The 43938-nt window shown below is 71.0% G+C and carries 43 protein-coding genes; 27 read left to right on the plus strand and 16 right to left on the minus strand.

The genetic code is table 11. The annotated features are described in order from the left end of the window. A partial coding sequence (locus G401_RS52130; protein WP_034594852.1) for an IPT/TIG domain-containing protein occupies positions 1-1130 on the minus strand: 1130 nt, incomplete at its 3' end. 339 nt (positions 1131-1469) lie between these two features. Between G401_RS52130 and G401_RS54000 the strand changes: the two genes are divergently transcribed. Together G401_RS54000 and G401_RS0142275 are read left to right on the plus strand one after the other, a co-directional pair. Next, positions 1470-2282 (plus strand): alpha/beta hydrolase, encoded by an 813-nt coding sequence (locus G401_RS54000; RefSeq protein ID WP_157546845.1) that lies wholly within the window; start codon positions 1470-1472, stop codon positions 2280-2282. Positions 2283-2347: 65 nt separating this feature from the next. Beyond that, entirely contained in the window at positions 2348-3220 is an 873-nt protein-coding gene (locus tag G401_RS0142275) for an LLM class flavin-dependent oxidoreductase (protein ID WP_027347259.1), read from the plus strand. Positions 3221-3247: 27 nt separating this feature from the next. On the opposite strand, the gene G401_RS0142280 is transcribed toward G401_RS0142275, so the two are convergent. Continuing rightward, positions 3248-3733 carry a glutathione peroxidase gene (locus G401_RS0142280; protein WP_027347260.1) on the minus strand — a complete coding sequence of 162 codons (486 nt, stop codon included), beginning with the start codon at positions 3731-3733 and terminating at the stop codon, positions 3248-3250. Between the two features lie 84 nt (positions 3734-3817). Between G401_RS0142280 and G401_RS52140 the strand changes: the two genes are divergently transcribed. Then, entirely contained in the window at positions 3818-5065 is a 1248-nt protein-coding gene (locus G401_RS52140; RefSeq protein WP_084558198.1) for an MFS transporter, read from the plus strand. Between the two features lie 691 nt (positions 5066-5756). Here G401_RS52140 and G401_RS0142290 read toward each other — a convergent pair. Next, complete coding sequence (locus G401_RS0142290) at positions 5757-6746, minus strand: magnesium transporter CorA family protein (protein ID WP_027347261.1); 990 nt, start codon at positions 6744-6746, stop codon at positions 5757-5759. A 6-nt stretch (positions 6747-6752) separates the two neighbouring features. Beyond that, entirely contained in the window at positions 6753-7208 is a 456-nt protein-coding gene (gene rnhA / locus G401_RS0142295) for a ribonuclease HI (protein ID WP_027347262.1), read from the minus strand. 75 nt (positions 7209-7283) lie between these two features. On the opposite strand from rnhA, the gene G401_RS0142300 reads away from it, so the two are divergent. The 4 genes from G401_RS0142300 to G401_RS0142315 all read left to right on the plus strand — a co-directional run bounded on the left by G401_RS0142300 (position 7284) and on the right by G401_RS0142315 (position 9142). Beyond that, positions 7284-7742 (plus strand): SRPBCC family protein, encoded by a 459-nt coding sequence (locus tag G401_RS0142300; protein WP_034594855.1) that lies wholly within the window; start codon positions 7284-7286, stop codon positions 7740-7742. Between the two features lie 26 nt (positions 7743-7768). Further along, positions 7769-8254 (plus strand): EVE domain-containing protein, encoded by a 486-nt coding sequence (locus tag G401_RS52145; RefSeq protein WP_245602099.1) that lies wholly within the window; start codon positions 7769-7771, stop codon positions 8252-8254. Next, positions 8251-8691: a MarR family winged helix-turn-helix transcriptional regulator gene (locus G401_RS0142310; protein WP_027347264.1), complete on the plus strand. Its 441-nt coding sequence runs from the start codon at positions 8251-8253 to the stop codon at positions 8689-8691. Before G401_RS52145 ends, G401_RS0142310 begins: the two co-directional genes overlap by 4 nt. 106 nt (positions 8692-8797) lie before the next feature. Next, positions 8798-9142, plus strand: a complete 345-nt coding sequence (locus tag G401_RS0142315) for a VOC family protein (protein WP_027347265.1) — start codon at positions 8798-8800, stop codon at positions 9140-9142. A 19-nt stretch (positions 9143-9161) separates the two neighbouring features. On the opposite strand, the gene G401_RS0142320 is transcribed toward G401_RS0142315, so the two are convergent. Continuing rightward, positions 9162-9572 (minus strand): DUF2000 domain-containing protein, encoded by a 411-nt coding sequence (locus tag G401_RS0142320; RefSeq protein WP_027347266.1) that lies wholly within the window; start codon positions 9570-9572, stop codon positions 9162-9164. Between the two features lie 66 nt (positions 9573-9638). On the opposite strand from G401_RS0142320, the gene G401_RS0142325 reads away from it, so the two are divergent. The 4 genes from G401_RS0142325 (at position 9639) to G401_RS0142340 (ending at position 11993) form a co-directional block, all read left to right on the plus strand. Next, positions 9639-10427 (plus strand): helix-turn-helix transcriptional regulator, encoded by a 789-nt coding sequence (locus G401_RS0142325; RefSeq protein WP_027347267.1) that lies wholly within the window; start codon positions 9639-9641, stop codon positions 10425-10427. A 28-nt stretch (positions 10428-10455) separates the two neighbouring features. Further along, positions 10456-10827: a VOC family protein gene (locus G401_RS0142330; protein ID WP_027347268.1), complete on the plus strand. Its 372-nt coding sequence runs from the start codon at positions 10456-10458 to the stop codon at positions 10825-10827. Between the two features lie 7 nt (positions 10828-10834). Then, positions 10835-11335 (plus strand): DUF456 domain-containing protein, encoded by a 501-nt coding sequence (locus tag G401_RS0142335; protein ID WP_027347269.1) that lies wholly within the window; start codon positions 10835-10837, stop codon positions 11333-11335. A gap of 91 nt (positions 11336-11426) precedes the next feature. Continuing rightward, complete coding sequence (locus G401_RS0142340) at positions 11427-11993, plus strand: hypothetical protein (RefSeq protein ID WP_157546846.1); 567 nt, start codon at positions 11427-11429, stop codon at positions 11991-11993. A gap of 197 nt (positions 11994-12190) precedes the next feature. On the opposite strand, the gene G401_RS0142345 is transcribed toward G401_RS0142340, so the two are convergent. The 3 genes from G401_RS0142345 to G401_RS0142355 form a co-directional block, all read right to left on the minus strand. Continuing rightward, positions 12191-13126 carry a threonine ammonia-lyase gene (locus G401_RS0142345; protein ID WP_027347271.1) on the minus strand — a complete coding sequence of 312 codons (936 nt, stop codon included), beginning with the start codon at positions 13124-13126 and terminating at the stop codon, positions 12191-12193. Positions 13127-13686: 560 nt separating this feature from the next. Then, positions 13687-15270, minus strand: coding sequence for a hypothetical protein (locus G401_RS0142350; RefSeq protein ID WP_157546848.1), 1584 nt, complete (start codon positions 15268-15270; stop codon positions 13687-13689). Between the two features lie 1113 nt (positions 15271-16383). Further along, entirely contained in the window at positions 16384-18417 is a 2034-nt protein-coding gene (locus G401_RS0142355; protein ID WP_027347273.1) for an NAD(+) synthase, read from the minus strand. A 1093-nt stretch (positions 18418-19510) separates the two neighbouring features. On the opposite strand from G401_RS0142355, the gene G401_RS0142365 reads away from it, so the two are divergent. Together G401_RS0142365 and G401_RS52150 are read left to right on the plus strand one after the other, a co-directional pair. Further along, a complete protein-coding gene (locus tag G401_RS0142365; protein WP_027347274.1) occupies positions 19511-20149 on the plus strand; it encodes a helix-turn-helix domain-containing protein in 639 nt (212 codons plus the stop codon). A gap of 83 nt (positions 20150-20232) precedes the next feature. Then, the gene (locus tag G401_RS52150; protein ID WP_169734317.1) at positions 20233-21543 is read left to right on the plus strand and encodes a pyridoxal phosphate-dependent decarboxylase family protein; all 1311 of its coding nucleotides are present in this window, start codon (positions 20233-20235) and stop codon (positions 21541-21543) included. Here the strand turns inward: G401_RS52150 and G401_RS52155 are convergent. Further along, on the minus strand, positions 21512-22606 hold the full coding sequence (locus tag G401_RS52155; RefSeq protein ID WP_051368031.1) for a TDT family transporter: 1095 nt from the start codon (positions 22604-22606) through the stop codon (positions 21512-21514). The genes G401_RS52150 and G401_RS52155 overlap by 32 nt on opposite strands. Positions 22607-22676: 70 nt before the next feature. On the opposite strand from G401_RS52155, the gene G401_RS52160 reads away from it, so the two are divergent. Both G401_RS52160 and G401_RS0142385 read left to right on the plus strand, forming a co-directional pair. Beyond that, positions 22677-23618, plus strand: a complete 942-nt coding sequence (locus G401_RS52160) for a LysR family transcriptional regulator (RefSeq protein WP_034594858.1) — start codon at positions 22677-22679, stop codon at positions 23616-23618. Continuing rightward, positions 23615-24586: a DUF2804 domain-containing protein gene (locus G401_RS0142385; RefSeq protein ID WP_027347275.1), complete on the plus strand. Its 972-nt coding sequence runs from the start codon at positions 23615-23617 to the stop codon at positions 24584-24586. The genes G401_RS52160 and G401_RS0142385 overlap by 4 nt, the downstream gene beginning before the upstream one ends. Before the next feature lie 163 nt (positions 24587-24749). Here the strand turns inward: G401_RS0142385 and G401_RS0142390 are convergent, their stop codons facing one another. Beyond that, a complete protein-coding gene (locus G401_RS0142390) occupies positions 24750-26300 on the minus strand; it encodes an FAD-dependent oxidoreductase (RefSeq protein WP_034594859.1) in 1551 nt (516 codons plus the stop codon). A gap of 85 nt (positions 26301-26385) precedes the next feature. Here G401_RS0142390 and G401_RS52165 point away from each other — a divergent pair, with 85 nt between their 5' ends. The 4 genes from G401_RS52165 (at position 26386) to G401_RS0142410 (ending at position 29637) form a co-directional block, all read left to right on the plus strand. After that, on the plus strand, positions 26386-27084 hold the full coding sequence (locus G401_RS52165) for a TetR/AcrR family transcriptional regulator (RefSeq protein WP_211240994.1): 699 nt from the start codon (positions 26386-26388) through the stop codon (positions 27082-27084). Positions 27085-27215: 131 nt separating this feature from the next. Next, on the plus strand, positions 27216-27815 hold the full coding sequence (locus G401_RS0142400) for a SigE family RNA polymerase sigma factor (protein ID WP_211240995.1): 600 nt from the start codon (positions 27216-27218) through the stop codon (positions 27813-27815). Then, a complete protein-coding gene (locus G401_RS0142405; RefSeq protein WP_157546849.1) occupies positions 27812-28909 on the plus strand; it encodes a GerMN domain-containing protein in 1098 nt (365 codons plus the stop codon). The genes G401_RS0142400 and G401_RS0142405 overlap by 4 nt, the downstream gene beginning before the upstream one ends. Positions 28910-29034: 125 nt before the next feature. Then, entirely contained in the window at positions 29035-29637 is a 603-nt protein-coding gene (locus tag G401_RS0142410; protein WP_027347279.1) for a mycothiol-dependent nitroreductase Rv2466c family protein, read from the plus strand. A gap of 122 nt (positions 29638-29759) precedes the next feature. On the opposite strand, the gene G401_RS0142415 is transcribed toward G401_RS0142410, so the two are convergent. From G401_RS0142415 to G401_RS0142425, 3 genes are read right to left on the minus strand one after another with little or no spacing between them, the layout of a single operon-like run. After that, positions 29760-30989: an outer membrane protein assembly factor BamB family protein gene (locus tag G401_RS0142415; RefSeq protein WP_027347280.1), complete on the minus strand. Its 1230-nt coding sequence runs from the start codon at positions 30987-30989 to the stop codon at positions 29760-29762. After that, positions 30986-31774 (minus strand): PH domain-containing protein, encoded by a 789-nt coding sequence (locus G401_RS0142420; RefSeq protein ID WP_157546850.1) that lies wholly within the window; start codon positions 31772-31774, stop codon positions 30986-30988. The genes G401_RS0142415 and G401_RS0142420 overlap by 4 nt, the downstream gene beginning before the upstream one ends. 23 nt (positions 31775-31797) lie before the next feature. Then, entirely contained in the window at positions 31798-32562 is a 765-nt protein-coding gene (locus G401_RS0142425) for a hypothetical protein (protein WP_034594863.1), read from the minus strand. Between the two features lie 250 nt (positions 32563-32812). Here G401_RS0142425 and G401_RS0142430 point away from each other — a divergent pair, with 250 nt between their 5' ends. After that, positions 32813-32995: a hypothetical protein gene (locus tag G401_RS0142430; RefSeq protein ID WP_027347283.1), complete on the plus strand. Its 183-nt coding sequence runs from the start codon at positions 32813-32815 to the stop codon at positions 32993-32995. Between the two features lie 69 nt (positions 32996-33064). Then, the gene (locus G401_RS52170) at positions 33065-33664 is read left to right on the plus strand and encodes a hypothetical protein (protein ID WP_051368032.1); all 600 of its coding nucleotides are present in this window, start codon (positions 33065-33067) and stop codon (positions 33662-33664) included. A gap of 32 nt (positions 33665-33696) precedes the next feature. Here G401_RS52170 and G401_RS0142440 read toward each other — a convergent pair whose 3' ends face one another. Next, positions 33697-35979, minus strand: a complete 2283-nt coding sequence (locus tag G401_RS0142440) for a putative bifunctional diguanylate cyclase/phosphodiesterase (protein WP_084558200.1) — start codon at positions 35977-35979, stop codon at positions 33697-33699. A gap of 207 nt (positions 35980-36186) precedes the next feature. Here G401_RS0142440 and G401_RS52175 point away from each other — a divergent pair, with 207 nt between their 5' ends. From G401_RS52175 to G401_RS52185, 3 genes are read left to right on the plus strand one after another with little or no spacing between them, the layout of a single operon-like run. Next, positions 36187-38064, plus strand: coding sequence for a phosphatidylglycerol lysyltransferase domain-containing protein (locus G401_RS52175; RefSeq protein WP_245602100.1), 1878 nt, complete (start codon positions 36187-36189; stop codon positions 38062-38064). Continuing rightward, complete coding sequence (locus G401_RS54005; protein ID WP_051368033.1) at positions 38061-39035, plus strand: superantigen-like protein SSL4; 975 nt, start codon at positions 38061-38063, stop codon at positions 39033-39035. Before G401_RS52175 ends, G401_RS54005 begins: the two co-directional genes overlap by 4 nt. Continuing rightward, positions 39017-40132, plus strand: a complete 1116-nt coding sequence (locus G401_RS52185) for an alpha/beta hydrolase (protein WP_051368034.1) — start codon at positions 39017-39019, stop codon at positions 40130-40132. Before G401_RS54005 ends, G401_RS52185 begins: the two co-directional genes overlap by 19 nt. Here G401_RS52185 and ppk2 read toward each other — a convergent pair. Continuing rightward, positions 40081-40986 (minus strand): polyphosphate kinase 2, encoded by a 906-nt coding sequence (gene ppk2, locus G401_RS52190; RefSeq protein ID WP_051368035.1) that lies wholly within the window; start codon positions 40984-40986, stop codon positions 40081-40083. The two genes, G401_RS52185 and ppk2, sit on opposite strands and share 52 nt — an antisense overlap. Positions 40987-41010: 24 nt before the next feature. After that, a complete protein-coding gene (locus G401_RS56575) occupies positions 41011-41160 on the minus strand; it encodes a hypothetical protein (protein ID WP_157546851.1) in 150 nt (49 codons plus the stop codon). A 158-nt stretch (positions 41161-41318) separates the two neighbouring features. On the opposite strand from G401_RS56575, the gene G401_RS55485 reads away from it, so the two are divergent. The 3 genes from G401_RS55485 to G401_RS55490 form a co-directional block, all read left to right on the plus strand. Beyond that, entirely contained in the window at positions 41319-41714 is a 396-nt protein-coding gene (locus G401_RS55485; RefSeq protein WP_084558202.1) for a sigma factor-like helix-turn-helix DNA-binding protein, read from the plus strand. Then, complete coding sequence (locus G401_RS0142470; RefSeq protein ID WP_027347285.1) at positions 41641-43302, plus strand: alpha-amylase family protein; 1662 nt, start codon at positions 41641-41643, stop codon at positions 43300-43302. The genes G401_RS55485 and G401_RS0142470 overlap by 74 nt, the downstream gene beginning before the upstream one ends. A gap of 392 nt (positions 43303-43694) precedes the next feature. Beyond that, positions 43695-43938 (plus strand): helix-turn-helix domain-containing protein (locus G401_RS55490; protein ID WP_157546852.1); only part of this gene is annotated, 244 nt, incomplete at its 3' end.

Raw genomic sequence — 43938 nt, forward strand, 5'->3', positions numbered from 1 at the left:
AGTGCCACACGCTGGTTGGTCACGCCCGCGAAACTCGCCACCGCGTTCTGCCCCGCGACCGTCGTCGTCATCGTCAGCGACGTGCCGGGGACGAGCGTGGAGGTCGCGTCCGCGGGCACGTCGGTCATCTGCACCGTCAGCGCGCCGACCTGGCTCGTCTGCGGGTCGAGGAGCACCGTGTAGGTGCCGTCGGCCGGCAGCACCTTCGTGTCGATCCAGCACGACGTACCGCAGGCGGTGCTCGACACCAGAGCCGTGCCGTCCGGCTTCTTCACCGTGATGTACGCGTACGACGACGAGCCGAACGTGCCGGCCGAGAACTGGAAGGCGCGCCGCTGGCCGGTCGTGCCGGTGAAGGTCGCCGTCGCGTTCTGCCCGGGCACGGTGGTGGCGAGGGTCAGCGGCGTACCGGCGGCGAGCGGCGCGGCCGGATCCGCCGGCAGGTCGTAGACGGTCACGGCGACCTGCCCGACCGCCGTCCCCTGCGGATCGACGAGGATCTGGTACGTCCCGTCGAGCGGCATCACGTAGGGCTCCAGGAACAGCCCGGCGGTGGCGAACCCGGTCGGCGCGATCGCGGCGACCCCGTCGGGCCGGTAGAGGGCCACCCGCGCGTTGCTCGTCGACGAGCCGAAGGTGCTGGTGGCGAGCTTGACGCTGATCCGGTGGCCGGCGGCGCCGGGCACGGTCAGCAGCGAGATCCGGCCCGAGGTGCCGACCACCGCGGTCGCGGCCGTGCCGAAGACGGCCCGCTGATAGGTCTCCACGTCGGCCGGCGTGAAGCCGGTCGGCGGGATGTACACATCGGACGCCGAGGTCGCCGAGCCAGCCGGGCTCTGCACCGTCACCGGCCCGGAGGTCACGCCGGCCGGCACGGTCGCGGTCAGCGCAGTGGCCGTCGCCGAGGTCACCGTCAGCGCGGTTCCGTTGAGCCGCACCACGTTCTCGCTCGCGGTCGCCGAGAACCCGTGCCCGGTGACGGAGATCGTCCCGGTCGCCGCGGTCACCGGCGGCACCACCGCGTCGATCCCCACCGGATCATCGGCCGCGGCCGGCGCGGTCACCAGCAGGCCGGCGACCAGGGCTCCCGCGGCCGAAGCGGAAAGCACACGCATCCACGTACGCGTCATCGCGCATCCTCCCCCGTGAGAATTGAGGAAGAATGTATCGGGGCACTCCGATATAGGCAATGGTCGACTTGTCTGCCCGCAGGCCAACCCCGGCGATCTTGCGCGAACGTCCCGAATTCCGCGACATTTGCGAGAAACGCCCGGACATTCGCGCAAGATCGCCGAAAAGCGGGGTAGAGATCCCCGAAACCGGGCGGATCGCACGACCCGGACCGTCGGTGCATGACCGGTAGGTGTGGATCATCCATGACCGCATGGGGGACGGCGGGAAACGAGGCCCGGCGCTACGGTGTCTGACACCCCAGGTGATCCCCGGCACCTGTACTGGAGGAATTTCTCGTGTCACCCCACCGTGCACTATTGGTCGCCGTGGCGCTGACCGGCGTGCTCACCGCCGTGTCCGCGTCCGGCTGCGCTTCGGTAGATCAGGCGGCGAACGTGTCCGCCACCGCCAGCCCGGAGCCGTCCCCGCTGCAGGCCGGCGACGCCTGCCCGGACGACGCCGCGGCCGGCAAACAGGTCCACTTCGAGGGCAAGATGGGCGACGACCTGCGCGGCGTCGAACTCGGCTCCGGCGAGGTGGGCATCGTCCTGGCCCACGAGGACGACGGCAGCGTCTGCGAATGGCTGCCGTTCGGCAAGGAACTGGCGGACAAGGGCTACCGCGTACTGACCTTCGACTTCGTGGGCAACTCCAACGGCGTCTCGCGCGGACCGGACACCAACCAGGTCAACCAGGTGGTGGCCGCGGCCGCGTTCCTGCGCCAGGAGGGAGCGACCTCGATCGTCCTGCTCGGGGCCTCGATGGGCGCCACCGCCGTGCTCGACTCCACGCTGAGCATGGCCCCGGCACCGACCGCGATCGTGGCGCTCTCCCCGCCCGCCCGGTTCGACGGGCTCGACGCCATCGACGGCGCGCGGTCGATCCGCGTACCGCTGCTGGTGGTCGTGGCCGAGCGGGATCAGATCCGCTTCCCGGACATCCCGGACACCGCCCAGGCGGTCTACAACGCCGCGCCGACGCGGAACAAGAAGCTCATCGTCGTCGACGGCCTCGAACACGGGCACAACCTCGTGACCAAGGGCTTCGGCCCGGAGGCGACCCGCCAGCAGGTGTTCTCCTGGCTGTCGACGAACGCGCACGCCCGCTGACCCGCCGAACTTCCCGAGGATCCGTACTCCCTGAAGAACCGCCGTACTCCCTTAAGATCAACGGCATGACGACGCTTGGTGCCGTGTTCGTGCCCGGCTTCCCGCCCGAGCGGCTGCGCCCGGTGGTCCAGGCCGCCGAGGAGGCCGGTCTGGAAGAGCTGTGGCTCTGGGAGGACTGCTTTCTGGAGAGCGGCATCGCGCCCGCGGCGGCGGCCCTGGCCTGGACGAGCAATCTGCGCGTCGGGGTCGGGCTGCTGCCGGTGCCGCTGCGCAACGTCGCCATCGCCGCGATGGAACTGTCCACTCTGGAGCGCATGTTCCCCGGCCGGCTCACCACGGCCGTCGGGCACGGCGTACAGGAATGGATGGGCCAGGTCGGCGCGCGCGTCGAGTCGCCGGTCACCCTGCTGCGCGAGTACCTCGACGCGCTGCGCGCGCTGCTGCGCGGCGAGGAGGTCAGCCGCGAGGGCCGCTACGTCACGCTCGACAAGGTCAAGCTCGACTGGCCGCCGGCGAGCGCGCCGCCGATCCTCGCGGGCGCCGTGGGCCCCCGCTCCATGCGCCTGGTGGGCGAGGCCGCCGACGGCGTCGTCCTGACCGCGGGCACCTCCCCCGAGGGAGTACGCGCAGCCCTGCGCACGGTCGCCGAGGGCCGCTCGGGCGCCGGGCGGGCCGCCGGCGGGCCGGTCGTGGTCTACCTGCACTGCGCGATCGGTGCGAACGTGCCCGAGCGGCTGGAGGCCGAACGCGTGCGTTGGGGCTACGACACCATGGACGGGCTGGCCGTCACCGGCACGGCCGAGCAGATCGCCGCCGGGATCGCGCAGTGGGCGGAGGCCGGCGCGGACGCGGTCATCCTGCAGCCGACCCCCGACGACCCGGACCTCGAGGGCTTCGTACGCTTCATCGCCCAGGAGGTCCGGCCGCTCGTGCCGTAACTTTCCCGCCGCTCGGGACTTCCTGCGTTACGGCAGGGCGCTCTCCACCGCGGCGATCAGTTCGGGCGCCTCGGGAGTCACCCCGGGCCGCAGCCGGGCGGCGACCCGTCCGTCCGGCGCGACCACGAACTTCTCGAAGTTCCACTGGATGTCACCGGCTTCGCCCTCGGCGTCCGGCGTCGCGGTCAGGATCTCGTAGAGCGGGTGCCGGTCCGCTCCGTTCACCTCGACCTTCTCCAGGATCGGGAAGGTCACACCGTAGTTGACCTGGCAGAACTCCTCGATCTCGGTGGCCGTGCCGGGCTCCTGGGCGCCGAACTGGTTGCACGGCACGCCCAGCACCACCAGCCCCCGGTCCGCGTACGCCTCCGACAGTTTCTGCAGCCCGGCGTACTGGGGAGTGAGCCCGCAGCGCGAGGCCACGTTGACGATCAGCAAGGCCTTGCCCTGGTACTGGGCCAGGTCGGCCGGGGCGCCCTGCAGCGTGCTGATCTGCACATCGTGAACGGTCATGCGGTAGAAACTACCCCTTCGGCCCAGGCTCCTTACTGGGAAAGGGCTTTCCCGGCCGGCCGGTTCGGTGCCAAGCTTCGGGACGTGAGGTTCAGCACCACGTTCCGCCCTTCGCCCCTCCGGTCGGAGACCAACCGATCGGCGACGTTCCGATCGACGGCGGCCCTGATCATCCTGTCCGCCGCCACCTTCACCTACGTCACCACCGAGGTCATGCCGATCGGCGTACTGACCCTGATCGCCAAGGATCTCCACCGCAGCGAGAGCGACATCGGCTTCGTCGTCACCGCGTACGCGGCCGTCGTCCTCGTCGCCTCGCTGCCGCTGACCAAGCTGACGGCGCGCGTACCGCGGCGGGTGGTGCTGACCTCGACCCTCGGCGTCTTCGCGGTGGCCACCCTCGCGGCGGCCCTGGCCCCGACCTACGACCTGCTGCTCGCGGCCCGGCTGCTCACCGCGCTGACGCAGGGGCTGTTCTGGGCGGTCGTCGGCCCGGCCGCCGCCGGACTCTTCGCACCCGAGCTGAGCGGCCGCACGGTGGCCCGCCTCGCCCTCGGCACGTCCCTCGCCCCCGTCCTCGGCATCCCTTTCGGCACCTGGCTCGGCCAGCTCGCCGGCTGGCGCGTCCCGTTCCTCGTCATGGCCGTGGTGAACGGCCTGACCTGCGTACTGGTCACGGTCCTGGTTCCCCGTACGCCCCGCGAGACCGGCGACGACGCCCGCGGCACGGCACCGGACCGGCGGCTGTTCGTGCTGCTGCTGATCGGCGTACTGCTGGTGGTGACCGGCTTCCAGACGGTCTGGACCTACGTCACGCCCTACCTGCTCGACGTCAGCGGCTTCGCCGACGGCTCCCTGGCCACCCTCCTGCTGGTCGGCGGCGTCTGCGGGGTCGTCGGCACCTCCATCGCCGGCCGGTACTCCGACCGCCACCCCTGGCCCTCCCTGATCATCCCGATGGGCCTGGTCGCGGTCGCGCTCACCATCCTGTTCGCCTTCGGCCAGGTGGAGGCCGCGGCCGTCGGCGCCCTCGCCCTCAACGGCTTCGGCTTCAGCGGATTCGCCGCCTCCCTGCAGGGCACGATCCTGCGCATCGCCCCGATGACCGTCGACATGGGAATGGCGGCCGTCGGCTCCATCTTCAACGCCGGCATCGCGGGCGGGGCGTACCTCGGCGGCCTCCTCCTCGACGGGCCCGGCGTCCGCAGCGTCGCCTTCGCAGGCGCGGTCCTCTGCGCCCTCAGCTTCGCCGTCCTGGCCATCGGCACCCGCACGACCCGGACGGCCGCACAGCCGTCCGCCCCGAAATCCGAAGAGATCGTCGCCGCCTGACCAACATCAGACCACCGTCCATCAGACCGCCATCGCCCCCGATATCGGACACTCGCGACAAAGTTCGAACCAGCCGAGGCGAACCGGCGCGCTTGATCCCAGAGCACTCGACGATCTTGCAATACCCGGCATCTTGCATTCGCAGACCAGCCTTGATCATGTCGCGCGGATATGTCGAGATCCGGCCGCCGCAACATATACGCGCGACATGATCAGCGCCCGGCGATCAACTTCGACATATACGCGCGACACGATCAAGGCGGGTTTCCGCATATCGGACAGTCGCGACAAAGTCCGGGCTGATCTCGACGGCGACGGGCGCCGGCTACCGAAGTACACCCGACACCATGATCATGTAACGCCATTCCGGCAGCGGCGTGGACCTAGCCTTGATCATGTAACGCCATATCGGCGGGAGAGCGCTTCCTTGCCGAAACAGCGCTACATGATCAAGGAGCTCGCAGCGATCATGCCGGATACGAGGGCATACTCACCCCGATTTTGTCCCGACTGTCCGATATGGACGTCAATGTGAGGGGTGAAACGGTGACCGGCGACGGCGACGGATGCCTCGCCCCACTCAGGTGGCAGTGGAGGCCCCCCGGGCCGGAACGGTCTCCCGCGCGAGGAGCGGAGGTGAGATCGACGAACCCGGGAAATAAAGATCTTGAAGAATTTGATCTTGATCCCCCTACAGCCAGCCTTTGCGTTTGAAGGTGACGTAGAGCAGCGCGGACAGCGCCAGCGTGACCGCCGTCGACGTCCAGAAGCCGATGTGCTGGCCGAAGCCGGGGTACGGCACGTTCTGGCCGTAGAAGCCGGTGACCGCCGTCGGGACCGCGATGATCGCCGCCCAGCTCGTCACCTGCTTCATGATCACGTTGAGGCGGTTGGAGCGGGCGTTGAGGTGGGTCTCGAAGACCGTCGTCACCATTTCGCGGAGGGAGTCGAGCCACTCGGTGACGCGCAGCGTGTGGTCGTAGACGTCCTGGAAGTACGGCTGCAGCTCGGGGTTGATCGAGGCGAGGTCCCGGCGCTGGAGGGCCAGGACGGCCTCGCGCATGGGTAGGGCGACCCGGCGCATGCGGACGAGGGATTTGCGCAGCTCGAACGTACGCTTCTGCATCTCCTTGTCGGCCGGGCGGTCCTCGAAGAGCATCTCCTCCAGGTGTTCGAGCTCGTCGTCGAGCAACTCGGCGACGCTGAGCTGGGTGTCGACCACGTAGTCGAGCAGGCCGTGGACGAGGTAGCCGACGCCGTACCGGCTGAGTTCGGGCTCGGCGTCCCAGCGGCGTACGACCTCGTCCATGTCGAAGATGTCGTCGTCGTCGCCGTGTGCGTCGGTACGCACGGTGACGAGGGCGTTGGGCACGATGAACGCGGAGACCTCGGCGAGCCGCATCCGCCCCGTACGCGAGTCCAGCGCCGTCGAGTACGCCGACAGGAACAGGTGGGAGGCGTACCGGTCGAGTTTGGGACGCTCGTGCACCTGCAGCGCGTCCTCGACGGCCAGCTTGTGGATGCCGAGTTCCTCGCTGATGGCGTTCACGTCGTCGGTGTGCGAGGCGAGCATGTCCAGCCAGACGAGGCAGCCCGGCTGCTGGAGATGGTCGGAGATCTCGGCGACCGGGAAGTTCTCCTTCACCAGTTCGCCGTCCTTGTACAGGCGCGTACGCCCCATGGTCTCCTACCTTCCGGCCGCGCGGGCCTCCGTCATGCCCCGGTTGGCGAGGGCGTCGGCCAGTTCATTACCCGGATCGCCGGCGTGACCCTTCACCCAGATCCACTCGATCTCGTGCTCGGCGGCGGCGGTGTCGAGGCGGCGCCACAGGTCGTCGTTCTTGACCGGCTTCTTGTCGGCCGTACGCCAGCCATTGCGCTTCCAGCCCGCAAGCCACGAGGTGATGCCGTTGCGCACGTACGAGCTGTCCGTGTGCAGGCGGACGGAAACGTTGCGGGACAGGGATTCCAGCGCCTGGATGGCGGCCATCAGCTCCATCCGGTTGTTGGTCGTGAGCCCGCCGTCGCCGCCCCAGATCTCCTTGACGTGGTCGCCCCAGCGCAGCACCGCGCCCCAGCCGCCGGGGCCGGGGTTGCCGCTGCACGCGCCGTCCGTGTAGATCTCCACGACCTGCTCTGTCATGCCCGCGAACCTACCGGATACGCCCGGGTGGCCGGCACCTTGACACGGCAGATACTAAGCGCGCATACTATTTTCATGACACGGACGCATGCCAAGACACAGACGATCGCCACTGCGCAGATCAGCAGCGACCTTCCGGCCGAGGCCTTCTTCGAGCGCTGGGCCGACATGGCCACCTGGCAGGAGTGGAACACCGACACCGAGTGGGTCCGCCTCGACGGCCCGTTCCAGACCGGGGCCACCGGGGTCCTGAAGCCGAAGGGCGGCCCGAAGACGAAGTTCGTCGTCGCGGCCCTGGAGCCCGGCCGGGAGTTCACCGACGTCTCCCTGCTCGCCGGGGCGAAACTGACCTTCCGCCACCTCGTGGACCGGGCGGCCGACGGGCGTACCACGGTGGCCGTCACGGTCTCCCTCGGCGGCCCCCTGGCCTTCTTCTGGAACACCGTGCTCGGCAAGGGCATCAAGAACGGCATCGCCGCCGACCTGACCCACCTCGAAGCGGCGGCCCGCGCGAAGTTCCGGGCTGCGGCATGAAGAGCTATGACATGAAGAACGGTGACATGAAGAACGGTGACATGAAGAGCGGTGGCGGCATGAGGTACTGGCTCGGCGTGGTCTGCCGCGACCACGTGCAGCTCGGAACCGCCCGCGGCATCGCCCAGCTCGGGCACGGCAAGCGCGACGGCCTCGCCCGGCTGTCGGCCGGCGACTGGCTCGTCTACTACTCGCCCCGGACCAGCCTGCGCGGCGGCGAGCCGCTCCAGGCCTTCACCGCCCTGGGCGAACTGCCCGACGACGACATCTGGCAGGCGCACGAGGGCGACTTCCACCCGTGGCGGCGCCGCGTCGCGTACCGTGAGGACACTGTGGAGACGCCGATCCGATCCCTCGCCCTCGACCTGACCGCCGGTCCGAACTGGGGCTACCAGCTGCGGCGGGGCCTGATCACGCTGACCGAGCACGACTTCGCGACGATCAGCGCCGCGATGGCCGGGACCACGCCTGCGGTGCCGGCCGCCGTACCGGCCTCGGTCGGGGCGCGATGACCGGCCTGGCCACCGAGTTCGACACGGCCGACGAGAGCACCGGCCTGTTGCTGTGGCAGGTCACCAACCGGTGGCAGGCCGCGCAACGGGCGGCGCTCAAGCCGCTCGGCCTCACCCACGTGCAGTTCGTCCTGCTGGCGGCGCTGACCTACCTCGGCGAGAGCGGCACCGTCACCCAGAAGGCGCTGGCCGACATGGCCGCCACCGACCCCATGATGACCTCCCAGGTCCTGCGGACGCTGGAGAGCCGCGGCCTGGTACACCGCCCGCCGCACCCCCAGGACCGCCGGGCCCGGGCCCTCGCCGTCACCGACGAGGGCCGCGACCTGGCCAACCGGGCCGTCGTCGCCGCCGAGGCATGCGATCAGGCGTTCTTCGCGGCGCTCGGGGACGACCGGGCCGGGTTCACGTCCGCGCTCCTCGCCCTGCGCTCCTGAACAGACGCTGCTCCTGAACAGACGCTGCTCCTGAACAGACGCTGCTCCTGAGAGGACACGCCCCGCCTCCCGCGCGGCATCCACCGGCTCCACTATCGTCACGCGGATGGAACGCGTACTCGGCATCGGTGGATTCTTCTTCCGCTCACGAAACCCTCAGGCGCTGGCCGAGTGGTACGAGCAGGCTCTCGGCATCAACGGCATGGCCTGGGAGCAGGAGGCCGGCCCCACGGTCTTCATGCCCTTCCCCGAAGACACCGACTACTTCGGGTCCGAGCGGCAGCAGGCCATGCTCAACTTCCGCGTACGCGACCTCGACGCCATGCTGGCCCAGCTGCGGGCGGCCGGGGCGGTGGTGTCGGACGAGATCTCCGAGGCGGATTTCGGCCGCTTCGGCCACGCGACCGACCCCGACGGCAACCGGTTCGAGCTGTGGGAGCCGCGCGCCTGAGCTATCCGTCGCGCCTGAACTATCCGTGCAGGGTCGCTCCTTTGAGGACCTTGTCGACGGCGTTGCGCGGCCCCTCCACCACGAGGCCGACAAGGTCCAGGTCCGCGGTGCGTACGCGCTGCACCGCGGCCCGGTTGTCCTCGTCGTTCCCGGTCGCGAACAGGTCGGCGGTGAAGACGCCCATCGGCAGCTCCCGTTCCAGCGCCCGGCCGTGCGCCGTCCTCAGCAGCACGGCGTCGCCCTGGAACACGAGCACGGGCTGGCGGAACATCGGCAGGTAGACCCGGCCGTCCGCGTCGGCGTACTCCTTCCCGATCAGGTCGGGCCGGCGGGCGGCGAGGCCGCTGACGAGAAAGGCGGTCACGTTCAGCCGCTGCCAGCCGGCCAGGTCGTCGCGGAGCAGGACGGCGATCTTGTTCTCGAACCTCATGGCCCCAGCGTGCCCGCGAACTGCCGGCCGGGTCTTGTACGTTTCATCCCGGGAGGAGGTCTACCCGTGGAGGAAGTCACGGCCTGGCGGCCGGCGGTGCCCGGCATCGCCGAGGTCTTCCACGCCCAGTTCGTGGGGCACGCGTACCCGATGCACGTCCACGAGCACTGGACGGTGCTCATCGTCGACGACGGCGCCATCCGCTACGGGCTCGACCGCGCCGAGCGCGGCGCCACCGGCGGCACGGTCACCCTCCTGCCGCCGCACGTCCCGCACGACGGCCGCGCCGCGACCCACACCGGCTTCCGCAAGCGCGTGCTCTACCTCGACGCAGCCACGCTCGGTGAGCACCTCGTCGGCGCCGCGGTCGACGCCCCCACGCTGCCCGACCCGCTCCTGCGGCACCGCCTCCACCAGCTCCATGATCTTCTGAGTACGCGTACGCGAGAAGAACTCGAAGCCGAAACGCGGCTCGCGTTCATCACCGAGCGGCTGAGCGGGCACCTGAAGGCACGCCCGGCCGACCCGCCGGACCGGCCCGGGCGGCTCGCGGACGAGTTCCGGGCGCTCCTCGACGCGTACACGAGAGAGAATCTGACCTTGAAAGACGCGGCGCTGCGGCTGAACGCGCGCCCGGCGCAACTGGTCAGGGCGTTCCGGCGGGAGTTCGGGCTGCCGCCGCACGCCTACCTGACCGGGCGCCGCGTGGCGCTCGCGCGCGACCTGCTGCTGGCGGGCGGGCGACCGGCGGACGTGGCGCTCGCCGCGGGATTCTTCGACCAGGCCCACCTGAACAGGCACTTCACCCGTCACGTCGGCACGACACCGGCCCGGTACGCGCGCCTGTCCCGATGATGTTGCGGGCGGTAGTCAGGATGGTCGCATGGCCGACGATCTCTTCCTGCGTCTCGTGCCGATCCTGAACGTCGCGGACCTCGACACCGAGCGGCGCTTCTACGAGCTGCTCGGCCTGCGGGTGACCTACGAGGGCCCGGAGTACCCCGGGTTCCTGGCCATGGGCGACGAGCGCGCGGTGGAGTTCGGCATCCAGTCCGCCCCCGGTACGCTCGACGGCCTGACCTGGCAGTTCCAGGTGTCCGACGTGGACGAGATGCGCCGCCGCCTGGACTCGGCCGGCATCGCCTACGAGTCGCGTACGCACTCCCCCGCGCCCGGCTGGCGGTATCGCACACTTTCGCTACGCTCGCCTAACGGCTACCGGGTGCTGCTGGAGGGCACGAACGAATGGACCTGACCGAAGCATGGACCTGACGGATCTCGACTCGACCCTGACCGTCGTCTGCGGACTGATGATCGTCGTCGGGGTCTTCGGCGTGGTCGTCCCGATGCTCCCCGGCCTGCTGCTGTGCTGGGGCGCCGTGCTGCTCTGGGCCATCCTCTCCGACGCGGGCTGGGGCCGCTGGGTCGTGCTCGCGGTGGCCACCCTCATCGGCGGCGTCGGCGTCGCGGCCAAGTACGCCTGGCCCGGGCACCGGCTCAAGCAGAGCGGCGTACCGAACCTGACGCTGTTCCTCGCCGGGGTGCTCGGCATCGTCGGCTTCTTCGTCGTGCCGGTCGTCGGCCTGCCGCTCGGCTTCGTGCTCGGCATCTTCGGGGTGGAATGGGCCCGGCAGCGGGGCGCGGGACCGGCGTGGCGCTCGACGAAGAAGGCGCTCGGCGCGGTAGGGCTGTCGATGCTCATCGAGCTGGGAGCGGCCCTGCTCATCGGCGTCACCTGGGTCGTCGGGCTGATTTCCACATGAGAGGTTCGGCCACCTAAGGGTTCGGGCTCGGGGTGTGATGCGGGGCTCGCCCGGATGCGGCTAGGACCGTCCCCTCACGATGATCTACGACATGAAGTCCACCGTGATCCTCGCGCCCCTCGCCCTCGCGCTCTACGGCGTGCTCCGCCTCGTCGGCAAGGCCGACGGCGCCTACGGTCCCGGCTGGGACTGGCAGGCCGCGCACCTGGCCGCGCTCGCCGGCGTCCTGCTGTTCATCCCCGCCGTCCTGTGGCTCGGCCGGCAGCTGCCGCGCGGGGCGTGGCGTACGTCGGCGGTCGTGGTGAGCCTGGTCGGCCTCGTCTGCGCCATCGTCCAGTTCGGCGCGGACATGGTCACCGCCGCGCTGTCGGCGGACCACGCCGAGATGTCCCAGCGGCAGGGCGACTTCGGCGACCTGCCCGGCGTGAACCTCGCCGTGTACGCGGTCGGCCCGCAGCTGTTCTACATCGGACTGATCGTCCTGACGGTCCTGCTCGCGGTGCACCGCCGGCTGCCCTGGTGGAGCGTCGCGCTGCTGGTCGTCGGGGTCGCGGTGGCGCCGGTGTCGCTGAACCTGCTCCCGGTCATGGGAGTCCTGCTGGCGGTCGCCCTGATGCCGGCCCTCCGCCCGCTCCCCACCCCCGCCCCCACCGCCTGACGCCCGCCCCCGCTCTTCTCGACGCCCCGCCGTTCTCGACGCCCCCCGCTCTTCTCGACGATCTTGCGCGAATGTCCGGGCTTTCTCCGCGAAGCGGACGAAATTCGGGGCATTCGCGCAAGATCGTTGGGATTCTCGGCGCAGCGGCGGGGGCAGCGGGGCGGCGGATGGGGCCGCGGGAGCGGGGCGGGCGGGGGTCAGAGGAGGTCGCGGAAGAGGGCGGGGTCGATGTTGCCGCCGGACAGGACCGCCACCGTCCGACCCGGCGGCAGCGCGCCGGTCGCGTACGCGGCCATGGTCAGGGCACCGCTCGGCTCGACGACCAGCCGGGCGCCCCGGGCGAGGACGCCGACCGCCGACCGGATCGCCTCCTCCGGCACGGTGACGATGTCATCCACATAGGACTGGATGTGCGCGAACGTCAGCTCGGACGGGTGCGTGCGTACGCCGTCCGCGACCGTGCGGTAGGTCTGCTCGACCGGCCACGTGGTCAGGTTCCCGGTACGCAGGCTCTCGGCCGTCTCCCCGGCCAGTTCCGGTTCGACGCCGACGACGCGTACGCCCGGACGCAGCGCCTTGACCGCGAGGGCGACGCCGGAGATCAGCCCGCCGCCGCCCACGGGCACGGCGACGACCTCGACCTCAGGCAGGTCGGCCAGGATCTCCAGGGCGATGGTCCCCTGCCCGGCGATGACGTCCGGGTGGTCGAACGGCGGTATCAGGGCCGCACCGTGCTCCGCCGCGAGTTCGGCCGCCCGGCCGGGACGCTCCGGCGGCGGCACGAGCACGATCTCGGCACCGAGGTCGCGCATGGCGTCGACCTTCACCTGCGGCGCGCCTTCCGGTACGACGACCCAGCACGGCACCTTCGCTTCGCGGGCCGCGTACGCCAGCGCCTGACCGTGGTTGCCGGACGAATGCGTGACGACCCCCGCCGCCCGCGCCCGCTCGGGAAGCTTCCGGACGGCGTTCACCGCGCCCCGAATCTTGAAAGCACCGGTGGGCTGCAAGGTTTCCGGCTTCAACCAGAGCCCCTCCCCCAAGGCCGGAGTACGCACGAGCGGCGTACGCACGGCCACCCCTTCGATCCTGCGCGCGGCTTCCTGCACGTCCGCCAAGGTCACGAGATCCACTCCAGCAGCGTACAAGAAATGGCGTTGTCGGATCCCCGTCGCTCGTCCTATCTTGATCCTGCGTCATCGAACGGATCCCGGAAAGGCAGGCACAGACGTGAAGCGACTATTGACCAGCGAGCCCTGTGCCGGAGCCGGCCGGGCTCGGGAGGATGCCCGACACTAGGGCGTACGACTTCCCCGCCGCCGATGGACGCCACGTTCCACAGGCGGTTTCTTTTTCTCTGAAATAACTCTCTACTGTGGATTTACTCAGCTGCCCGGAACGAGGGAGACGGCAACCCGTGCGCTTTGGGAGCGCGAGACACCCCGTTCGACTCGGGGGTTCCGGACCGCGGCGCCCGCGGGCCGACGCCAGCGCGGCGGCGGCCGGTCGGGGGTGGGCGTCGTGCGATACGCCGTGACGGGCGCGAGTCCGTCACGGCACCGCCAGGACGACGCACAGGTGTGCAGCGCTGTCTTGCAGACAGCGCGGGCGCGGTTCGATACCGCGGTCGTCCACCAGCCCAGCCGGCCCAGCCGGCCTCGTCATTTCAGCCGGCTCAGTCCGCTCAGCCGGCTCAGCTCGCCGTGTCCGGACCGCCGGTCCGCGGGATGCGGCGCAGCCAGCAGGCGGCCGTCGCGCGTACGGTGTGGGGCACGTCCGGGCGGTCGCGGATGTCGGCGAGCAGGCCGCCGTGGTGCTCGGTGCCGATGCCGAAGGTGATCCCGTGCAGGACGGAACCGTTGGTGGTGGCCGGATTCTGCTGCCAGGCGGCGACCTGGACGGTGAGGATCTGGCGCCAGGTCTGCTCCGGGAAACGCCCGCCGCAGAACGGCGTCGCCCACGCCGCCGCCTGGCGTACCGTCTCGCTGGCGCCGCGCTGGGTGAGCAGGTCGTGGATCAGCGGCCGATGGGTGTCCACCCCCAGCAGCGTGAGTACGCGCAGCGCGGTGGCCAGCGGATACGTGCCGCGCTGGCGGACGAGATCGACCCGGACCTCGTCGAGGAGGATCTGGGTGAACGGGATCCGGTAGGGCGTGGCCCCGATGAGCATCGCCGCGGCGAAGCTGCGGTCCGGGTCCGGCAGGAACAGCGCCTCCTCGACCAGGACGGCCAGCATCACGTCGACGCCGCCGGTGTGCGGAGCGAGCCGGCTGTGCACGGCGGCCGCGATCCGGGCGCTGGTCGTCTGGGCTGTGGCCAGCCCGGCCAGGCGGCGGCTGGTCCAGACGTGGTGGGCCAGCGAGGCGGCGGGCAGCCGGCGGGAGACGGCACCCGCGTAACTCGGCTGCCGGGCGAGCCGCCGGCCCGCCTCGACGGCGAGGGCGAGATCGCCCGTGCTGGTCGCCGGATCGTTCATCAGCGCGGCGAGGGACGCCATCAGCCGGACGGACTCCTGATCGTCGAAGTGCAGCCGGCCGGCCTTGTACACGGCGGCCTGCAGTGCGCCCTCCAGCGCCCGCTCCCCCGCCGGGTTCTCCAGCTGCCGCAGCACGTACTGGTTGGCGACCCGGTCCCGGGCATCGCCCAGCAGCGACAGCGGCTCGACGATCAGCAGCGACGTGGGATCGTCGGCGTGCGCGATGCAGCGGGCCACCGCGTGCGGTCCCGCGGCGGGATGGCGGATCAGCCGGCTCATCGCGGTCTGCCGCTGCAGCCACTCGACGCCGACCGCCTCGACCATCTCGTCGAGGAGCCGGTCGGCGACCTCGTGCCAGAGCCGCGGCGGGTACAGCTCCAGTTCGGGACGCCCGGCGACGATCTCGGCCAGCGCGCTCCAGTCCGCCCCGGTCAGCGCGTCCGCCGCCGTGACCCGGTCCAGCAGGTGGTACAGCCGGTCCCGATCGTGATCGTGGCCGGTGTCCTGCCGCGTACGCAGCGATGCGCCGTCGGCCGCCGAATGCATCATCGCGTCGGCGACCGCCACCAGCGACTCCGGCGCCAGCCCGAGCAGGCCCTCGTATCGGCGTACCGCGCCCCGGGCCGGCAGCAGCTCGCCGGTCTCCCAGCGGGTGATCTGCGACGGCGCGAGCGAAACGCTCGTCCGGGTGGGAAAAGCACGCGCGAACGTACGGCCCGAGTGCAGCGCCTCGTCCGGGCCGTGCATCCGGTTCACCCGCAACAACCAGCCGACGTGGCGGGTCGCGGTCGCCATGCTCACGACGACAGAGTGCGCCATCCATCGATCTCCGGTCAACGCCGTAACGGTCCGGAACGACCGGCCCCCCGTTCGCGGATTCGTTACAGGGTTCGTTGCAGGGGAAGACACTTACGCAACGGCCGCCGAACGCCCGGCCGAGGTGGCACAGACTGCGTACGGGCGCACCGGGGGCTTGCCCACGGCCCGGGTATCGGGGCGGCGGAGGGTCGCGTGCGGCTCCGGCGAACGGGGGTAGCCGGCACCGTCGGGGATGTGCGACGACCGCCGCCCCATCCGTAAGATCAAGATCTTTTTAGTCACCGTTTCCCCCTTCACCCCAGCCTTTGTCCCGACTGTCCGACTTGCACCCGAGATGGTCGACGATCTTGCGCGAATGCCTCGAATTTCGTCCGGTGCACCCGGAATGCCCGGACATTCCTGCAAGATCGTCGACCAAGATGAAGATCGGGGCCACCGTCCAACCCTGGCCGACCCTGGCCGATTCTGACTTTGTCGCGACTGTCCGATATGGGTGCTGGGGCGGCGGTCGGCGGGGTGATCGTTTACGGCTGTGGTGTGGAAACGGCCACCCGATGCATGATCGTTTACGGTTCTCGAGCGCGCTGACCGGCTTCCGCTACACCTGACGCGTAGACGATCGTGCAGTTCGAGCCGAAACTACGCCTCAGCCGTAAACGATCACGAAACAGGAGCCGGTGTCCGCATGGCGGAAGATCGTTCCCGCATCCCGGGCCGCCGGGGATGACTGGACCGCTTGGACATGATCCACCGCGGCTGAGATGTAAGAACATATCCCTCGCCCATGATCCATAGCGGTGGAGATGCAGGAAATCGGCCTATAGCTACATCTCAGCCGTAATGGATCGAGAGCACAGGCCCCGAAACTACATCGGAACCGCGAACGATCATCGCCGGACCCGACGGCCGAGCTACAGATCGGACAGTCGCGACAAAGGCCGGTGCGAAGGGTGAAACAGCGACCGAACGACGGTGAAAGATGCGTCGCCCCACTCAGGTGGCAGTGGAGGCGCCCCGCGCCGGAACGGTCTCCCGCGCGAGGAGCGGAGGTGAGATCGACGAACCCGGGACATGAATTTGATCTTGAATATGGCCTTAGAGATCGGACATCCGAGCAAGATCCCTCAGCCACGCGTCTGCCGATGAGTCCGACGGCGCCCGCCAGTCGCCGCGCGGTGACAGCGAGCCGCCGTGCGAGACCTTGGGGCCGTTGGGCAGGGCGGACCGCTTGAACTGCGCGAACCCGAAGAAGCGGCGGCAGAAGTAGTCGAGCCAGTGCCGGATCTCCGCCAGCGTGTACGCCTTCCGCTTCGCGGCCGGGAAGTTGGTAGGCCACGCCCCCGCTTCGGCGTCCCGCCAGGCGTGCCAGGCGAGGAAGGCGATCTTCGTCGGACGGAAGCCGTAGCGCAGGGTGTAGAAGAGGGTGAAGTCGTGCAGCGAGTAGGGGCCGATCTTCGACTCGGTGGACTGCATCTCCTCGCCGGGGACGAGTTCGGGGCTGATCTCGGTGTCGAGGATGGCCTCCAGGGTCGCGCTCGTCTCGGCGTCGAACTGGCCGATGCTGACGACCCAGCGGATGAGGTGCTGGATGAGCGTCTTCGGTACGCCCGCGTTGACGTTGTAGTGGCTCATCTGGTCGCCGACGCCGTACGTGCACCAGCCGAGGGCCAGTTCGGACAGGTCGCCGGTGCCGAGCACGATGCCGCCGCGCTGGTTGGCGAGCCGGAACAGGTAGTCGTAGCGCAGGCCGGCCTGGACGTTCTCGAAGGTGACGTCGTAGACGGGCTCGCCGTCGGCGAACGGGTGGCCCATCTCGGCGAGCATCAGGCGGGCCGTCGGGGTGATGTCGAGTTCGGCGGCGGTGACGCCCAGGGCGGCCATCAGCTTGTGCGCGTTGTCCCTGGTGTGGTCGCTGGTCGCGAAGCCGGGCATGGTGAACGCCAGGATGTCGCTGCGCGGCCGGCCCGCCCGGTCCATCGCGCGCGCCGCGACGATGAGGGCGTGGGTCGAGTCCAGGCCGCCGGAGACGCCGATGACGACCTTCGGGCCGCCGATCGCGCCGAGCCGCTGCTGCAGGCCCGCGACCTGGATGTTGTACGCCTCATAGCAGTCCTGGGCGAGCCGGGCGGGATCGGCGGGCACGAACGGGAAGCGTTCGACACGGCGGCGCAGGCCGAGGTCGGTGGCGGGCGGGTCGAGCCGGAACCGCACCTCGCGATAGCCGTCCGTACGCGCCGCGTGCGCCCGCCGGTTCTCGTCGAACGTGCCCATCCGGGCGCGGTCCTGGCGCAGCAGGTCGAGGTCGACGTCGGCGATCGCGTACTGGTCCTCGGCGGGGAAGCGCTCGGTCTCGGCGAGCAGCACGCCGCTCTCGTAGATCATCGTCTGGCCGTCCCAGGACAGGTCGGTCGTCGACTCCCCCGCACCGGCCGCCGCGAACACGTACGCGGCCAGGCACCGCGCCGACGCCGACCGGCACAGCAGCCGCCGGTCCTCGGCCCGCCCGACGGTGATCGGGCTGCCCGAGAGGTTGGCGAGCACGGTCGCCCCCGCGAGGGCCGCCTCCGTGCTCGGCGGGATCGGCACCCACATGTCCTCGCAGATCTCGGCGTACAGCACGAGGCCGGGGACGTCGTCGGCGGCGAAGAGCAGGTCGACGCCGAACGGGACCTGCGTACCCGCGATCGTGATCGTTCCGCCGCGCTCGTCCGGGCCGGCCGCCAGCTGCCGCGGCTCGTAGAACTCCCGGTAGTTCGGCAGGTACGACTTCGGTGCGACGCCCAGGATCCGGCCGCGGTGCACGACGACGGCACAGTTGTAGACGCGGTTGCGGTGCCGCAGCGGCGCGCCGATCACCAACACCGTCAGCAGATCGGCGGAGCCGGCGACGACGGTGGCGAGGGCCGCCGCCACGTCGTCGAGCACGGCGTCCTGCAGGAGAAGATCCTCGATGGAGTACCCGCACAAGCCCAGCTCAGGGAAGACGGCCACGGCCACGCCCTCGCCGGAACAATGGCGCGCCTGCCGGAGGACGGTCTCCGCGTTGACGGCCGGGTCGGCGACGGCGGTGTGGCCGGTGACGGCGGCCACACGAGCGAATCCGTGCTGGTAGATCGAACGGAAGTTCACGGCACCATCATGTCAGATCGCACGGTCCGGGTCGTAGTCAAGATCCTTAGCAAAGATCCTTTTTGAAGATCAATTTCATGTCCCAGGTTCGTCGATCTCACCTCCGCTCCTCGCGCGGGAGACCGTTCCGGCGCGGGGCGCCTCCACTGCCAGGTGAGTGGGGCGACGCATCCTTCGCCGCGGCCTGGTCACGGTTTCACCCTTCACCCCGACCTTTGTCGCGACTGTCCGATATGGGCGGTGCATCGTTGGCCGGTGAGGGGCGACCGCTCGCAGCTTTTCGGGCCGCCACAGCGCTCGGATGGTCACAGCTTCGGGCCGGCGCAGCTCTCGGACAGCCACGGCTTTCGGGCAGTCACAGTTTCAGACAGTCGCGACAAAGGCCGGGGGAGACCTCGCCGGCGGCGTATCTGCTCCGGGAGCACGTCCGACACCTTGATCGTGTAGCGCCATTCCGGCAATGGGAGCGGTCCAGCCTTGATCATGTAACGCCATATCGGCGGGAGAGCGCTTCCTTGCCGGAATAGCGCTACATGATCAAGGAAATGGTCGCGATCATGCCGGTCCGCGGGCTTGCCGGCCCGGACTTTGTCCCGACTGTCCGATACAGCGTCGCCTCGCCGGCAGCCCGGTCCGCGATATGAGAACGATCTTCCATCAGGTGAACGGGGATCACCGATTTCTTGATCGTTGACGAATGAGGTGTGATTCCGGCCTGATCTGCATGATCAATGACGGGTCAGGTGCAGCCATGAGCGGTCAACGCGCTCCAGAACCGTCATCGATCATGCAACTGGCGGCCGTATTCACACCTCAGCCGTCAACGATCGCCCCGCCGGCCCGACTCTCGCTTCGCCGACCATGATCATGTCGCACGCATATGTCGAAGTTGATCGCCGAGCCCTGATCATGTAGCGCAAATATGTTGTTGCGGGCGGATTTCGACAGATATGCGTTACATGATCAAGGCCGGTGCACGAAGACCGCGGCCCACGCATCCTCAAGCGCTACCCATATCGGACAGTCGAGACAAAGACCCGAGGCGGAAGGCCAGCAGGTTCCGCTATAACGGAATTCCGCTATAGTGGAACGCGTGGACACCCAAGCCATCGGTGAACGGCTGCGCGCCCTGCGGCGGGCCCGGCACCTGACTCTCGAACAGCTCGCGGCCGCCTCCGGGGTGAGCCGCAGCATGCTGTCCGATGTGGAGCGCGGCGGGCGTACGCCGACCGTGCTCACGCTCGACCGCATCGCGACCGGCCTCGGCACGAGCATCGCCCGCCTCCTGCAGGACCAGCACCAGGACGGCCGGCGGCAGGACGGCCAGCAGCAAGACGGCCAGCAGCAAGACGGCCGGCAACAGGACGGCCGGCACGGTCAGCCGGTCGTGCTGCGCCACGCCGATCAGCAGGTCGCCCGCGACCCGGCCGGGTGGGAGCGCCGCATCCTCAGCCCGGTCCTGCCGGGTGTCGAGTTCGAGTTCATGCGTACGACGATCGGCGGCGGGGTCGACGCGGGCGAGTTCGCGCCGCACGCGGCCGGGTCCCGGGAGTACGTGGCCGTCGAGGCGGGCACTCTGCGGCTCACCCTGGACGGCGAGCCCGTCGACCTGCGGGCGGGCGACAGCGCCTACTTCGCCGGCGACCGCCGGCACGGCTTCGCCAATCCGGGAGCCGAGGACTGCGTCTACTACCTGGCGATGGACGTCGACGGCCACAGGAGCGAAGGATGAACCCCTACGAGGTCGCCCGGACGATCGTGACCTATCTGGACGCCTTGAAAGACGCTCCCCCGCACCGGCCGTACCCTCGTGAGTTGAGGGAGGAGCTTGCGGCGCAACCGATCCCGGCCGACGGGCGCCCCTTCGGAGACGTGCTCGCCGAGTTCCGCGAGAAGATCGCGCCCTACCCGTTCGGCAACGGCCATCCCCGCTTCCTGGCCTGGGTCAACTCGCCGCCGCACCCGGCCGGGATCGCCGCCGACGCGCTCGCGGCCGCGATGAACCCCAGTGTCGCGGGCGGCGACCACGCGGCCGTCCACATCGAACACCAGGTGGTGCGGTGGTTCGCCGACGCGGCCGGGTTCCCCGCGGGCAGCGGCGGCCTGCTGGTCAGCGGCGGCTCCACGGCCACGCTCACCGCGCTCGCCGTCGCCCGCCACCGGGCCGCCGCCCGCGCCGGGATCGACGTGCGCGCCGCCGGCCTCCAGGGTGACGCGCGGTTCGCCGTCTACGTCGGCGAGGAGGGCCACGGCTCCGCGCGCAAGGCGGTGGAACTGCTCGGTCTCGGCTCGGCCTGGGTGCGTACCGTCGCGGTCGGCGGGGACTTCCGCATGGATCCCGACCATCTGCGTACGCTGATCGCCGCCGACCGGGCCCGGGGAGTGCATCCGGTGGCGGTCGTGGCCAGCGCGGGAACCACGAACACGGGCGCGATCGATCCGCTGGACGAGATCGCGGACGTCTGCGCCGAACTGGACGTGTGGCTGCACGTGGACGGCGCGTACGGCCTGCCCGCTCTGCTGTTCCTCGACGAGTACGCGCACCACCGCCCCGGTCTGTCGCGAGTGGACAGTATCGCCATGGATCCGCACAAGTGGCTGTACGCGCCGATCGACGCCGGCCTGGTCCTGCTGCGCGACCCGGCGCTCGCCCGGGACGCGTTCAGTCTCGTGCCGGCGTATCTGCGTACGGACGACGAGCCGTGGTTCAGCGAGTTCGGCTTCGAGCAGACCCGGCCGTTCCGGGCGCTGAAGATCTGGTTCCTCCTGCACCATCTCGGTACGCGCGGCTACGCCGACCTCATCCGGCACGACCTCGCGATGGCGGACCGCCTGGCCGCCGCCGTCGAGGCCGACGAGGACCTCGAACTCCTGGCCCGCGGGCTGAGCGTCGTCTGCTTCCGCGGCCGGCCCGCCGGAGTGCGGCTGGACGAGCTCGACGCGCAGAATCGTCGCGTACTCGCGGATGTGCAAAGGGACGCGTTCCTGGCGGGGACGACGGTGAACGGGGTGTTCGGGTTGCGGGCCTGCGTGGTGAACCCGGGGACGACGGCGGCGGACATCGACGCGGTGCTGGAGCTGGTGCGCTCGGCCGTCAGGCGCGGGCCGGCCGGACCGCCGGCCTGAGCTCGGGCCGCAGCAGCACGACCGTGCGGACCGCGACCGTCAGCCAGGCCGCGGCGAGGGCGAGGAAGCCGGCGCACGCCAGGACGCGCAGGGCGCCCGCACCGGTCTGGACGGCCAGCCCGGACAGGCCGGTGACCAGCGTGCCGACCGGGAACGTGAAGCTCCACCAGGTCAGCGCGAACGGCAACCCCGCCCGGGCGGTACGCACGGTCAGCGCGAGCGCGAGGGCCAGCCAGAACGCGGCGAAACCGGCGACCGGCAGGCCGTAGAGCACGGCGAAGACCTCGGCGCCGGTGGCGTAGGGCGCGGGCAGCGTGCCGTGGGCGGCGACCGCGAGCGCGTGCGCGGCGGTGATGCTCTGGCCGAGCGGCCCGAGCACGATCCACAGCGTGGGTACCAGCGCGGCCGGCCCGAGGTGGTGGTGCACGAGGCGCTGCCACAGCTGCGGCAGGACGATCAGGGTCGACAGGGCGGAGACGCCGAACAGCGCGGAGCAGACCACCACGAGCCCCTGGGCCAGCCCGTGATCGGGCACGTACGCGACGAGCAGCGCCCCGTTGGCGGCGGAGACCATCGGCGGCACGAGCGGCATCAGCCAGCCGCCGAAGGCCGCGTCCGGTCCGATCCGGTGCCGGGTCATCATCTGGTACGGGATGGCGACGGCCACCACGAGGCCGCCGAGCGTACCGGCGAGCCAGAGGGCGGCGGCCAGCGCGACCGCGGCGGACCCGAGGAGATCCCGGCCGAGGAGCAGGGCGCCGCCGCCGACCGTCATCAGGGCCATCGGCGGCGCGCCCCAGTACTGGGAGAGCACGGGATCCGCGTAGCTCCTCGGCCGGTCTCCCCGGGGCCGGTCTTTCTGGAGGCGTTCTCTTGCCCGATTCAAGAGCCAGCCGGCGGTCAGTGCGACCAGCAGACCGGCCGCGAGCAGCCACACCCCTGTCGCCGCCGTACGCAGTCCGGGCAGCCGGACGGGCAGCCCGGCGGCGGCCGTGGCGACGATGCCGGTGCCCATCACCATCGCGTACCAGTGCGGGCCGGGGCGGGTCTGCTGGTTGCTCATGCCTCCAATCTGCCGACCCGACGGCGCGGCCGGTAGACCTCGATCATCTTCCAGGTCATAACCTCTGGTTATGCCTTTGCCGCCCGAGGTCGCCGATCTGACCAGCTACGACCTGCTGCTGTCGGTCGCCCGGCTCGGCAGCCTCGGCCGGGCGGCCGCCGAGCACGGCATGTCCCAGCCGGCCGCCAGCGCCCGCCTCCGGCAGCTCGAACGGGCCCTCGGCGTCCAGCTCCTGCGGCGCTCGCCGCGCGGCTCGACGCTCACCGACGCGGGCGCGCTCGTCGTGGACTGGGCGCAGGCGGTGCTGGACGCCGCGTACACGCTGGCCACCGGGGCCGCGTCGCTGCGCTCGGCCCGCCACGGCCGGCTCCGCGTCGCGGCCAGCCAGACGGTGGCCGAGTACCTGCTGCCCGCCTGGCTCGTCACCCTGCGCTCCGGGCGGCCCGAGCTGACCGTCAGCCTGCGCGCCGCCAATACCGCCCAGGTGGTCGAGGCCGTGCACGCGGGCGACGCCGATCTCGGCTTCATCGAGGGCCCGCAGGTCGCCGCCGGGCTGCGGGCCCGCGACATCGCCGCCGACCGCCTGCTCGTCGTGGTCGCCCCGGGCCACCCCTGGACCCGGCGCCGCCGTCTCGGCCTCGGCGAGCTGGCGGCGGCACCGCTGATCATGCGCGAACAAGGCTCGGGTACGCGGGCCGCGCTGCTCGCCGCCCTCGCGGCCCACGGGATCGGCGAGGTCGCCGAACCGCTGCTGCAGCTGTCGTCGACGACCGCGATCAAGCATGCCGTGGCGGCGGGCACCGGGGCGGCCGTGCTCAGTTCGCTGGCGGTGAGCGCCGAACTGCGTACGGGTGCCCTGGTGGCGGTCGACGTGCCGGGGCTGGCGCTGGAACGCGTACTGCGGGCGGTCTGGCCGACACGGCAGCCGCCGGGCGGTCCCGCCGCCGACCTCCTCGCGATCGCGACCACCCGGGCCGGATCTCGATCAACTGGGTCTAAGCTCGCGCGATGACGCACGAGCGGGAGATCACCGAGCCGGTCGACCTGTGCGCGGGGGCCCGGCTCAACCCGGCGGCCGTCGGCTGGAGCCGTACGCCGCTGCACCGGTCGAACCTGCGCGGCTGGGGCCGGGTGAAGCGCTGGGAGTACTGGGGCGTCGTCACGCCGACGCACATCCTCGGCCTGACCGCCTCCTCCCTCGACTACGCCGGGGTGCACGGGATCTACGTGCTCGACCGGGCGACCGGCGAGGAGTTCACCCGCGACGCGGTGGTCCCGTTCGCGGCGAACACGAGCTTCCCCGACGTCAGCGGCGCCGGCCCGGTACGCGCCCGCGGCGGCGGATTTCAGCTGGCCATCGACCAGAACCCGACTGGGAGCACGATCACGGCGAGCGCGCCCGGTTTCGCAATAGACCTGACGGTCCCGCTGCCGCCCGGCCACGAATCGCTGAGCGTGGTGATCCCGTGGAGCGCGCGGCGCTTCCAGTACACCGTCAAGGATCTGGGTCGCCCCGCGACCGGCACCCTGACGCTGAACGGCCGGACGGTCGCCGTCGACGACGCGTTCGCGGTCCTCGACCACGGCCGCGGCAAGTGGCCGTACGCGATCCGCTGGAACTGGGCGGCGGGCTGCGCTCCCGGCCGGGGCGTCCAGCTCGGCGGCCGCTGGACGGACGGCACCGGGCTCACCGAGAACGGGCTGTTCGTCGACGGCCGCCTGCACAAGATCGGATCCGACCTCCGGTGGGAGTACGACCGGGCGGACTGGCTGCGGCCCTGGAAGATCACGGGTGAGCGGGTCGAGGCGGCGTTCCACCCGTTCCACGAACGGGTCGCCAAGACCAACCTCGGCATCCTCGCGAACGAGACGCACCAGTGCTTCGGCGAGTTCAGCGGCTGGGCGGAGGCGGACGACGGCGAACGGGTACCGCTGGACGGCCTCACCGGCTGGGCGGAAGAAGCCCGCAACCGCTGGTGACCCGCCCCCAGCTCCCCCTTGCGCCCACCCCTCCCCCTGCGCCAAGCGCCAAGCGCCAAGATCCCGTTTGGATCAGGGAAATCACCCGAATCTTGGGCCATGATTCGGGTGATTTCCCTGATCCAAACGGGATCTTGGGGGTGCTCTTTCGGGGTGGGCGGGGTTACAGGGTGGGAAGGCCGAGCCAGAGGGCGAGGGCCTTGGCCGGCTCCGCCGGGTCCGCGTCCGCCGACGACGACGCCCAGGCCACGTAGCCGTCGGGGCGTACGAGGAGGGCTCGCAGATCACTGCCCTCCACAGTGGAGCTGAGCACCTTCAGCCGGTCCTCGTAGCCCGCGGCGGTCTCCCCGAGTGACCCGCCGGTCAGGTCGATGAGCAGTGCCCGGCCCTCGTGCAGGTGGTCGGCCAGCCGCGTACCGTCGGCGAAGGCCAGGTCGGGGGCGCTCCGGCCGGTCAGCGGGTGGTCGCCGGGCAGGTCGTAGCCCTGCCACACACCCGCGATCTTCTTCGCCAGGTAGGTCGCTCCGTCCATCGTGGACGCCAGATCGCCGAGCACCGCGCGGATCGCCCGCGCGTGCCGGTCCGGGCGCATGACGGCGATCTGCGCGCGCGTCCAGTCGAGCACCCACGCCCCGATCGGGTGGCGCTCGGCCGTGTACGTGTCCAGCAGGTCCGCGGGCGCCCAGCCGCGTACGGTCGCCGCGAGCTTCCAGCCCAGGTTCACCGCGTCGCCGAAGCCCAGGTTCAAACCCTGCCCGCCGAACGGCGAGTGGACATGCGCGGCGTCGCCTGCCAGCAGAACACGCCCCTTCCTGTACGCGGGAACCTGCCGGGCGTTGTCCGTGAAGCGGGTCACGGTCTGGATCGCCTCGACGGTCACCTCGACGCCGGTCACGCGACGGATGGCACCCTCCAGTTCGGACGGTGTGACGGCGGCGTCCCGGTCGGCCGGCGCCCCGCCGAACTCGGCCACCAGGATGCGGCCGGGGACGGGGCCGAACGCGTACACGCCGGTGTCGGTGATGTTCCAGCCGCCGCGCAGCCCCTCGGTCCCGGTCATCCGCGCGATCGCCTGGTACGCCGTGATCTCCGGTTCGGTGCCCGGGAACTCGAAGCCGGCCAGCTTGCGTACGCGACTGCGGCCGCCGTCGCAGCCGACCAGCCAGCCGGCCTCGATGTCGCCGGCGGTGGTCTGCACGACGACGCGGTCGGCGGTCTCGGTGAAACCGGTGACCTCGACGCCCCGGCGCAGGTCGACGCCGAGCTCGCCGGCCCGCTCCGCCAGCATCGCCTCCAGCGCCTGCTGGCCGATCATTCCCAGGCCCGCGATCGAGCTGTCGGCGGCCAGGTCGGGATCTTCCGGGTCGAGCGCGCCCGCGTCGAGCATGATGCCGCCGAAGTGCCCGGCGAACCGGGGCCGGGCCGGCGGCTGCGGCGCTGTTCCCGGGGCGGTGGCAGGGGCGCCCTGCGAGCGGAGGAACGCCGCCATCTGTTCCTGCGCCACGGCCCGGGCCTCCTCCAGCCGCGGCCGGAAGCCCCGGCGGTCGAGCGCCCGGATCGTCGGGTTGTTGATCGCCCCCGCCTTGATGGTCTGGTCGATGTCCGTCCGCCGCTCCACGACGACCACGTCGACTCCGGCCAGCCGCAGTTCGCAGGCGAGCATCAGGCCGACCGGACCGGCTCCGGCGACGATGACTTCGGCGTACTCGAGCATGATTCCTCCCCATGATCTTGCTGTCGCTAGAAACATACCGTCACTAAAATTTTTTAGCAAGTGTAGTTTCTGTTAGAGTCGGGAGGTGGACAGCGAACCCAGCTCCGACACCAGCTCTGACACAAGCCCTGACATCAGCTCTGAACCCGGCTCCGGGCTGGGGCTGCGCGAGCGCAAGAAGCGGCAGACCCGGCAGCTCATCGCGGACCTGGCGACCGGCTTGATCGTGCGGCGCGGGTTCGACGCGGTGACCGTGGCCGAGATCGCGGACGCGGCCGGCGTCTCGGTGAAGACGGTCTTCAACTACTTCCCGCGCAAGGAAGACCTCTTCTTCGACCGGTTCCCGCAGATGACCGAGATGGTCACGGCCGCCTTCCGGAACCGCGGCGACACCCCGCCGCTGGCGGCGCTGCGGCGGATGTTCCTCGACCTGCTCGCCCAGCGGCACCCCCTCAGCGGGTACGCCGAGCCCGGCTTCCAGGACTTCTGGCGGGTCGTGGTGGATTCGCCGAACCTGCAGAACCGGGCCCGGGAGTTCGTGCAGGAGTTCGAGGACCTCGTCGCCGCCCTGCTCGGCGAAGCCGAAGGGGCCGACCCGGCCGGTTTCCGCATCCGGTACGCGGCGGCCGCGATCGTCGCGGTCCACCGGACGGTGTTCCTCACCGGTGCCCGCCGCATCACGGCCGGCGAGGACCACCTCCTGGTCAACGCCGACCTGGTCCGCCTGTACAACGAGGGCTTCGACGCGATCGACCGCGCCCTCGCCGGCCTTGCCTCCTCCTGAGGTGGGGCTGGGAGAATCGGCGGATCAGGCGGGGGCGGTCGGCCGGGCGCCCGGTTACGCTCGCCTGCTTCCCATGGGAATCTGCTGCTCAGAGCGGTAAACCGAGAACGGGTGCCGCGCGTCTCCTCGACGTGGCACCCCGACTGCGCTCCGCCGACCCCGTCCTCGACGCGGGCCGGTCCGGCGCGTACGCCCCAGGGATGCAGATGCAGGACGCGGCCGATCCGCGCACGTGGGACGCCGACGAGGCGGTGACGCGCCTGTTCCGGGCGCACTACCGGCCGCTCGTCCGACTCGCGGCGCTGCTGACCGGCGATCCCGGGCGGGCCGAGGAGCTCGCCCAGGACGCGTACGTGGAGCTGCACGCGCGCTGGCGACGCCTCCGCGACACCGACAAGGCCCTGGCCTACCTGCGCCAGTGCATCGTCAACCGGTCGCGGTCCGTGCTTCGCCGGCGTCTGGTCAGCCAGCGGTACGCCGAGAGCCAGCCCCCGCCCGCGACGGTGCCGTCGGCGGAGCACGGGGCCCTCGCGGCGCTCGACCACGCGGGGATGATCGAGGCGCTCGGCCGGTTGCCGGAGCGCCAGCGGGAAGCCCTGATCCTGCGCTACTACCTGGACCTGTCCGAGGCCGACATCGCCGAGGCGATGGGCATCAGCCGGGGGGCCGTGAAGAGCCACTGTTCGCGGGGCCTGGCCGCGTTGCGACAGGGATGGGAGGTGACGTCATGACCGGGGATACGACCGGGAGCCGGCTGCCGGACCCCACCGAGTCGCGACTTCGGGCGGCCCTGGAGGCGCGGGCCGCCACGGTGGACGTCGCCCCCGACGCCCTGTCCGCGATCCGGGCGCGTACGCGTCGCCGCGGCTGGTGGCACCGAATCCGAGGAGGAGTCATGCCGCTCACGTTCACCTTCGGCGCGGCGTCGGCCGCCGCCGCGACGGTCACCGCCGTCGTCCTCTCGGCGGGCAGCTGCGCACCGCGGCCGGTCGCCACACCCTCCGGCCAGCCGCCGGCCGCCTCCGCCGAGTCCTCCGCTTCGCCCGCGGCCTCGCCGCCCGAGTCGCCGCCGAACCCATCCGGCGGTTCGACATCCGGAGGTTCGGCAGCTTCCGTGCCCGTCTACTACATCGGAAGCATCGGCGGCGTACCGAAGCTGTATCGGGAGTTCCACGCGCCGCCGCAGGCCCAGTCGGTCACCGACCGCGTGGGGTTCGCCGTGCGCACCATGCTCGACGGGCGTACCGCGTACGACCACGACTACATCAGCAGCTGGCCGGCCAGTACGCGGTTGCGCTCGGTCACGGTCGCGGGCGACACCACGACGGTCGACCTGTCCGGGGCGGCCGTGAACGCGTACGACCCGCCGACCGAGAAGGCCGCGCTGCAGCAGCTGATCTGGACCGTCACGGCCGCGAGCGGCGGTTCCGGCGTACGCCTGCTGCTCGACGGCAAGCCGGTCGGCAAGTTGTGGAATCTCCTGCCCGTGCAGGGGACGCTGCGCCGGGCGGCGGCCGTCGACACGCTCGCCCCGGTCTGGGTGATCGATCCGCAGCAGGGCGCCACCTACCCGGCCGGGCCGGTGACGATCAACGTCGCCGGGATCGTGTTCGAGGCGACGATGCGGGTACGCGTCCGCGACTCCGCCGGGAAGATCGTCTTCGACAAGTCGGTGCACCTGAGCGCCGGCCCGCCGACCCAGGGAACGGCCGTCGTACGCACCGGCGCCCTGACGGCCGGCACCTACACGGTCGAGGGCTTCTACATCTCGGCGAAGGACAGCTCGATCCAGGCGATGGACAACCACACGTTCACCGTCCGCTGAACCCGCGCTGCATCTCCGCCGAACCTCGACTGAACGCCGGCGGCGGTCACCCCCGTGTGGTTGATCACTCAACTGTGCGGAATTCATTTTTCGGTGCTAGGTGTAAAAGGGTGACCGTCGCCGATATGTACTTCGACCCCATGTGCCCCTGGGCCTGGATGACCTCACGCTGGCTGCTGGAGGTGGAGCAGGTCCGGGACGTCCGGATCACGTTCCGCGTCATGAGCCTGTCCGTGCTCAACGAAAACCGCACCGAGCTGCCGGAGCGGTACAAGGAGATGCTCTCCCGCGGCTGGGGCCCGGTACGCGTCGCCATCGCCGCCGAGGAGAAGTTCGGCAACGAGGTGCTGCGCAACCTGTACACCGCCCTCGGCAAGCGCATCCACCTCGACAAGCACCCGCTCGACCGGGACCTCTACCTGGCCGCGCTGGCCGAGGTCGGGCTGCCGGCCGAGCTCGCCGACGCGGCGTACACCGACGAGTTCGACGAGGCGTTGCGGGCCAGCCACGAACGCGGCATGCGCCCGGTCGGCGAGGACGTCGGCACGCCGGTCGTGCACGTGCCCGGCCCGGACGGCGAGCAGATCGCCTTCTTCGGCCCGGTCGTCACCCCGGCCCCGAAGGGGGAGGCCGCCGGGCGGCTCTGGGACGGCGTCCTCGCGGTCGCCGGGACGGACGGGTTCTTCGAGCTCAAGCGCACGCGTACGCGCGAGCCGATCTTCGACTGAGCAGCGCCCGGGTTCGCCGGGTGGCGGTCGGCGACGACCGCGACCCGGCTGGCCGACCTGGCGCTCGGCCAGCCAGCACAAGTGGGGCGAGTACAGCCAGGAGCGCCGCCATGTGTGCTCTCTCAGGAAGGATAGCCTCGCAGCAGACCGTCCAGTTCGGACAGTTTGACCGCGACCGCTTTGGTCTGCCCCAGGCACAACAGCCAGGTCTCGCCGATGTCGCACCGCCGGGCCGGCGCGTTCAGCGCCAGCAGCGCGATGAACCGCCCCCGCGTCGCGACACCCAGCCAGCTCGTGCGGCCGCCGGGCACGCCGAGCAGCGCCAGCCGATGCCCCGCGTACGCGCCGACCTCGGCCCAGCCGTCGGCGATCCCGGTCGGCAGCGTGCCGGGTGCCGTCGGGCCGCCGCCGGCGGAGATCGCGTCGGGCGAGACCGCGATGAAGGCCGTGCCGCCGGACGAACCGACCCGGGACCCGCCGAGCTGGGAGGACTGGCCGCCCGACTGGACGCACAGCTGGCCGGAGCAGTCCCACACCCCGTAGCCGCCCTCCGCCGGGAGTTCCTGCTCGACCGCGAACGTCCGCAGGTCGTACAGCACCATCACGTCGGCGGACGGGCGGTGTTCCAGGGTGGCGAGCAGGTTGTGCGAGGCGTACAGGCCTTCGGCGCCGGGATGGACGCGGCCCAGGGTCCGCGCCGTGCCGTCCGCCGGAGCCAGGGCGCTCACGGTCCCGTCGGCGGCGACGAGCAGCACACCGTCCGGAGTGGACAATGCGTCGACACCGGCGGCGGACGGGCGGGTCCACCGCGCGGCACCGGTCACCGGGTCGAGCGCGGTCAGCCGCCCCTCCTCGCGTACCACGAACAATTCGCCCGCGCCGAGCAGCTCACCCGCGTGCTCCCAGACCTGCCGGCCGGTACGCGCGTCGTAGCCGCGTACCTCAGCGGCGAAGACCAAGTGGGTGCTGAGGTCGTTGAGGTCGCCGGCGCCGACCCGGGACACGTCGTCGGTGGCGACGACCGCCGTCCCCGGCGCCCCGCGCAGCTCCCGGAGCAGCCCTTCGAGCGGCATCGCCCACAGCATGCCGCCGCCGGCCGCGTCGTAGGCCGACAGCGTCTCCCCGGTCAGGTCGAGCCCGAGCGCGGTGTCCCCGACGAGCAGGGACTGCTGGTCCGAGGAGACCGGCCCGACCGCGCGTACGCTCGGCGCCGCGCCCGCGGGCTGCGAGGCGCTCGCGAGCAGGGTCGCCGCCACGAGCAGGGCCGCCACCACGTACCGCCGCACGTCGGGGCGCGGCGGCGCCGGCGCGGGCTCGAAGTCCTCGTGGTCGCCGAGGTCGATGACCGTCACGAAGGGAGGGTAACGCCGATCCGCGGCGCGGTGGAGGCCCGCTGCAGCCGGGCCAGCTCCTCGGGCGTCCCGATGGCGGCCCGGTGCTCGGGATGGTCGGCGTACTCGCGGATCGCCGCCGCCAGGAACTCCGGCCGCACATGGAACAGGTACGCGGGCACGGTCGCGGTCCACAGCACGCCGTACTGGTTCACCCGGCGCAACGAGAACCGTAGGACCCAGCCGCGTTCCGGCACCATCGGCAGCGGACGCCCCGCGACGAAGTCGCCCCACGCGTACTCCCGCCGCCGCAGGGTCCGGACGGTCAGCCCGGCCGGGGTCAGGCGTACGCGGGGCCGGCCGGAGAGGATGAGGTAGGCCGCCATCACGCCGAAGACCAGGGCGTTCACGACGAGGGACAGGAGGAGCGAGACCGGATCGGTGACGAACCGCGCTTCGGCCCGGTCCGGTACCCCTTCCACCATCAGCAGGCCGGGCGAGCTCATCATCGCGATCACGACGACGGCGCTCAGGAGGTTCCCCGCGGCGGCAGGCGCCTCGAAACCGCCGTCGCGCAACGTGAACGTGGCGCGCGGCCGGCTTCGCCACAGCAGCCAGCCGTACACGGGCAGCGGCAGGGCCGCCAGCAGGATCGGCCCGAGCCCGGTCAGCGTGTACACCACGACGAACGGCAGCTCGCGGTGCGACCGGCCGAACGGGATCCCCCAGAGCGGCGCCACCGTACGGACCGCCACCGCGTACAGGCCGCAGAGGACGAGCAGGAGACGCAGGGCGCGGGGGGACATGCCCCGCAGCATAGGGGGCGTGGTCACTCCCCGGCCGCCACCGCCTGGAGTCTTGCCAGTTCGGCGGGGGTGCCGATGGCCGTCCGGTGCTCCGGATGCTCCCCGTAATGGCGGATCGCCACCGCGACGACACCGGGCCGTACGTGCAGCAGCCCGACCGGGACGTCCTCGGTGACGGCGTACCCGCCGATGCCCAGCGGGGGCAGGTTCAGCCGGACCGCAAGCCGCCCGCGACGCGCCCGGCCGTGCGGGTGGCCGGGGGTCACGAGCTCCCAGGGGACGTGCCTCGACCGCCGGACCCGCTCCCACACGGTGAAGCCGGTCGGATCGAGGCGGAGCACCGGCGTACGCAGGACGAGGAGCACGATCGCGGCCGTGAGCGGCAGGAGCGCGTACGCGGCGGCGAAGCCGAGCGCGCCACCGCCGAGGTCCAGCCGGAGCGCCTGCGTCGTCTCGTCGCGATGCCGGGGCCAGCCGTCGCCGAGGAGTTGGAGCACCATGATGGCCGCGATCCCGGGCGGTACCGGGCTGGCCGGCGCCACGAATCCACCATTGTGGACGATCAAGGTGCCGTACGGCCGCGCGATCCACACGAGCAGCCCGAACCCGGCCAGCGGCACGGCCAGCGCGGCCACCTGCGCCGCGAGGTACCCGAGGTCACCGGTGTCGTAGCGGTCGAACCGGTCGGCGAAGCGCAGACCGTCGAGGCGGATCACGACCACCAGGCGGGCTACGCCGCCGAGCACGCCGAGCGCGAATGCGGCGGTCCGGAGGGTTCGGGGCGACACGCTTCGGAGCGACAGGCTTCGGAGTGACAGGCTTCGGAGTGACACGGCGGCAGTGTAGAACCCGCCGCTCACCAGCCGCTTGCCCACTCAGCGTACCCGGAACGTGTACTGCCCGTGTCGGACCTTGGATCGAAGTCTGTACGCCACCTGTACGCCGTCTTACCGTTGGATCAACACCTTTCGCTCCCTACCCCTTTACACGGCCCCCTTCACCAGGAACAAGGCCCCTTCACAAGGAATGAGGTGCGTGATGAGCCCCGCCAAGAAGTACGGTTTCAGCAGCGCCGGGGTCGGCGTCGTGCTCGCGGTCCTCTTCTTCATCCTCTACGGCAGCGACACCAGCGGCTCGAACGCGACGGCGTACCTGGCCGCGGCGATCGTGTGCCTCGTCGCGGGTGCGGCCGGCCTGCTCATCGGAGTGTTCGCCCAGTAGCCGCCCGGCCCAGCCCGCCACGTTAGTCGCGGAAGTTCTCCGCGATGTGGACGGAACTGGTGAAATGGGATGGTGCGGTTCGCGATCGAGCACGTTCTGGCCGAACCTCAGCTGTCCCAAGCCTGGCGCCTGTACGCCGACGCCTTCGCCCAGCTGCGTACGGCGGCGATGCAACGGCACGTGATGTCGCGGCCGGAGTTCGACGCGGTCATGGCCGACCGGCGGGTCGAGAAGCACCTGGCGATCGACAACGGCGCAAGCGGCAACAGCGCAGGCGGCAACAGCGCTACCGACAACGGCGCCGGCGAGACGATCACCGGTCTCGCCACCTTCACCAACGTCCTGGAGGCCATGCCGCTGGTCTCCCCGGAGTTCTTCGCCCACCGCTGGCCCGACCAGTACGCCCGCCACCAGGTCTGGTACCTCGGGTTCTTCGCGATCCACGAGGAGTACCGCAGCACCGGCATCTTCGAGACCGTGATCGCCCAGATGTGGGCGCACGTCCAGGCCGGTGGCGGGGTGGCCGCGCTGGACGTCTGCGGGGTCAACGCCCAGCTCGGGCTGCCCCAGGCGATCACGCGTACGCTGCGCGAGCTGAGTCCGGAGGTCCTCGCCGGCCAGGTCGACACCCAGACGTACTGGGCCTTCGAACTGCGGCCCCGGTCCTGAGAAGCGGCCGATCCTGAGAAGCGGGCCGGCGCTCAGGCGGCGATCTGGACGGCGCCGGGCGACCAGAGCGCGGCGAAGGTCTCGGCGTCGACGGCCCGCCCCCACAGCCAGCCCTGCCCGTGGCGTACGCCCACCCGGGCGAGCAGGTCGCGCTGGTGTTCGTCCTCGACGCCCTCGGCGACCACCGACAGCTGCAGGGCGCTGCTCATCGCGACCACGGCCCGCACGATCGCCTCGTCCTCGGGGTTGTGGCCGAGGCCGACCACGAACGACTTGTCGATCTTCACACCCGTCACCGGGTAGGTACGCAGGTAGCCGAGCGCCGAGAAGCCGGTGCCGAAGTCGTCCACGACCAGGCTCAGACCGAGGTCGCGCAGGGACCGCAGGGCCTGGTCGGCGCCGCTTGTGGGGTCGATCATCACCGACTCGGTCAGCTCGACGACGACCGATGCGGCCGGCAGCCGGTGCCGTCGCAGCGCCGCCGACAGCTCGCCGGCCAGCCGCGGGTCGCGCAGCTGGCGCGGCGAGACGTTGATCGACATCCAGAAGTCCTCGCCGACCGTGCCCGCCGCGCGCCACTGGGCGAGCTGGCGCATGGCCTCGTGCATGACCCAGCGGCCCAGCTCGATGATCAGCCCGGACTCCTCGGCGACCGGGATGAAGCTGTCCGGCCCGATCACGCCGCGCGTCGGGTGGGTCCACCGGATCAACGCCTCGGCGCCCACGATCCGGCCGCCGGCCAGCTCCACCACCGGCTGGAACTCCAGGTGCAGGCAGCCCGCGGCCATCGCCTCGCGCAGGGCCAGGTCGATCTCGATCCGCTCCTGTACGCGGTCGCGCATCACCGGGTCGAACATCGCCCAGTTGTCGCGTCCGTTCGCCTTGGCCTGGTACATCGCGGTGTCGGCGTCGCGCAGCAGGTCCTCGGCGGTCACGTCGTGCTCGGGCCCGGTCGAGTGCGCGATCCCGATCGACGCCGAGATCACGACGTCGACGGTCGGCATCTTCAGCGTCTTGCGGATCGTGCGCAGGATGTCGTCGGCGAGGCGTACGGCGTCGTGCCGGGCGGCCCCGTAGGCGACCACGAACTCGTCACCGCCGACCCGGGCGATCGCGGCCGAGGCCGGGGCGCACTGCCGCAGCCGGGCGGCCACCTCGGTGATCACCTGGTCGCCGGCCCGGTGCCCGCGCGAGTCGTTGACGTACTTGAACCCGTCCAGGTCCAGGAAGAACACCCAGACCTGCTCGTCCGGCCCGGCCTGGGCGAGCAGCGTACGCACCTCGGCGAACCACCGGGCCCGGTTCGGCAGGCCGGTCAGCGGGTCGTGGGTCGCCTGGTACTCGTACTGCTCCTGGGCGGCCGCGTAGCCGCGGACGGCGGAGACCGCCCGGGCCAGCACGAGCCCGACGAGCGCCGCCCCGCCGACCGCCAGCAGTACGCGTTCCAGCGTCGACGGATGCCCGATCGCGACGGCGAGGACGAACGGGACGACCAGGGCGGGCAGGATCAGCACGAGCCGGCGCAGGGACCACGCCTGGACCGGCAGGCTCTCGTCGCGGCCGATGTCGACCATCGTCGGGTGCAGTCCGGCCCCGCCGACGAGCGTGAAGCCGAGCAGGAACGGCAGGTCGAGCAGGGGCGAGCCGGTCAGCCGCCCCGCCGTGCCGATGATCGCGTACGCGATGTCGCCGACGAGCATGAGCGACATGCACGAGATGAGCATGTAGTAGCTGGGTCCCCGGCGGGCGGTGGCGAAGGCGAGATTGAGCACCAGCAGCACGAGGACGCCGTCGAGCAGCGGGTAGAGCCCGGCCAGCGCCGAGACCACGCCGTCGCGGCCGACGACCGAGGCGGCCGGGACCGCGAACAGGATCGCGAAGACGAGGGTGGCCCCGAGGCCGACGATCAGGCCGTCGATCACCGCGTGCCGCTTCACCCCGGTACGCGACCGCAGGAACCCGTTGAGCCCGATGAACATCAACGCGTACCCGGGGATGGTGAAGCAGTCGGCGATGACGCTGGCCGCGCCGGTCTCCTGGGCCCAGCCGCGCAGCAGCGCACCGGTGGTGAAGAAGAAGCAGGCGGCGGCGAGGAACCACCATGGATGGCGCGGCGACGGGCGGTACCGGTGCACCCCGTACACGATCGACAGCCCGGCGCCGACGCCGATCACCGAGAACGACAGCGCGGAGAGCCAGGCGGCCGTCGTCAGCGCGTACACGGCCGCCGCGGTGAAGCCGATCGCCAGAAAGCCGGCCCACCCCCGCGCGCGCCCGGTCACCCGGTCGGTGCCGGGAACGGTCGCGTGTGACATCGGCGTACCTCTTCTCACCAGGGCCGAGGCCGGCCCCGGACAAGCTCGGCCACTTTACCAATCACCGCCCTTGACCTGCCAAAACATTGTCAGACCGGCAACGCTCCCTTTTGCCATGAACAGGACACCAAGCTGGGAACCACCCCAACGTTGGCTCGGCGTTGCCTTCTCATCGTTCTTTCATCGCGTACGCGCGAAGCTGTGAACGTGCTGCTTCGTGACTCCCGGCGGACAGACCCCCGCAAAGCGCCGGTTCTGCGGAAAACACAGGCCCGGGCTTCGTCGACCGTGCGCTGGGTCGCCCGGTTCGTGGCCCTGACCGGTGCCATCGACGTGATCACCGCGCTCGCCCCGCCGGGGTGGCACCGGCTGCGGCTGCTGACGGAGGTGGTGCCGCTGGCCGGCGTACAGACGGCCCGCGCGGTCACGATGGCGGTCGGGCTGCTCCTGATCTACCTCAGCGCCGGGCTGCGCCGCCGGACCGCCGAGGCGTGGTACCTGGCCGTCGCCCTGGCCTGCGCGAGCGTGGTGCTGAACGTGGTCAAGGGCCTGGACCTGGACGCCGCCGCAGTCTCCGGAGTGGTGCTCGCCCTGCTGGTCACCTCCCGGGCGGACTACACGGCGCGACACCACTGGACCAGCCGCTGGCGGGCGGCCCTGGCGTTCGGCGGGTTCGCCGCGGCGGGACTGGCGATCGGGGTGGCCGAGATCGGCGTACGCGCCCGTGCGCTCGCCCCCGGGCAGCCGTGGCGGCTCTGGTTCCTCCAGTCGGCCGAGGGCATGGCCGGCGTCACCGGTCCGCTGCGGTTCACCCGGCCGGCCGTCGCGGACGCCGTCTCCGTGACGACCGGCGTGCTCGGACTGCTGGCTCTCGGCGTACCCCTGGTGATGCTCTTGAAGCCGCGCGGGCGGCGGCCGGGGCACTCCGGCGAGGACGTCGAGCGGATCGCCGGACTGCTGGCCACCCACGGCGCGCAGGATTCGCTGGGGTACTTCGCGCTGCGCGCGGACAAGTCGATGGTCTGGTCGCCGTCGGGCAAGGCGGGCGTCGCCTACCGGGTGATCTGGGGCGTGAGCCTCGCGTCGGGCGACCCGATCGGCGACCCGGAGGCGTGGCCGGGCGCGGTCGACGCGTGGCTGGCCGACTGCCGGGCCCACGGCTGGACGCCGGCCGTGCTGGGCTGCGGCGAACGGGCCGCCCACCTGTACGCCAAGCACGGCCTCGACGCGATCGAACTGGGTGACGAGGCACTGGTCGACGTGGACTCCTTCGCGCTGGAGGGCCGCCCCATGCGCGCGGTACGCCAGGCGGTCGGCCGCGTCGAGCGCGCCGGCTACACCTGCGAGGTGGCGCGGCAGCGGGACCTGAGCCCGGCGGCGCTGGCCGAGGCCGGGCGGGCGTGGGGGCGGCTGCGCGACGGCGAGGTGGAGCGCGGCTTCTCGATGGCGCTGTCCCGGGTCGGCGATCCGGCCGACCGCGACTGCGTCCTCGTGCTCGCCCGCGACGCCGCCGGTACGCTGCGCGGCCTGCTCCAGTTCGTCCCGTGGGGATCGGACGGCCTGTCGCTCGACGTCATGCGGCGCGACCGGGCGAGCGACAACGGGCTCATCGAATACATGATCACGAACGTCCTGCGGCAGGCCCCCGCCCTCGGCGTACGCCGGCTGTCGCTGAACTTCGCCGTGCTGCGCTCGGTGTTCGCCCGGGGCGGCCGGATCGGCGCCGGTCCGATCCTGCGGGCCTGGTACCACGTCCTGCTGCTGGCCTCCCGGTACTGGCAGCTCGAATCGCTCTACCGGGCCAACGCCAAGTACCTGCCGGAGTGGCTGCCCCGGTTCCTGTGCTTCCCGTCGCTGGCCGACATCCCGCGGATCGGCCTGGTGGCGCTGCGCGCCGAGGCGTTCCTGACCGCACCCGCCCTGCTGCGCCGCCGCCCGATCCTCCCGCCGGCCCTTTCAGCAAAAGCAGCCCTCTCAGCGGAAGCAGCACTCACAGCGGAAGCAGCCCTCACAGCGGAAGCAGCACTCACAGCAAAAACAGCCCTCTCGGAAGCCTGTGCCTCCGAGCCGGCCCGCCTCCCATGACGCTCACCGGTACGCCGTTCATCCTGACCGCGTTCGCCGTCGCGGCCGCCGCCACCGGACTGCTCGCCTGGGCCTGGCGCCGGCTGCGCGGCCGCCTGATGCCGGTACGCGTCCTCGGCATCCTGGTGTGCGAGGCGCTGCTGCTCGTCGCGGTGGCCGCGGAGGTGAACCAGGCCGGCGACTTCTACCCGTCGTGGGCGGCGCTGGAAGGCAGCTCCACCACCGCCCAGCTGCCCCGCGCCCCCGCCGTCCACCTGAGCCGGTGGCTGGCGGGCCAGGCGGCCGCCGGGAGCAGGGACGGCCTCGTCTTCACGTGGCACACCGCCGGCCTGCCCGACTGGCGGCTCGCCGGTCCGCCCGTGGTGTACCTGCCGCCCGAGTCCTTCCAGGATCCGAGCCTGGCCGTGCCGGTGGTGGTCGTCGTGCAGCCGCCGGGCGCGCCGACGCCGACGGACGCGCTGCACCGGCTGGGCGTACCGGCGTGCGTCGTGTTCCTGCGCACCACCCGGGACGTCAAGGTGTCCGCGGTCTCGGCCGGGCTGCCGGAACAGCTCACCGGGGACCTGCCCGTGCTGGGCCACGGCTGGGCGGTCGTCGGGGTGGGCAGCGCCATGCCCGTCGCGGTCGACCTGCTGCGCGCCGACACGCTCCGGTTCCAGCCGCTCGCCCTGCTCCCCTCGCCGGGCGCCGCCGTGGACCCCACGCTGCTGCGGACCGCGCGCGTCGACGCGGGCACCGAGACCCACACCGCCGTCGACCTCACCGACGCGCTGATCTGGGCCGCGCAGCACACACCGGCCGCGCTCGCGCCGCCGCTCACCCTCACGCCCCTGCCGATGCCCTCCACGACCGTGCCGCCCGGCCCTCACCCGACGTCCTCCCGCACTCAGCCGTCCAGTACGCCACCCGCGTCGAAGAGCCCCTCACCCCAGAGCAAGCCACCGAGGAACACATGGCACCCGACAGTCTGACCACCCTGGTCGTCGCCCTCGCCGTGGCGCTCGCGGTCGCCGCCGGCACCGCTCTGTTCTGGGACCGCGTCCGCGGCTGGCCGCGGTTCGCCGCCCGCCCGCTCGCCGTGCTCCTCTGCCTCGCCACCGCCGCGGCCGCCGCCCTCGTCGGGGTCAACCACGAACTGGAGCTCTTCGGCTCGTGGTCGGAGGTGGTCGGCGCGCCGCCGCCCACCGCCGCCGACGGCCCCGGCCTCACCGCCGCCGAGCCCGGTCACGGGTCGGGCAGCCGGATCGTCTCCTTCACCGTGCACGGCAGGGCCAGTCACATCACCCTTCCCGTGTACGCGTACCTGCCGCCCGGGTATCAGGCGCACGGACCCCGGCTGCCGGTGATCGAGGCGCTGGACGGATTCCCCGGCAGCCCGCAGGCCTGGCTGAAGGCGCTGGCCGCCCCGGCCCACCTGGACGAGGAGATCGCCACCCGCCGGATGCCGCAGACGATCGTCCTGTTCCCGTACCAGACCGTCGACGCCCACCGTGATCTGGAGTGCACCGATGCGGTCGACGGCCCCGCGATGGACACGTTCCTCACGACGGACGTGCCGGCAGCGGTCGGCCAGCTGCTGCGCGTACGCACGGACGCGGCCGGCTGGGGCCTGATCGGCTACTCGGCCGGCGGCTTCTGCGCGGTGAACCTGGCGATGCGCCACCCCGACCGGTACGCCGCCGCGGCCAGCCTGTCCGGCTACTTCGAGGCGCTGACCGACTCGACGACCGGCGATCTGTACCACGGCCAGAAGGCGGTCCAGAACGCGAACTCTCCACTGTGGAGAATCGCGGCGCTGCCGGTGCCGCCGCTGTCGCTGTACCTGGCGACCGCCGAGGACGACCACTTCGAGTACAGCCAGATGGAGAAGTTCGCGGCACTGGCCAAGCCGCCGATGCGGCTGACCCTGGCGACCGTGCCGCTGGGCGGGCACAGCAAGAAGGTCTGGCGGCAGATGGAGGGGCCGGCGTTCGACTGGCTCGCGGCCCATCTCGCCGGCCCCCAACCCGATCAGCTCTACAGCGCGGGGAAGGCGCCCGGGGTCTCGTCCGCGTCGACCGCCAGGTGAGCGGGGCCGACGATGAGCGGATCGGGCGCCCCGACCACCTCCGTGTCCTTGTCCGCGTACGCGAACCGGCTCAGCACGTGCCGCATCGCCTCGATCCGGGCCCGCTTCTTGTCGTTGCTCTTCACCACCGTCCAGGGCGCGTCCGCCGTGTCGGTGTAGAAGAACATCGCCTGCTTGGCCTCGGTGTAGTCGTCCCACCGCTCCAGCGAGGCGAGGTCCATCGGCGACAGCTTCCACTGGCGTACCGGGTCGACCTGGCGGATCGCGAACCGGGTGCGCTGCTCGGCGTACGAGACGGAGAACCAGAACTTGACCAGGTGGACGCCGGAGCGCACCCACATCCGCTCCAGCTCCGGCGTCTGCCGCATGAACTCCAGGTACTCCTGCCGGCTGCAGAAGCCCATCACCCGCTCGACGCCGGCCCGGTTGTACCAGGACCGGTCGAACAGCACGATCTCGCCGGCCGCCGGCAGGTGTGACACGTACCGCTGGAAGTACCACTGGGTCCGCTCGCGCTCGCCCGGCTTCTCCAGCGCGACGACGCTCGCCCCGCGCGGGTTCAGGTGCTCCATGAACCGCTTGATCGTGCCGCCCTTGCCGGCCGCGTCGCGCCCCTCGAACACCACCACCAGCCGCTCGCCGGACGCCTTGATCCACTTTTGCAGCTTGAGCAGCTCGATCTGCAGCAGCCGCTTGTGCCGCTCGTACTCCGCGCGTTCCATCCGCCGGTCGTAGGGGTAGCTCTCCCGCCACGTGTCGACGGGCGAACCGTCGCCGTGCAGCAGGACCGGGTCGTCGTCATCGTCGTCCACGACCCGGTAGTCGCCGAGCTTGCTGATATCGAGTGAGTCCACGTGATTGTTCTACCCATATCCGGGCTACGCCACGTTGCCGCCCGGTGAACGGCGGGCGGCCTCGAACGGCAGCCGGTCGAAGATGAACCGGCTGTACGCGATCCGCCCGTCGCGTACCGTCACGTACTCGGCCGCCGGGGAGCTCGCCACCGGAACGGTCGCCGTGTCGTCCACGATGACCGCCGTGTCCTCGTCCCCGTACGCGCCGAGCAGCGCCGCCGAACGCAGGATCCTCGTGAAGGGCTCCAGGAACGCCCAGTACGCCGCCGCGCCCTCGATCCGGCCGGCCGGCGCGTCGCAGACGATGTCCTCGGCGACGCGAACTCGCCTTCATCGAGGCCCTGCAGCACCTGCCGCGGCGCCAGGCAGCCGCGCTCGTCCTGCGGGACGTGCTCGGCTTCGGCGGCGAGGAGGTCGCCGCGATGCTGGGAGTCGGCGCCTTCCTGGCCGCGTCCCGGAGCTGGCGGGCAGGCCGGCGCTTCTCCGTGTCGCCGAGGGCCGTCAACACCCAGCCCGCGTACGCGACGTTTCTGGACGGCGTACCGGCGGGTCTGTATGTGATCACAGTGGACGGTGACCGGATCGCGGCGCTGACCCGCTTCCTGGACCCCGGGCCGAGGTTTGCCGAACCGGCGCGCGGGTTAACAACGGAGGATGAGCGACCGGTGGTATTCGAAGGCGGTCATCTACTGCCTCGACGTGGAGACTTTCCAGGACTCCAACGGTGACGGGATCGGTGACTTCCCGGGCCTGGTGAGCCGCCTGGACTACCTGGCCAGGCTCGGCGTGACCTGCCTGTGGCTGCACCCGATCCATCCCACTCCCAACCGGGACGACGGCTACGACGTCACCGACTTCTACAACGTCGATCCGAAGCTGGGCACGCTCGGCGACTTCGCGACCCTGCTGCACGAGGCCGACCTGCTGGGCATCAAGGTGATCATCGACCTGGTCGTGAACCACACCTCCGACGAGCACCCGTGGTTCGTCGCGGCGCGCGGTTCGGCCGATTCGCCGTACCGGGACTGGTACGTCTGGTCCGACAGCGAGCCGTCCGACCGCCGGCAGGGCATGGTGTTCCCGGGCGAGCAGACCGAGACGTGGACCTACGACCGCCGGGCCCGGTCCTGGTACTACCACCGGTTCTACGACTTCCAGCCGGACCTGAACTTCCGCAACCCCCTGGTACGCCGGGAGGTCATGAAGATCATGACCTTCTGGCTGAAGCTCGGGGTCGCCGGCTTCCGCATCGACGCCGCCCCCTTCATCCTGGAGCTGACCGAGGCGGGCGTCGCGGACTGCCCGAAGGAGTTCACCTTCCTCACCGAGCTGCGCGAACACGCCCAGTGGCTGCGCGCCGACGCCCTGCTGCTGGCCGAGGCCAACGTCGAGGCGGACCGGATCCCCGAGTACTTCGGGGACGCCGGCGGCTCGGCCAACCGCCTGCACATGCTGTTCGACTTCCAGCTCAACGGCCGGTTCATGCTCGCCCTCGCCCGCGAGGAGCCCGAGCCGATCATCGAGGCGCTCAAGAGCACGCCCACCCTGCCGCAAGGTGCGCAGTGGGCGACCTTCCTGCGCAACCACGACGAGGTCGACCTCTCCCGGCTGACCGCCGACCAGCGCGACGAGGTGTTCGCCGCGTTCGGCCCCGACGAGAACATGCAGCTCTACGGCCGCGGCATCCGCCGGCGCCTCGCCCCGATGCTGGGCGGCGACCGGCGGCGGCTGGAACTCGCGTACGCGCTGCAGTTCTCCCTGCGCGGCACGCCCGTCCTGCGCTACGGCGAGGAGATCGGCATGGGCGACGACCTGAGCCTGCCCGACCGCCAGTCCATCCGTACGCCGATGCAGTGGTCCTTCCTCCCGAACGCCGGATTCTCCACCGCCGACCCGGTACGCCCGGTCGTCTCGTCGGGCGACTACGGCTACAAGAAGGTCAACGTGACCGACCAGCGCCAGGACCCGTCCTCGCTGCTGGCCTGGTTCGAGCGGATGATCCGGACCCTCCGCGAGGCACCCGAGATCGGCTCCGGCACCTGTACGCACGTCGACGTGCCCGCGCCGCGTACGGTGCTGGTGCACCGGGCCGACCACCACACCGGACGGATGGTGTTCCTGCACAACCTCGCCGACGAACCGGCCACGGTGGACCTCGGTACGCTGACCGCCGAGGCCGACCATCCCAACGACGTGCTATCCGATGTGGACTACGGCGGTCCCGTGGATCTGAAGTCCTTGAAAATCAACGGTTTCGGCTACCGCTGGATCCGCCTCAGCCGCGACACGGTCACCGGCGCACCCCCGATCTCCTGAGCGAATCCGGCAATCCTCGGCCCCTGCCGCCGTGGAGTGGTCGGCGGTGATCGAGTGCCCGGAATCTGTAGTAGTTGATCTCCATCGCTTGATCAAGAGCCCGGGAGCTGCACAATCAAGCCATTTTTGGCAGCATTCGGGTACTTGATCAAGCTTTGGCGCCGTGATCACGCCGAGCGCGCCTGCGGCCGGTGATCGTTTGCCGCCATGACGGCAGTCCCGGCCCCATCATCGTGATCAAATACCGTCAATACGGCAAGAAGGCGCTCTTCTGCCGCAATAGCGGTATTTGATCAACAGAGAGCGGCCGGAAACTACATCCTTCCTCTCAACCGGTCGGTGCAAGTGGGTCGTTGACCTTCTTGGTGCTGGCTGGTTGAGAGGGGTCGCGGGTGGCGAGGGCTCATGTGCTGACGGCGGATTTGCGGTTGGTGATCGAGAATCTGTGGCGGCAGGGTGCGACGTTCGAGGAGATCGCGGTAGCGGTCGGTACCGACTTTTCGACGGTGTGGCGGGAGTTGGATCGTCATAACTCGCATCGGCACGGGGTGAAGAATCCGCTGGGCTCGACGCGGGGCGGGTTGTATCGGTGGGGGTACACCGCACAGTGGGCACAGGAGAAGGCACAAACGGCTC

Origin of the sequence: Hamadaea tsunoensis DSM 44101 (genome assembly GCF_000428945.1) — a bacterium.
Lineage (GTDB): Bacteria > Actinomycetota > Actinomycetes > Mycobacteriales > Micromonosporaceae > Hamadaea > Hamadaea tsunoensis.

Bases quoted from the DNA above. Each gene is read 5' to 3' on its own strand.
- G401_RS0142275 (WP_027347259.1), top strand. From the start codon at position 2,348: ATGACGACGCTTGGTGCCGTGTTCGTGCCCGGCTTCCCGCCCGAGCGG.
- G401_RS0142280 (WP_027347260.1), bottom strand. From the start codon at position 3,733: ATGACCGTTCACGATGTGCAGATCAGCACGCTGCAGGGCGCCCCGGCC.
- G401_RS0142290 (WP_027347261.1), bottom strand. From the start codon at position 6,746: ATGGGGCGTACGCGCCTGTACAAGGACGGCGAACTGGTGAAGGAGAAC.
- rnhA (WP_027347262.1), bottom strand. From the start codon at position 7,208: ATGACAGAGCAGGTCGTGGAGATCTACACGGACGGCGCGTGCAGCGGC.
- G401_RS0142300 (WP_034594855.1), top strand. From the start codon at position 7,284: ATGACACGGACGCATGCCAAGACACAGACGATCGCCACTGCGCAGATC.
- G401_RS52145 (WP_245602099.1), top strand. From the start codon at position 7,769: ATGAAGAACGGTGACATGAAGAGCGGTGGCGGCATGAGGTACTGGCTC.
- G401_RS0142310 (WP_027347264.1), top strand. From the start codon at position 8,251: ATGACCGGCCTGGCCACCGAGTTCGACACGGCCGACGAGAGCACCGGC.
- G401_RS0142315 (WP_027347265.1), top strand. From the start codon at position 8,798: ATGGAACGCGTACTCGGCATCGGTGGATTCTTCTTCCGCTCACGAAAC.
- G401_RS0142320 (WP_027347266.1), bottom strand. From the start codon at position 9,572: ATGAGGTTCGAGAACAAGATCGCCGTCCTGCTCCGCGACGACCTGGCC.
- G401_RS0142330 (WP_027347268.1), top strand. From the start codon at position 10,456: ATGGCCGACGATCTCTTCCTGCGTCTCGTGCCGATCCTGAACGTCGCG.
- G401_RS0142335 (WP_027347269.1), top strand. From the start codon at position 10,835: ATGGACCTGACGGATCTCGACTCGACCCTGACCGTCGTCTGCGGACTG.
- G401_RS0142340 (WP_157546846.1), top strand. From the start codon at position 11,427: ATGAAGTCCACCGTGATCCTCGCGCCCCTCGCCCTCGCGCTCTACGGC.
- G401_RS52155 (WP_051368031.1), bottom strand. From the start codon at position 22,606: ATGAGCAACCAGCAGACCCGCCCCGGCCCGCACTGGTACGCGATGGTG.
- G401_RS52160 (WP_034594858.1), top strand. From the start codon at position 22,677: ATGCCTTTGCCGCCCGAGGTCGCCGATCTGACCAGCTACGACCTGCTG.
- G401_RS0142385 (WP_027347275.1), top strand. From the start codon at position 23,615: ATGACGCACGAGCGGGAGATCACCGAGCCGGTCGACCTGTGCGCGGGG.
- G401_RS0142390 (WP_034594859.1), bottom strand. From the start codon at position 26,300: ATGCTCGAGTACGCCGAAGTCATCGTCGCCGGAGCCGGTCCGGTCGGC.
- G401_RS0142405 (WP_157546849.1), top strand. From the start codon at position 27,812: ATGACCGGGGATACGACCGGGAGCCGGCTGCCGGACCCCACCGAGTCG.
- G401_RS0142410 (WP_027347279.1), top strand. From the start codon at position 29,035: ATGTACTTCGACCCCATGTGCCCCTGGGCCTGGATGACCTCACGCTGG.
- G401_RS0142420 (WP_157546850.1), bottom strand. From the start codon at position 31,774: ATGTCCCCCCGCGCCCTGCGTCTCCTGCTCGTCCTCTGCGGCCTGTAC.
- G401_RS0142430 (WP_027347283.1), top strand. From the start codon at position 32,813: ATGAGCCCCGCCAAGAAGTACGGTTTCAGCAGCGCCGGGGTCGGCGTC.
- G401_RS52170 (WP_051368032.1), top strand. From the start codon at position 33,065: ATGGTGCGGTTCGCGATCGAGCACGTTCTGGCCGAACCTCAGCTGTCC.
- G401_RS0142440 (WP_084558200.1), bottom strand. From the start codon at position 35,979: ATGTCACACGCGACCGTTCCCGGCACCGACCGGGTGACCGGGCGCGCG.
- G401_RS54005 (WP_051368033.1), top strand. From the start codon at position 38,061: ATGACGCTCACCGGTACGCCGTTCATCCTGACCGCGTTCGCCGTCGCG.
- G401_RS52185 (WP_051368034.1), top strand. From the start codon at position 39,017: ATGGCACCCGACAGTCTGACCACCCTGGTCGTCGCCCTCGCCGTGGCG.
- G401_RS0142470 (WP_027347285.1), top strand. From the start codon at position 41,641: ATGAGCGACCGGTGGTATTCGAAGGCGGTCATCTACTGCCTCGACGTG.